General features: G+C 76.1%; 53 protein-coding genes and 2 pseudogenes (1 of these 55 running past the window's edge). 29 read left to right on the forward strand and 26 right to left on the reverse strand.

Annotated features, from left to right (window positions below):
• Positions 1–372: 372 nt before the first annotated feature.
• Positions 373–807 carry a division/cell wall cluster transcriptional repressor MraZ gene (gene mraZ, locus ACI79A_RS05760; RefSeq protein WP_457080880.1) on the reverse strand — a complete coding sequence of 145 codons (435 nt, stop codon included), beginning with the start codon at positions 805–807 and terminating at the stop codon, positions 373–375.
• Between the two features lie 248 nt (positions 808–1055).
• Between mraZ and ACI79A_RS05765 the strand changes: the two genes are divergently transcribed.
• The 4 genes from ACI79A_RS05765 to ACI79A_RS05780 all read left to right on the forward strand — a co-directional run bounded on the left by ACI79A_RS05765 (position 1056) and on the right by ACI79A_RS05780 (position 6840).
• Positions 1056–2111, forward strand: a complete 1056-nt coding sequence (locus ACI79A_RS05765) for an AAA family ATPase (RefSeq protein WP_457080882.1) — start codon at positions 1056–1058, stop codon at positions 2109–2111.
• A gap of 25 nt (positions 2112–2136) precedes the next feature.
• Positions 2137–3480, forward strand: a complete 1344-nt coding sequence (locus ACI79A_RS05770; RefSeq protein WP_457080884.1) for a DUF58 domain-containing protein — start codon at positions 2137–2139, stop codon at positions 3478–3480.
• Positions 3477–5804, forward strand: a complete 2328-nt coding sequence (locus ACI79A_RS05775; RefSeq protein WP_457080887.1) for a transglutaminase family protein — start codon at positions 3477–3479, stop codon at positions 5802–5804. The genes ACI79A_RS05770 and ACI79A_RS05775 overlap by 4 nt, the downstream gene beginning before the upstream one ends.
• Positions 5805–5883: 79 nt before the next feature.
• Positions 5884–6840 (forward strand): ribose-phosphate diphosphokinase, encoded by a 957-nt coding sequence (locus ACI79A_RS05780; protein WP_457080889.1) that lies wholly within the window; start codon positions 5884–5886, stop codon positions 6838–6840.
• A gap of 91 nt (positions 6841–6931) precedes the next feature.
• On the opposite strand, the gene ACI79A_RS05785 is transcribed toward ACI79A_RS05780, so the two are convergent.
• Together ACI79A_RS05785 and dinB are read right to left on the reverse strand one after the other, a co-directional pair.
• On the reverse strand, positions 6932–7342 hold the full coding sequence (locus ACI79A_RS05785) for a DUF3040 domain-containing protein (protein WP_457080891.1): 411 nt from the start codon (positions 7340–7342) through the stop codon (positions 6932–6934).
• A gap of 154 nt (positions 7343–7496) precedes the next feature.
• Positions 7497–8756, reverse strand: a complete 1260-nt coding sequence (gene dinB, locus ACI79A_RS05790) for a DNA polymerase IV (protein ID WP_457080893.1) — start codon at positions 8754–8756, stop codon at positions 7497–7499.
• Between the two features lie 215 nt (positions 8757–8971).
• Here dinB and ACI79A_RS05795 point away from each other — a divergent pair, with 215 nt between their 5' ends.
• From ACI79A_RS05795 to ACI79A_RS05805, 3 genes are read left to right on the forward strand one after another with little or no spacing between them, the layout of a single operon-like run.
• On the forward strand, positions 8972–9262 hold the full coding sequence (locus tag ACI79A_RS05795; protein WP_457080895.1) for a BatC protein: 291 nt from the start codon (positions 8972–8974) through the stop codon (positions 9260–9262).
• A 2-nt stretch (positions 9263–9264) separates the two neighbouring features.
• Positions 9265–10605: a cupin domain-containing protein gene (locus tag ACI79A_RS05800; RefSeq protein WP_457080897.1), complete on the forward strand. Its 1341-nt coding sequence runs from the start codon at positions 9265–9267 to the stop codon at positions 10603–10605.
• Positions 10606–10630: 25 nt separating this feature from the next.
• Positions 10631–11560 carry a sucrase ferredoxin gene (locus ACI79A_RS05805; RefSeq protein ID WP_457080899.1) on the forward strand — a complete coding sequence of 310 codons (930 nt, stop codon included), beginning with the start codon at positions 10631–10633 and terminating at the stop codon, positions 11558–11560.
• A gap of 9 nt (positions 11561–11569) precedes the next feature.
• On the opposite strand, the gene ACI79A_RS05810 is transcribed toward ACI79A_RS05805, so the two are convergent.
• Both ACI79A_RS05810 and ACI79A_RS05815 read right to left on the reverse strand, forming a co-directional pair.
• Complete coding sequence (locus ACI79A_RS05810; protein WP_457080902.1) at positions 11570–12742, reverse strand: alkaline phosphatase family protein; 1173 nt, start codon at positions 12740–12742, stop codon at positions 11570–11572.
• A 14-nt stretch (positions 12743–12756) separates the two neighbouring features.
• Positions 12757–13512 carry a methyltransferase domain-containing protein gene (locus tag ACI79A_RS05815; protein ID WP_457080904.1) on the reverse strand — a complete coding sequence of 252 codons (756 nt, stop codon included), beginning with the start codon at positions 13510–13512 and terminating at the stop codon, positions 12757–12759.
• A gap of 169 nt (positions 13513–13681) precedes the next feature.
• On the opposite strand from ACI79A_RS05815, the gene ACI79A_RS05820 reads away from it, so the two are divergent.
• On the forward strand, positions 13682–13888 hold the full coding sequence (locus ACI79A_RS05820) for a hypothetical protein (protein WP_457080906.1): 207 nt from the start codon (positions 13682–13684) through the stop codon (positions 13886–13888).
• Positions 13889–13981: 93 nt separating this feature from the next.
• Here ACI79A_RS05820 and ACI79A_RS05825 read toward each other — a convergent pair whose 3' ends face one another.
• The 3 genes from ACI79A_RS05825 to ACI79A_RS05835 are packed head-to-tail and all read right to left on the reverse strand — an operon-like array spanning position 13982 to position 18578.
• Entirely contained in the window at positions 13982–17743 is a 3762-nt protein-coding gene (locus ACI79A_RS05825; RefSeq protein WP_457080908.1) for a DNA polymerase III subunit alpha, read from the reverse strand.
• Positions 17740–18255 (reverse strand): SAV_6107 family HEPN domain-containing protein, encoded by a 516-nt coding sequence (locus ACI79A_RS05830; protein ID WP_457080910.1) that lies wholly within the window; start codon positions 18253–18255, stop codon positions 17740–17742. Before ACI79A_RS05830 ends, ACI79A_RS05825 begins: the two co-directional genes overlap by 4 nt.
• The gene (locus ACI79A_RS05835; RefSeq protein ID WP_457080912.1) at positions 18255–18578 is read right to left on the reverse strand and encodes a DUF6504 family protein; all 324 of its coding nucleotides are present in this window, start codon (positions 18576–18578) and stop codon (positions 18255–18257) included. The genes ACI79A_RS05830 and ACI79A_RS05835 overlap by 1 nt, the downstream gene beginning before the upstream one ends.
• 286 nt (positions 18579–18864) lie before the next feature.
• Here ACI79A_RS05835 and ACI79A_RS05840 point away from each other — a divergent pair, with 286 nt between their 5' ends.
• The 7 genes from ACI79A_RS05840 to ACI79A_RS05870 all read left to right on the forward strand — a co-directional run bounded on the left by ACI79A_RS05840 (position 18865) and on the right by ACI79A_RS05870 (position 24891).
• The gene (locus ACI79A_RS05840) at positions 18865–19386 is read left to right on the forward strand and encodes a YbaK/EbsC family protein (protein WP_457080914.1); all 522 of its coding nucleotides are present in this window, start codon (positions 18865–18867) and stop codon (positions 19384–19386) included.
• Positions 19383–19964, forward strand: coding sequence for a GNAT family N-acetyltransferase (locus ACI79A_RS05845; RefSeq protein ID WP_457080916.1), 582 nt, complete (start codon positions 19383–19385; stop codon positions 19962–19964). Before ACI79A_RS05840 ends, ACI79A_RS05845 begins: the two co-directional genes overlap by 4 nt.
• Before the next feature lie 32 nt (positions 19965–19996).
• Positions 19997–21595 (forward strand): phytoene desaturase family protein, encoded by a 1599-nt coding sequence (locus ACI79A_RS05850; protein ID WP_457081153.1) that lies wholly within the window; start codon positions 19997–19999, stop codon positions 21593–21595.
• Positions 21592–22395 (forward strand): carotenoid biosynthesis protein, encoded by an 804-nt coding sequence (locus ACI79A_RS05855; RefSeq protein WP_457080918.1) that lies wholly within the window; start codon positions 21592–21594, stop codon positions 22393–22395. The genes ACI79A_RS05850 and ACI79A_RS05855 overlap by 4 nt, the downstream gene beginning before the upstream one ends.
• Complete coding sequence (locus ACI79A_RS05860) at positions 22392–23525, forward strand: glycosyltransferase (RefSeq protein ID WP_457080920.1); 1134 nt, start codon at positions 22392–22394, stop codon at positions 23523–23525. The genes ACI79A_RS05855 and ACI79A_RS05860 overlap by 4 nt, the downstream gene beginning before the upstream one ends.
• Positions 23526–23642: 117 nt before the next feature.
• Positions 23643–24203, forward strand: coding sequence for a peroxiredoxin family protein (locus tag ACI79A_RS05865; protein WP_457081155.1), 561 nt, complete (start codon positions 23643–23645; stop codon positions 24201–24203).
• 31 nt (positions 24204–24234) lie between these two features.
• The gene (locus tag ACI79A_RS05870; protein ID WP_457080922.1) at positions 24235–24891 is read left to right on the forward strand and encodes a flavin reductase family protein; all 657 of its coding nucleotides are present in this window, start codon (positions 24235–24237) and stop codon (positions 24889–24891) included.
• 2 nt (positions 24892–24893) lie between these two features.
• On the opposite strand, the gene ACI79A_RS05875 is transcribed toward ACI79A_RS05870, so the two are convergent.
• The 3 genes from ACI79A_RS05875 to ACI79A_RS05885 all read right to left on the reverse strand — a co-directional run bounded on the left by ACI79A_RS05875 (position 24894) and on the right by ACI79A_RS05885 (position 27796).
• Entirely contained in the window at positions 24894–25871 is a 978-nt protein-coding gene (locus ACI79A_RS05875; RefSeq protein ID WP_457080924.1) for a carbohydrate kinase family protein, read from the reverse strand.
• A 109-nt stretch (positions 25872–25980) separates the two neighbouring features.
• Entirely contained in the window at positions 25981–27093 is a 1113-nt protein-coding gene (locus tag ACI79A_RS05880; protein ID WP_457080926.1) for a serpin family protein, read from the reverse strand.
• Positions 27094–27124: 31 nt separating this feature from the next.
• A complete protein-coding gene (locus tag ACI79A_RS05885; protein WP_457080928.1) occupies positions 27125–27796 on the reverse strand; it encodes a CDP-alcohol phosphatidyltransferase family protein in 672 nt (223 codons plus the stop codon).
• A gap of 56 nt (positions 27797–27852) precedes the next feature.
• On the opposite strand from ACI79A_RS05885, the gene ACI79A_RS05890 reads away from it, so the two are divergent.
• Positions 27853–28665 carry a lipase family alpha/beta hydrolase gene (locus ACI79A_RS05890; RefSeq protein WP_457080930.1) on the forward strand — a complete coding sequence of 271 codons (813 nt, stop codon included), beginning with the start codon at positions 27853–27855 and terminating at the stop codon, positions 28663–28665.
• Positions 28666–28672: 7 nt separating this feature from the next.
• On the opposite strand, the gene ACI79A_RS05895 is transcribed toward ACI79A_RS05890, so the two are convergent.
• The 3 genes from ACI79A_RS05895 to ACI79A_RS05905 are packed head-to-tail and all read right to left on the reverse strand — an operon-like array spanning position 28673 to position 31517.
• A complete protein-coding gene (locus ACI79A_RS05895) occupies positions 28673–29482 on the reverse strand; it encodes an ABC transporter permease (protein WP_457080932.1) in 810 nt (269 codons plus the stop codon).
• Positions 29479–30414, reverse strand: a complete 936-nt coding sequence (locus tag ACI79A_RS05900) for an ABC transporter ATP-binding protein (RefSeq protein WP_457080934.1) — start codon at positions 30412–30414, stop codon at positions 29479–29481. The genes ACI79A_RS05895 and ACI79A_RS05900 overlap by 4 nt, the downstream gene beginning before the upstream one ends.
• On the reverse strand, positions 30411–31517 hold the full coding sequence (locus ACI79A_RS05905; protein ID WP_457080936.1) for a transcriptional regulator: 1107 nt from the start codon (positions 31515–31517) through the stop codon (positions 30411–30413). The genes ACI79A_RS05900 and ACI79A_RS05905 overlap by 4 nt, the downstream gene beginning before the upstream one ends.
• An 84-nt stretch (positions 31518–31601) precedes the next feature.
• On the opposite strand from ACI79A_RS05905, the gene ACI79A_RS05910 reads away from it, so the two are divergent.
• On the forward strand, positions 31602–32219 hold the full coding sequence (locus ACI79A_RS05910; RefSeq protein WP_457080938.1) for a hypothetical protein: 618 nt from the start codon (positions 31602–31604) through the stop codon (positions 32217–32219).
• A gap of 3 nt (positions 32220–32222) precedes the next feature.
• Here ACI79A_RS05910 and metF read toward each other — a convergent pair whose 3' ends face one another.
• Positions 32223–33122 (reverse strand): methylenetetrahydrofolate reductase [NAD(P)H], encoded by a 900-nt coding sequence (gene metF / locus ACI79A_RS05915; RefSeq protein ID WP_457080940.1) that lies wholly within the window; start codon positions 33120–33122, stop codon positions 32223–32225.
• A gap of 168 nt (positions 33123–33290) precedes the next feature.
• Here metF and ACI79A_RS05920 point away from each other — a divergent pair, with 168 nt between their 5' ends.
• The 3 genes from ACI79A_RS05920 to ACI79A_RS05930 are packed head-to-tail and all read left to right on the forward strand — an operon-like array spanning position 33291 to position 36879.
• Complete coding sequence (locus tag ACI79A_RS05920; protein WP_457080942.1) at positions 33291–34418, forward strand: polyprenyl synthetase family protein; 1128 nt, start codon at positions 33291–33293, stop codon at positions 34416–34418.
• Entirely contained in the window at positions 34415–35926 is a 1512-nt protein-coding gene (crtI, locus tag ACI79A_RS05925) for a phytoene desaturase family protein (protein ID WP_457080944.1), read from the forward strand. The genes ACI79A_RS05920 and crtI overlap by 4 nt, the downstream gene beginning before the upstream one ends.
• A complete protein-coding gene (locus tag ACI79A_RS05930; RefSeq protein WP_457080946.1) occupies positions 35923–36879 on the forward strand; it encodes a phytoene/squalene synthase family protein in 957 nt (318 codons plus the stop codon). Before crtI ends, ACI79A_RS05930 begins: the two co-directional genes overlap by 4 nt.
• On the opposite strand, the pseudogene ACI79A_RS05935 reads toward ACI79A_RS05930, so the two are convergent.
• The 3 genes and pseudogenes from ACI79A_RS05935 to ACI79A_RS05945 form a co-directional block, all read right to left on the reverse strand.
• Positions 36876–37085: pseudogene (locus ACI79A_RS05935) on the reverse strand (lycopene cyclase domain-containing protein); the annotation flags it as partial. The gene ACI79A_RS05930 and the pseudogene ACI79A_RS05935 overlap by 4 nt on opposite strands.
• The gene (locus ACI79A_RS05940) at positions 37082–37432 is read right to left on the reverse strand and encodes a lycopene cyclase domain-containing protein (protein WP_457080948.1); all 351 of its coding nucleotides are present in this window, start codon (positions 37430–37432) and stop codon (positions 37082–37084) included. The gene ACI79A_RS05940 and the pseudogene ACI79A_RS05935, both read right to left, overlap by 4 nt.
• 24 nt (positions 37433–37456) lie before the next feature.
• Entirely contained in the window at positions 37457–37780 is a 324-nt protein-coding gene (locus tag ACI79A_RS05945) for an Rv2175c family DNA-binding protein (RefSeq protein ID WP_457080950.1), read from the reverse strand.
• A gap of 61 nt (positions 37781–37841) precedes the next feature.
• Here ACI79A_RS05945 and ACI79A_RS05950 point away from each other — a divergent pair, with 61 nt between their 5' ends.
• The 5 genes from ACI79A_RS05950 (at position 37842) to ACI79A_RS05970 (ending at position 43802) form a co-directional block, all read left to right on the forward strand.
• The gene (locus ACI79A_RS05950) at positions 37842–38261 is read left to right on the forward strand and encodes a pyridoxamine 5'-phosphate oxidase family protein (protein ID WP_457080952.1); all 420 of its coding nucleotides are present in this window, start codon (positions 37842–37844) and stop codon (positions 38259–38261) included.
• 29 nt (positions 38262–38290) lie between these two features.
• Positions 38291–39394 carry an alpha-hydroxy acid oxidase gene (locus tag ACI79A_RS05955; protein WP_457080954.1) on the forward strand — a complete coding sequence of 368 codons (1104 nt, stop codon included), beginning with the start codon at positions 38291–38293 and terminating at the stop codon, positions 39392–39394.
• A 154-nt stretch (positions 39395–39548) separates the two neighbouring features.
• The gene (pknB, locus tag ACI79A_RS05960; RefSeq protein ID WP_457080956.1) at positions 39549–41555 is read left to right on the forward strand and encodes a Stk1 family PASTA domain-containing Ser/Thr kinase; all 2007 of its coding nucleotides are present in this window, start codon (positions 39549–39551) and stop codon (positions 41553–41555) included.
• A 10-nt stretch (positions 41556–41565) separates the two neighbouring features.
• Positions 41566–42483, forward strand: a complete 918-nt coding sequence (locus tag ACI79A_RS05965; protein ID WP_457080958.1) for a deoxyribonuclease IV — start codon at positions 41566–41568, stop codon at positions 42481–42483.
• 143 nt (positions 42484–42626) lie between these two features.
• Entirely contained in the window at positions 42627–43802 is a 1176-nt protein-coding gene (locus ACI79A_RS05970) for a S8 family peptidase (RefSeq protein WP_457080960.1), read from the forward strand.
• Between the two features lie 77 nt (positions 43803–43879).
• Here ACI79A_RS05970 and ACI79A_RS05975 read toward each other — a convergent pair whose 3' ends face one another.
• From ACI79A_RS05975 to ACI79A_RS05985, 3 genes are all read right to left on the reverse strand, one after another.
• The gene (locus ACI79A_RS05975) at positions 43880–45337 is read right to left on the reverse strand and encodes a GntP family permease (RefSeq protein ID WP_457080962.1); all 1458 of its coding nucleotides are present in this window, start codon (positions 45335–45337) and stop codon (positions 43880–43882) included.
• 118 nt (positions 45338–45455) lie between these two features.
• Positions 45456–46487, reverse strand: a complete 1032-nt coding sequence (locus ACI79A_RS05980; protein WP_457080964.1) for a threonine aldolase family protein — start codon at positions 46485–46487, stop codon at positions 45456–45458.
• Between the two features lie 77 nt (positions 46488–46564).
• Complete coding sequence (locus ACI79A_RS05985; RefSeq protein ID WP_457080966.1) at positions 46565–47902, reverse strand: class II 3-deoxy-7-phosphoheptulonate synthase; 1338 nt, start codon at positions 47900–47902, stop codon at positions 46565–46567.
• A 232-nt stretch (positions 47903–48134) separates the two neighbouring features.
• On the opposite strand from ACI79A_RS05985, the gene ACI79A_RS05990 reads away from it, so the two are divergent.
• Positions 48135–50228, forward strand: coding sequence for a methyl-accepting chemotaxis protein (locus tag ACI79A_RS05990; protein WP_457080968.1), 2094 nt, complete (start codon positions 48135–48137; stop codon positions 50226–50228).
• A gap of 131 nt (positions 50229–50359) precedes the next feature.
• On the opposite strand, the gene ACI79A_RS05995 is transcribed toward ACI79A_RS05990, so the two are convergent.
• Entirely contained in the window at positions 50360–50851 is a 492-nt protein-coding gene (locus ACI79A_RS05995) for a polyadenylate-specific 3'-exoribonuclease AS (RefSeq protein WP_457080970.1), read from the reverse strand.
• A gap of 4 nt (positions 50852–50855) precedes the next feature.
• Positions 50856–51197 (reverse strand): RidA family protein, encoded by a 342-nt coding sequence (locus ACI79A_RS06000; RefSeq protein WP_457080972.1) that lies wholly within the window; start codon positions 51195–51197, stop codon positions 50856–50858.
• 237 nt (positions 51198–51434) lie between these two features.
• Here ACI79A_RS06000 and ACI79A_RS06005 point away from each other — a divergent pair, with 237 nt between their 5' ends.
• On the forward strand, positions 51435–53324 hold the full coding sequence (locus tag ACI79A_RS06005) for a DUF222 domain-containing protein (RefSeq protein ID WP_457080974.1): 1890 nt from the start codon (positions 51435–51437) through the stop codon (positions 53322–53324).
• Between the two features lie 35 nt (positions 53325–53359).
• Here the strand turns inward: ACI79A_RS06005 and ACI79A_RS06010 are convergent.
• Positions 53360–53473 (reverse strand): annotated as a pseudogene (locus ACI79A_RS06010) (hypothetical protein); the annotation flags it as partial.
• 72 nt (positions 53474–53545) lie between these two features.
• The gene (locus ACI79A_RS06015; RefSeq protein WP_457080976.1) at positions 53546–54328 is read right to left on the reverse strand and encodes a lysophospholipid acyltransferase family protein; all 783 of its coding nucleotides are present in this window, start codon (positions 54326–54328) and stop codon (positions 53546–53548) included.
• Positions 54329–54507: 179 nt separating this feature from the next.
• Between ACI79A_RS06015 and ACI79A_RS06020 the strand changes: the two genes are divergently transcribed.
• Both ACI79A_RS06020 and ACI79A_RS06025 read left to right on the forward strand, forming a co-directional pair.
• A complete protein-coding gene (locus tag ACI79A_RS06020) occupies positions 54508–55272 on the forward strand; it encodes an alpha/beta hydrolase (protein ID WP_457080978.1) in 765 nt (254 codons plus the stop codon).
• A complete protein-coding gene (locus ACI79A_RS06025; protein WP_457080980.1) occupies positions 55269–55943 on the forward strand; it encodes a hypothetical protein in 675 nt (224 codons plus the stop codon). The genes ACI79A_RS06020 and ACI79A_RS06025 overlap by 4 nt, the downstream gene beginning before the upstream one ends.
• 12 nt (positions 55944–55955) lie before the next feature.
• On the opposite strand, the gene ACI79A_RS06030 is transcribed toward ACI79A_RS06025, so the two are convergent.
• Positions 55956–56534, reverse strand: partial view of an ROK family protein gene (locus ACI79A_RS06030; protein ID WP_457080982.1) — the 3' portion only. It continues 423 nt past the right edge of the window; 579 of the gene's 1002 nt are visible here — the last part of the coding sequence; its start codon lies beyond the right edge, outside the window; its stop codon occupies positions 55956–55958.

The following is a 56534-nucleotide window of genomic DNA, read 5'->3' on the forward strand; positions in this document are numbered from 1 at the left end:
CAGGGGGTGGGGCTCAGGGGGTGGGGCTCGGCGGTGTGGCGGGCGGGTGGGGCGCAGTGGGGGCGGTGGAGCGGGGTGGAGCCCCGGTGGGGGCTTGGCGGGGGTCCACCCGGGCCCGCCGCCCCGCAGGGCCCGCCTGGCGCCGGGGAAGCGGTACCAGGTGGAGCCCTGCTGGGGCGGCTCGGGCGGGTGGTGCGGGACGTCGAGCCGGGGGGAAGTCGGCTCGCTGTCCGGGGGCCCGAGCCGGGAGGAAGCCGGCTCGGAACCCGGTGGGTCGAGCCGCGGGGAAGTCGGCTCGGCCCGGTGGGTGGGTCGGTGGTGCACGTCGGGGGGGTGCAGGTCGGTGGTGGGGCTGGTGGGGTGCTGACGGGCTCAGGAGAGGGTCGGCATCCCCTCGCTCTCCATGGCGGCGAAGACGGCTTCCTGCTCGGCCACGTAGGCGTCCCAGGTGGCGCTGTCCCAGATCTCGAACCGGGTGTCGACGCCGACGACCACGACGTCGCGGTCCAGGCCGGCGTACTCGCGGAGGCTGGCCGGGATGGTGATGCGGCCGGTCTTGTCCGCCTCCACCTCGACCATCGAGCCGAAGCTCATCCGGGCGTGCATGCGGGCGGCGTTGGTGTCGGCGGGGGCCATCGCCTTCAGCGCGGCGCTCTGCTCGGCGACCCGGGCCATGGTGAGGCCGTAGATGCAGCGCTCCTGGCCCTTCTTGATCACCATGCCGTCGGCCACCAGCTCGCGGTAGCGGACCGGGAGTGCGAGCCGGCCCTTCTCGTCGAGGCGCAGGGGGTAGCTGCCGACGAACACCGGATCACCCCCCGCATCTGTCCTCCCGTGGCTCTGCCGGCCCCTTCCGTGGTCCCGGCCTCCCCATCCGGCGACACATTAACCCACTGGCCCCCACTGGACACCACTCCACACCGTGTCGCCCCCTCGACTCCACCGCCCTCCACCGGGCTCCCCCGGCGGGCCGCTCCGGCCGCCCCGGCGCCCCCGGGCGCACCCCCGCCCGCCGGGCGCCCCACCGGCGGGTTTTCGCACGTACCGTGGGCCGGGTGACGGAGGGCACCACGGAGCTGGATCCGCGAGCGGCCGGGGCGGGGCTCGGGGTGGCGGCCCTGGGCGCAACCCCGGACGGCGCCGGAATCGACCCCGCCGACATCGACCCCGCCGACATCGACATCGCGGCCGCGGGTGCGCAGCTCGCCGCCTCGATCAGCCGGGTGGTGGAGGGCAAGCCCGACGTCGTCCGGCTCGCCCTGGTCGTCCTGCTGGCCGAGGGGCACCTGCTCATCGAGGACGTCCCCGGCGTCGGCAAGACCACGCTGGCCAAGGCGCTGGCCCGGTCCATCGACGGCACCGTGCGCCGGATCCAGTTCACCCCGGACCTGCTGCCCAGCGACGTCACCGGCGTGGCGGTCTACGACCAGGAGAGCCGGGCCTTCGAGTTCAAGCCCGGCGCCGTCTTCGCCAACGTCGTCGTCGCCGACGAGATCAACCGCGCCTCGCCCAAGACCCAGTCGGCCCTGCTGGAGTGCATGGAGGAGCGACAGGTCACCGTCGACGGCGTCACCTACGAGCTGGCCCGTCCGTTCATGGTGGTGGCCACCCAGAACCCGCTGGAGATGGAGGGCACCTACCCCCTCCCCGAGGCGCAGCGCGACCGGTTCACCGCCCGGGTCTCGATGGGCTACCCCGACCGGGACGCGGAGCTGGCGATGCTCGACGAGCGGTCCGGCACCGACCCGCTGGGCGAGCTGACCCCGGTCATCGACGCAGCGGGCATCCGCGCCCTGGTCGGCGCCGTCAGCCGGCTGCACGTCGCCGAGCCGTTGCGCCGCTACGTCGTGGCGCTGGTGGAGGCCACCCGCCGTTCCCCCGACCTGCGGCTGGGCGCCTCGCCGCGGGCCGGTCTGCAGCTGCTGCGGGCCGCCCGGGCGGCGGCGGCGCTGGCCGGCCGCGACCACGTGCTCCCCGACGACGTCCAGGCGATGGCCGTGCCGGTGCTCGCCCACCGGCTGCTACTCAGCCAGGACGCCGCGATGGCCCGCCGGGACACCCAGCGTGTGGTCGGCGACCTGCTCGCCACCGTCCCGGCCCGCGGCCGCTGAGCCCGGCGCCTCCCGAGGTCATCCGGTGGCACGCACCCGGCTCAGCGACGCCGTCTCCTCCCTGACCCTGCGCGGCCGGTGCCTGGTGGCCGCCGGGGCCACCCTCGCCGTACTCGGCGCGCTGCTCGGCGAGCGCACGCTGCTCCAGCTGGCGCTCTTCGTCCTCGCCCTGCCGGTGCTCTCCGCCGTCGGGGTGGCCCGGCAGCGCTTCCGGCTGGCCTCCCGCCGCTCGGTCACCCCCGGCCGGGTGCCCCGCGGCAGCGACGCCGAGGTGCTGCTGGAGGTGACCAACACCGACCGGCGCCCCGGCGGCCTGTGGCTCCTCGACGAGCAGGTGCCCGGCGAGCTCGGCGTCCGGCCGCAGTTCGTGGTCGAGCGGCTGGCCGCCGGCGCCACTGCCGCGCTGCGGTACCGGGTGCACGGGGCCCGGCGCGGCCGGTTCGCGCTCGGCCCGCTGCGGCTGCGGCTGGTCGACCCCTTCGGCCTGGTGCTGCGCAGCGCCGCCGGCGCCGACACCGCCGCGCTGGTCGTCGTCCCCCGGGTGCGCCCGCTGTCCGGCGCCGGCCCGCTCGCCGGCGGCGGCGGCACCGGCGGGGAGGGCGCCCGCCGGTCGATCGCCGTCCACGGGGAGGACGACGTCAGCACCCGCGAGTACCGCCACGGCGACGACCTGCGGATGGTGCACTGGCGGGCCACCGCCCGCACCGGCGAGCTGATGGTGCGGCTGGAGGAGCGGCCCTGGCGGGCGTCGGCGACGCTGCTGCTGGACTGCCGGGCGACCGGTCACCTGCTCGGCGGCGCGGTGGCCGGCCCACCCGGCGACCCGGCGCCGCCTCGGGACACCCTGGAGTGGGCGGTCGAGGCCGCGGCGAGCATCGGCAGCCACCTGATCGGCCGCGGTGCCGGGCTGCGGCTGGTCACCGAGGCCGGCGAGCTCCGCCCGGCGACCGGGGCCGGCGCGCTGGGGTCGGGCGAGCTGCTCGACCGGCTGGCCGACCTGGGCCCCTCCCGGCACGCCGGCCTGCAACCGGGGCTGCAGGCGCTGCGCGGGTCCGGGGACGCCGGTCCGGTGATCGCCCTGCTGGGGCTCCTGGGCCCCGAGGACGTGCAGGCGCTGGCCCGGGCGCGGTCCGGCCCGGGCACCGGCCTCGCCGTGCTGGTCGACCCGGCGAGCTGGCTGGACGGCGGCGCCGTGCGAAGCCGGCGCCCGCTGGCCCCGGCCGCGCGCGCCCAGGTGGTCGCCCAGCAGCAGCAGGCCGCCGAGCTGCTCGCCGCGGCCGGCTGGCAGGTCGCCCTGGCCCGGGCCGACGCCGGTGTCGACCAGCTGTGGCAGTCCCTCGGCACCCCGGCCGCGCAGGTGCCCGCATGATCCGGCCCGCGCCGTTCCCCACCCCCGCCGAGCGTCCGGGCACCGCGCTGGCCGCCACGGCCGCCGTCGCGCTGGGCAGCCTCGCGCTGGCGCCGGTGTTCGCCGCACCGTCGTGGCTGCCCCCGGTGCTGCTCGTCGTCGTCGCGGTGGGGCTGGGTGGGGTGGCGCTGCGCGCCGGCGCCGCGCGGCTGCCCGATCCGGTCGCCCGCCGGGTGCGACCGCTGGTGCCGCTGGGGCAACTGGCCCTCGTGCTGACCGCCCTCACCGTCGTCTTCGCGCCGGACGGGGCGTGGGCCGGGGTGGTACCGACCCCGGGCAGCGTCGGGGAGCTGGCCGGGCTGCTCGCCGACGGCACCGAGGAGATCCGCGAGCAGGCGACGCCGGCGCTGCCGCTGGCCGGGCTGGTCGCGCTCACCGCCGTCTTCGTGGCGCTGGTCGCCCTCGCCGTCGACCTGCTCGCCGTCCCGGCCCGGCAGCCGGCGCTGGGCGGCCTGGGCCTGCTGGTCCTCTACTGCGTGCCGGTCAGCACGATCACCGGCGACGTCGCGCTCGTCGCCTTCCTCGGCCCGGCGACCGGGTTCGCCCTGCTGCTGTGGGCCGACCAGCGCGCCCGGTTGACCACCGGTGCGCGGGCGGGCAGCGGCTCGCCGCTGGGCACCGGCACGCTGCCGGCGCTGCGCACCGGTGCGATCGCGCTGGTGCTGGGGGTGGTGCTGTCGGCCGTCGTGCCCACGCTGTCCGAGGGCTCGCTGGCTGCCCGGTGGGGCACCGGCGGCCAGGGCACCGGCACCGCGCTGGACCCGGTGGCCGAGATGCGCGGGCAGCTCAACCGGCCGTCCCCGATCGACCTGCTCAGCGTGCGGTCCGACGGCGACCTGGGCTACCTGCGCTCGGTGGTGCTCGACCGCTTCACCGCCGACGGCTGGGAGCGGGGCAACGCCGACGGCCGGCGCTCCGTCGCCGGTGACGACTCGCTCGCGCCGCTGCCCGGCGGCGTGGCCCGCGAGCGGGTGACGGCGCGGATCACCGCCGTCGGCCACGACGACCAGTTCCTCCCGGTGCCCTACTCCCCGCAGGAGGTGGCCGTCGCCGGCGACGGCGACTGGCGGTTCGACCGCGCCGGCCGCACGGTCTTCGGCCGGGGCACCACCACCGCCGACCTGGCCTACCGGGTCACCGCCGACCGGCCCGACCCGAGCCAGGCGGACCTGGCGGCGGCACCGCCGGCCCAGCCCGGCAGCGACGGCATCGACCGCTACCTCGAGCTCCCCCCGCTGGACCCGGGCGTCTCCGGCCTGGCCGACCGGCTGACCTCGCCGGACCAGTCCCCGTACGAGCGGGTGCGGGCGGTCTTCGACCACCTGACCGACCGGGGCAACGGGTTCGTCTACAGCCTCTCCACCCAGCCGGGCACCTCCGGGGACGACCTCGCCGACTTCCTGGAGCGCAAGCGCGGCTACTGCGAGCAGTACGCCGGGGCGATGGCCGTGCTGGTCCGCGCGGCGGGGGTGCCGTCCCGCGTGGTGCTCGGCTACACGCGGGGCGAGAAGCGGCCCGACGGCACCCGGGTGGTCACCACCGACGACGCGCACGCCTGGGTGGAGGTCTACTTCTCCGGTCTTGGCTGGGTGCCCTTCGACCCGACGCCGATCGACGCCGACCGCGCGGCGCAGCTGCCGTGGGCGCCGCGCGCCGACGCCGTGGCCGCGCAGACGACCGCCCCGGCGGCCCCGAACGCCCCGCTGCCGGCACCGGCCGGGCCCACCGCCCAGCTGGACCGGGACGACCAGTACGTCCCCCTGGCCACCCCGGAGGCGGCGGCCCCCTCGCCCGGCCCCTGGCTGGCCGGGGTGTCCGGTCTGCTGCTGGTGCTGGCGCTGGCCGCGCTGCCGGCGGTCGTCCGGCACCGCCAGCGGCTGGGCCGGCTGGCGGACGGCCGGCCGGCGGCGCTGTGGGACGAGCTGCTGGCGACCGCGACCGACCTGGGCGTGCCGGTGACCGGCGCCGGCACCACCCGGCAGCTGGCCCGGCAGGTCACCGAGCAGGTGACCGGCCCCGGCGGGGCACGGTCTGGTGACACGGCCGGCGCGGTCGACGCCCTGCGGGTGCTCACCACCGCCGAGGAACGGGCCGTCTACGGCCCGCCCGCGACGGGGCCGGCCGACCCGGAACTGCGCGCGGCGACGGCCACGGTGCGGCAGGCGTTGCTGTGCAGCGTGGGACGGCGGCAGCGGCTCGTGGCGGCGGTGTGGCCGGCGTCCACCCTGGCCGACGCCGGTCGCTGGGTGGCCGACCGGGGCGCGCGCCGCCCGCGCTCGGCCTGACCCGGCCGGCCGGGCGGACGCTCGTTACGGTCGTGCTGCCGGCGAGCACGCCGGACCGCCCCGACCCCCGGAGTGCCTCGTGCGCGAGATCGCCGTCTTCGCCGGCAGTGCCCACCCCGAGCTGGCCGGGGAGATGTGCGCCCAGCTGGGCGTGCCGCTGCAGCCGGTGCGGCTGACCCGGTTCGCCAACGACTGCCTCGAGGTGCAGCTGCAGGCCAACTGCCGGGAGCGCGACGTCTTCCTGGTGCAGCCGCTGGTGACCCCGGTGCAGGAGAACCTGGTCGAGCTGCTGCTGATGATCGACGCCGCGCGGGGCGCCTCCGCGGCCCGGATCACCGTGGTCATGCCGCACTACGCCTACGCCCGGTCGGACAAGAAGGACGCGCCCCGGATCTCCATCGGCGGCCGCCTGATCGCCGACCTGCTGGTCGCCGCCGGCGCGAGCCGGGTGCTGGCCATGACGCTGCACTCCCCCCAGGTGCACGGGTTCTTCAGCGTCCCGGTCGACCACCTGCACGCGCTACGGGAGCTGGCCGACCACTTCAGCGCCCTCGACCTGTCGCACACCACGGTCGTCTCACCGGACCTGGGCAACGCCAAGGAGGCGGCCGCCTTCGCCCGGCGTCTGGGCGTGCCGGTCGCCGCGGGGGCCAAGCAGCGCTACGCCGACGACCGGGTGAGCATCAGCGCGGTCATCGGTGACGTCGCCGGCCGGGACGTGATCGTGCTGGACGACGAGATCGCCAAGGGCAGCACGGTGCTGGAGCTGATCGACCGGCTGCGCGACGCCGGGGCCCGGTCGATCCGGGTGGCGTGCACCCACGGGCTGTTCGCCGCGGGCGCGCTGGAGCGGATCGGCGCCCAGCCGGACGTGCTGGAGATCGTCTGCACCAACACGGTGCCGGTGCCGGCCCGGGGGTCGGAGAAGCTGACCGTGCTCTCGATCGCCCCCGCGTTGGCCCAGGCGGTGCAGCGGATCCACGACGGCGAGTCGGTCAGCGCGCTGTTCGACGCCGTGCCGTCGGCCGTCGGCTGACCGGACCAGGCCACCACCCGGCCGCCGACCGAGACAGTGCAGCCGCCGTCCCGGTGGACGGCGGCTGCACTGGTGGTCGGGCCTGCGGCGGCTACTGGTCGTAGCGGCGGCGGAAGCGCTCCTCGAGGCGGTTCTTCAGCGGCGGGCGCCCGGCCTTGCTCTTGCCGACCTTGCCGCGGGCGGCCGTGGCGCCCCCGGGTGCGGTCGCGGCCGGGCCTGCCTCGACGGCGCCCGTGGCGGACTTGTAGTTCAGCACGCCGAGGGCGGCACCGCCGAAGGCGATCAGGGAGCCCAGCACGCCGACGACGACGTTGGGCAGGGCCACGCCGCTGACCATCACCGCCAGGCCGACGACGACCAGCAGGGCGCCCAGCTGCACCTTGCGGCGGGCCTTCTGCCGGCGGTCACCGGTGCGGACCGTCGAGGCGAACTTCGGATCGTCGTCGACGAGGGCGCGCTCGATCTGCTCCAGCAGACGCTGCTCGTGCTCGGAGAGCGGCACGTCGACCTCCAGGTGCGCAGTACACAACCCACTGACGACAGTCCGCCTGTGGTGGTTCCGAGGATACGAGCCGTTCGCGGGGTGCGAAAGGCGAGGCGCTCCCGACACACCCGGGAGGGCGGTGATCTGCCTCCCGCAGCGCACTCCCGGCAGGTCAGCGGGGCGCTCCGGGCGGCTGCCGCGCTCCCGTCCCCGGCGCTGCACGGCGCGCCACCGGGTGCTCGCCGGGCACGCGCGTGCGGCCGAGCAGGGTCGCCGGGCGGACGGCGCCGGCGCCGAACCTCCGGGCGGCCCGGTCGGCGGCCAGCTCGGCGTCCCGCCGGCCGTGCTCGCGGGCGCCGAGCTCCAGCTGGCGGGCGGTGGCGTCGGCCTCCACCAGCCCCTCGGCCCGCACGCCCACCAGCCGGATCCGGGCCCGGTCCAGCCCGAGGGCGTCGAAGAGCGTGCGCGCGGTGTCGTACAGCTCCTGGCCCACGTCGGTGGGGACCTTCAGGGTGCGGGAGCGGGTGATCGTGGTGAAGTCGGCGAAGCGCACCTTGAGGGTGACCGTGCGGGCCAGGGAGCCGGTCGAGCGCAGCCGCCCCGCCGTCCGCTCGGCCAGGTGCAGCAGCTCCCGGTGCACCACCTGCGGGTCGTCGACGTCGGTGCCGAAGGTCTCGTCGGCCCCGGTCGAGCGGTCGGGCTCGTCGGGGACCACCCGGCGGGGGTCCCGGCCCCAGGCCAGCTCGTGCAGGTGCGCCCCGGCCGCCTGGCCCACGGCCCGCTGCAGGGTGCGCGCCGGCACGTGCGCCAGGTCGCCCACCGTCTTCAGCCCCAGCCGCAGCAGCACCTCTTCGGTCTTGGCGCCCACCCCCCACAGCGCCCCGACCGGGAGAGGGTGCAGGAACTCCATGACCTCGGCCGGGCGGACCACCAGCAGCCCGTCGGGCTTGGACCGGGTGGAGGCGAGCTTGGCGACGAACTTGCTGCCGGCCACCCCCACCGAGCAGGTGATGCCCTGCTCGTCGTAGACCCGGGCCCGGATGTGCTCCCCGATCGCCACCGGGTCGCCCAGCCGCCGGCCGGCACCGGAGACGTCCAGGAACGCCTCGTCCAGGCTCAGCGGTTCGACCAGCGGGGTGATGGACCGGAACAGCGCCATCACCGAGCGGGACACCTCGGCGTAGAGCGCCAGGTCGCCGGGCAGCACGGTGGCGGTCGGGCACAGCCGCAGCGCCCGGGACGTCGGCATCGCGCTGTGCACCCCGTAGGCCCGCGCCTCGTAGGTGGCCGAGGTGACCACGCCGCGGTTGCCGGCGCCGCCGACGATCACCGGGGTGCCGGCCAGCTCGGGGTGCCGGCGCACCTCGACGCTGGCGAAGAAGGCGTCCATGTCGACGTGCAGCACCGTGCAGCCGGCAGCCCGATCGGACACTCCGCGACACCCCTCACCACCCCGCGCCCCGCGCGCACCCGGTACCTGTGCGACGGCCGCCTTCCCCACGGTCGTCGAACAGGTGTTCGACATCGACGAGCGTAACCGGTCGCCGTCCGGCGGGCCCGCCACTCGGAGGTGTGGCGAGTCGATCATCGCGGTAGAACAGCCCCGGGCCCGCCGATCGGCGGCCCGACTCGACGATCGGAGGAGCCATGGCGCTCGACGACGAGGACATGACCAGCACCGAGGGCCCGGCCGACTCCGGTGCCGGTGAGGGCACGCCCGGCCAGCACGACGGCGGCGCCGACGGCGGTGCGGACGGCGGCGCGGGTGCCGACGGCGGCGCGGACGGCGGTGCGGACGGCGGCGCGGGTGCCGACGGCGGCGCGGACGGCGGTGCGGACGGCGGCGCGGACAGTGGCGCCGAGGGCCCGGCCGACTCGGGTGCCGCGGACGGCGGCGCCGCGGGCGTGCACGACGGCGGCGCGGACGGCTCGGCCTGACCGTGCCCGACCCCGATCTGCAGGACCGGGCGCCGTCCTCCCCCGGGGAGGGCGGCGCCCGTCCCGCGTTGCGCCGGTGCATCGCGGTCGACCCCGAGGAGTTCGCCACCGGGCACTGGTCGCGCCGTCCGCTGCTGTCCACCGCCGCCGAGCTCGGCGGCACCTTCACCGACCTGCTCAGCCTCGAGGCGGTCGACGAGCTGCTGAGCACCCGCGGCCTGCGCACCCCGTTCCTGCGGATCGCCAAGGACGGCGCGGTCGTCGACCCCAAGCGGTTCACCAGCCCGCAGGGCGCCGGTGCCGAGGTTGCCGACCAGGTCTCCTCCGACGCGGTGCTGCGGCTGTTCGCCGACGGGTCCACCGTCGTGCTGCAGGGCCTGCACCGCCTCTGGCCGCCGCTGATCGCCTTCGCCGGCCAGCTGGCCGCCGACCTCGGCCACCCCACCCAGGTCAACGCCTACGTCACCCCGCCGTCCTCGCGCGGGTTCTCCCCGCACTACGACGTGCACGACGTCTTCGTGCTGCAGGTCGCCGGGGAGAAGCACTGGACCATCCACGAGCCGGTGCTCCCCGACCCGCTGCGCACCCACCCCTGGACCGACCGGGCCGCCGAGGTGGCCGCCGCGGCCGAGCGCCCGCCGGTCATCGACGCCGTGCTGCGCCCCGGCGACGCCCTCTACCTGCCGCGGGGTTACATCCACTCCGCGGTCGCGCTCGGCGAGATCAGCGCCCACCTGACCGTCGGGATCCACCCCGTGACCCGCTGGGGCGCGGTCGAGTCGGCGCTGGACCTGGTGCGCACCCTCGCCGCCGACGACCCGGCGCTGCGCGGTTCGCTGCCGCTCGGCGTCGACCTCGCCGACCCCGACGCCACCGCCGACGACGTCGCCGCGGTGCTCAGCGGGCTGCAGCGCTGGATCGGCGAGGTCGACCCGGCCGCGGTCGCGGACTCCCTGCGCTCCCGCGCCTGGTCGCAGGTGCGCCCCGCGCCCGTCTCGCCGCTGGCCCAGTCCACCGCGCTCGCCGCGCTCGACGTCGACACGGTGCTCCGGGTGCGACCCCTGCTGCGGGCCCAGCTGCGCGAGCCGGTGGGCGACCGGGTGGCGCTGGTGGCCGGCCGGCGCACCCACGACCTGCCGGCGTCCACCCACCCCGCGCTGGCCGCGCTGCTGGCCGCCGGGGAGCTGAAGGTCGGCGACCTGCCCGGCCTGGACGCCGCCGACCAGCTCACCCTGGCCCGCCGGCTGGTGACCGAGTCGATCGCGGTCGTCCCCGACGCCCGGGCCGGGGCGGCCGCGCGCACCGGCGGGCACGATGGGGGTCATGGCGCCGTCGGTGGGTGAGGGGCCCCCCACTCCCCGGCATCCCGTGCCCCGACCGGCCGGCCGGCTCGACGACGCCCGCTGCTCGGTGCAGGCGCTGCTGCGCGGCGACGCCCCGACGGCGACCGCGCCGCCGGCCCGGCGCTGGCTGCTGGTGGAGCAGCCCGGGCCCTGGGGCCGCGACGCGCTGCTGGAGTCCCGGTTCGACCGGGCAGTGGCCCCACGGCTGGCGGCGCGGGCGTGGGAGGCCGGCGTCCGGGTGCAGCTGGTGCGCCGGCCCGGCGGCCGGCTGGCCGACACCGGCCGCCGGTGGGCGCTGGCCGACACCACCCCCGGGGTGGAGACGGTGCGCTGGGCGACCCGGGAGTCCGACGCCGAGCTGCTGGAGGTGCCGTGGGACGGCTCGGTCGGCGAGCCGACCGACGTCCCCACCTACCTGGTGTGCACGCACGGCTCCCACGACGCGTGCTGCGCCGTCCGGGGCCGGCCGCTCACCTCGGGCCTGGCTGCCGCGGGGGCGGCGGAGGTCTGGGAGACCAGCCACCTCGGCGGCGACCGGTTCGCCGCGAACGTGCTGGTGCTGCCCACCGGGCACGTCTACGGGCAGGTGCCCGGCGACGGCGCGGAGCTGGTGGCCGCCCACGCCCGCGGCGAGGTGGCGCTGCCGTGGCTGCGCGGCCGGTCGGGCTGGGCGCCGCCGGTGCAGGCCGCCCAGCAGCACGCCCGGGTCGAGCTCGGCCTGCTCGGGGTCGGCGACCTGCCGCTGGTGCGCCTGGCGCAGCTGCCCTCCCCGGGCGAGGGGGTGGAGCGCTGGGCGGTGACGCTGGGCGCGCCGGACGGCCACGTGCTGGTCACGATCGAGAGCCGCCGCTCGGAGGTGGCCGCGCTGACCACCTGCCAGGCGCTGCGCCCGGTGCACTGGCGCACCTGGCACCCGCTGTCGCTGCGGGTGTCCGCGCCGGCCGACCCCGCCTGACCGCGCGGCTCAGCGCAGGGCGCGCCCGCGGGCGGCCAGCAGCGGGATCGCCAGCTCCGCCGAGGTGAGCGAGCCGTGGTAGGCGGCCAGCAGCGCGGCGTGCGGAGGCTCGGTGGCCCCGGCGGGGAACGCCCAGGTGCCCCGGGCGAGGACGACGACGTCGCCGATCCGCTCGGCGACCGCCGGGTCGACCGGCCCGAACACCCCGGCGGCGACGGCCTCCTCCCGGCCGGCCACCCAGGCGCGCTCGCCGAGCACCTCCCGCCAGGTGGCCAGCACGTCGTCGGCGGCGCCGGGCTCGGTGTGTACGTAGCGGGCCCGCGGCTCACCGGTGAGCAGCCGGATGCCGTCGGTGAGCGCCGGCTCCTCGGTGACGTCCAGCCGGGTGTCGCCGGGGACGTCGACCATGCCGTGGTCGGCGGTGACCAGCAGGACGGCGTCGTCGGGCAGGCCGGCGGCCAGCTGCTCCACCACCGCGTCGACGACGCCGAGCTGGGCCCGCCAGCTGGGCGAGTCGACCCCGCGGACGTGCCCGGTGAGGTCGAGTTCGGCGGTGTAGGCGTAGACGAGGCTGGGCTCCCCGGCGGCGAGCGCACCGTGCACCAGCGCCACCAGGTCACCGGGGCTGTACGCGGGTGTGTACTCCGCTCCCCGGTACGCCGCCCGGGTGAGCCCGGAGCCCGCGAAGGAGTGCGGGCCGACGGCCGTGCAGCGGACCCCGGCGGCGCTGGCCTGCTCGAAGACGGTGGGCCGGGACTGCCACTGCCGCGGGTCGGGGTCGTCCTTCCACTGCACGTGGTTGAGCGTGCGGCCGGCACCGGGCACCTCGGTGACGAAGCCGAGCACCCCGTGGCTGCCCGGCGGCAGGCCGGTGCCCAGCGTGGTGAGGCTGACCGGGGTGGTGCTCGGGCAGGGCGCGGAGAGCACCCCGGCGGGGGTGCCCAGCGCGTTGAGCACCGGTGCGGTGTCCGGGTGGGCGGCGACCAGCTCGGCCCCGAGCCCGTCGACCAGCAGGACGACGACCCGGCGGGCGCCGTCGAGGGCCTCGGTGAGGCGCAGCGGGTCGCCGGGCAGGTCACCGCGCTGCACCGGGACACCCAGCGCGGTCGCCACGCTGGGCAGGACGTCGGCGAGGGTGGCGCTGCCGTAGGCCGGGACGGCGAACTCGTCCGGGAGTCGCATCGGCTCGGCGGTGGTCAGGCGCCGGCGGGTCGGGTGGCGAGCACGTGCAGGCCGGTGGCGACGTCGCGGTAGGGGGAGGCGCCGGACAGCGCCAGCTCGAGGGCGCGGACCGCGTCGGGGGAAGCCCCGGAGGAGGCCTCCAGCAGGTCGGCGACGACGGAGACCCCGCGCCACTCCCCCGGCTGCAGGCCGGCGCCGGCGACGAGGGCGAGCAGCTGCTCGGGGTCGAAGCGCCGCCGGGCCGGGCCGCCGCGGGCCGGGGCGGGGTCGCGGTCGGCGAGCAGCTCGCGGGCCTCGACCGGGTGCCCGCCGACGGCGCGGGCGAGCACCGCGCCGGCCCGGTTGGCCGCGGCGAGGGACAGGGTGCCGCCGGGCCTGAGCACCGCGGCGATCTGGCCGAGCGTGCTGGCCGGGTCGTCGACCACCTCGAGCACGAAGTGGCACAGGGCCAGGTCGAAGCCGGGGGCCTGCGGGTCGTCCGCGGTGACCGGGGGCATCCGGTCGGCGTCGCCCTGCAGGCCGCGCACCCGCTCGCCGACGCCGGCCGTGTCGGCCCGCCGGTGCAGGGTGGCCAGGGCGTCGGCGCTGGGGTCGACGACGGTGACGGCGTGCCCCAGCTGGGCGAGCGGCACGGCGAACATACCGCTGCCCCCGCCGACGTCGAGGACCTGCAGCGGGCGGCCGGCGGTGACGACCGGGTCCAGTGCCGCCCAGACGGCCGCCGTCCGGGCGGGGGCCTGGGTCGGCGCGGCGGAGGAGGTGGGCGGCACGTGCGGAGCCTAGTGCGGGTCGGGCGGGCGCACAGCACGGTGGGACGGCCCCGCCTCACCGACCCGCCGGGCACGGACCCGCGGGGCAGGGGTGACTGTTGGGGCAGGCGTCACCTCCGGTTCGCGCGCCTGCCGGGCACGTGCCGGTGTCCTTCTCTACCGTCCCGCCATGCCGAGCTACCGACTGATGGACGGGTACGGGCACCCGACCGACACGTTCACCGCGGACTGCGACGAGGACGCCAGGGTCTTCGCGATGTCCCGGGCGGAGGACTACCCGCGACCCGAGCCCCGCTTCGGTGGCCGCCGCGACTTCCAGGTGCACCGCCAGGAGGGCGAGCGCTGGCGCCTGCTGCTGGCCTGGGCCCCCGCCTGAAGAAGCACCCCGGCGCAGCCCACCGGACCCGTCGGCCCCGCCGCAGGGTCCCGCCGCGAGCGTGCGAGCGGCGGGGGGCGGTGGGGTCCTTCTTCATCGCCCCGAGCTGCCGGGGCTGGAGTGCCACAGCTTCCGCGGTGGCGCTGCCGCTGCCCGGCGGGCCGCGGTCGCGGCGTCGTCGCCGGCCGGCCTGATGTCGGCATAGGGCGACATCCGGAACCCGGTCGGGTGCACCAGCACCGGCCGCACCACCACCGGCCGTGAGCCGTGCGAGGCCGCCGCCCCGGCGATCGCCTGCTCGGTGTACTCCCCCGGGGCCGCCATCAGCTCCGCCACCGCGGCCGGCCCGCCGGTCTCCCACGCCTCGTGCAGCGCGGGGAGCTCCCAGGCCCCGGTCGCGCGCAGGGACACCCCACGTGGGCCGGTGCGCCGCAGCACCCCGCGGACCACCAGCAGCCACGAGTGGAAGACCGTGCCGGCGTAGGGGCCCTGGGCGTCCTCGAAGAAGGTCGAGTCCGCGCAGCCGGTGCCGTCGTCGAGGGTCACGAACACCACCCGCCGGCCGGACCTGATCGGTGGGGTCTGGGTGGCCACCTTCACCCCGGCCACCAGCACCTCCGACCCGCTCCGGCAGCCGAGCAGCTCCCCGGCCGGGACCGCGCCGAGCGCGGTGAGGAACGGCCGGTAGAAGTCGATGACGTGCCGGCTGGCGTCCAGCCCCAGCACCTCCAGTTCGGCGCGCACCCGTTCGGCGTCGGTGAACTCCGGCAGGCCGGAGGGGACGAACTCCGGCGGCCCGCCGTCCCCGCCGGCACCCTCTCCCCCGGGCTCCCCGCCGACGTCCTCCAGCCCGAACAGGTCCAGCCCGAGCTGGCCGGTGCTGCCGGCCTTCCGACCGCTGCGGCTCCACCGGTCCAGCTCGCCGATCTGCAGCAGCAGGTCGCGGCGGGTCAGCTGCTGGCGCCGGCGGGCGGGCCGGCCGGCCTCGCTGTCGCGCACCCCGAAGCCGTAGACCGAGTCGAAGCCCCCGGCGAGGACCAGCCGCTCCACCACCGGCCGGGACACGTTCGCCCGGGTCCAGAAGTCGGCCAGCGAGCGGTACGGCTGCCCGGCGACGATCCGGCCCACCTCGTCGTCGTCGATGCCCTTGACGTCGGCCAGCGACAGCCGGATGCCGTACCGCGCGGGGGCGGGCATCGACGCGGGCATCCACTCCGGCCGCTGCCACCCCGCCGCCCCGGCATCGCTCTCGTCGTCCCGGTCGCCGTCCACGCGCTCCACCTGGTAGGCCCCGGTGGAGGCGTTGACGTCCAGGCCGAGCACGCGCACCCCGAAGTTGCGGGCGTCGTCGAGGATCAGCCGCTTGGGGTACATCCCCGGGTCGTGGGTGAGCACCCCGGCCAGGAACGCCGCGGTGTGGTGGGTCTTCAGCCAGGCCGACTGGTAGGTGGGCAGCGCGAACGCCGCGGCGTGCGCCTTGCAGAACCCGAAGGAGCCGAAGGCGACCAGCACCTCCCACACCTGCTCGACCACCGCGACGGGGAAGCCCTCGGCCAGCGCGCGCGGGGCGAACCAGGCCTTCACCTCCGGGTGGGCGTCCTTCTCCCCCAGGGCCCGGCGCACCTCGTCGGCCTCGGCCAGCGAGCAGCCGGTCATCGCCGCGACGACCATCAGCACCTGCTCGTGGAAGACCACCACCCCGGCGGTCTGCTCCAGCGCAGGCTTCAGCGCGGGGTGCAGGTACTCCGGGTCGCGCCAGCCGTTCCGGGCCAGCAGGAACGGGGTGACCATGTCGCTCTTGACCGGGCCGGGCCGGAACAGCGAGATGTCGACGATGAGGTCCTCGAAGGTGGCGGGTGCGAACTTGCCGACCAGCTCCCGCTGCCCGGGGGACTCGATCTGGAACATCCCCAGCGTCCGGGTGCTGCGGATCAGCTCGAAGGTGGCCGGGTCGTCGCGCGGGACGGCGTCGATGTCGACCTGCTGCCCGTCGACCCGGGCCACCTCGTCCATCGCGTGGGCGATCGCCGACTGCATCCGGATGCCCAGCAGGTCGAGCTTGAGCAGCCCGAGCTCCTCGACGTCGTCCTTGTCGAACTGGCTCATCGGGTAGCCCAGGTAGCTGCTCTCCACCGGGGTGCGGTCCAGCAGCGTGGCGTCGGACAGCAGCACCCCGCACGGGTGCAGGGCGATGTGCCGGGGCAGCCCGTCGAGCCGGGCGACCAGGTCGAAGAGCAGGTCGAGATCGCCGGAGCCGCCCGACCGCTTGGAGCCCAGCCGGCTGGCCCGCAGCTCCGGCAGGTCGCGCAGCGCCGCGTGCACCTGGTCGGCCCGGATGTGCGGGAACGCCTTGGCCACCGCGTCGATCTCGGCCGGGGGCAGCCCGAGGGCTGCCCCGACGTCGCGGATGGCGTGCCGCACCCGGTAGGTGTCCATCATCGAGATGCAGCTGACCCGGTCGGCGCCGAAGCGCTCGATCACCGCGTCGTAGACCTCCATCCGCCGGGCGGACTCCACGTCGATGTCGATGTCGGGCAGCTGGTGGCGCAGCGGGGAGAGGAAGCGCTCCATCAGCAGGCCGTAGCGGATCGGGTCGACGTCGGAGATGCCCAGCAGGTAGGTGACCAGGCTGCCGGCGCCCGATCCCCGGGCCGCCGCCCGCACCCGCAGGCCCTTGATCAGGGCGACCACGTCGGCGACGGTGAGGAAGTAGGAGGGGTAGCCGAGGGAGTCGATCACCGCCAGCTCGTCGGCCAGCCGCTCGCGCACCGCAGCGGTGGGGGTCATCGCCCGCCGGCCGAAGCCCGCCTCGCAGCGGGCCCGCAGCACCTGCGAGGGGCCCATCCCCCGCTCGGCGGCGGTGGTGACCACGTCGAGCTCGGGGTAGCGGACGCTGCCGATCCCCAGGTCGGCGCGGACGTCGACGGCGCACTGCTCGGCGACCCGGGCGGTGGTCTCCAGCAGCCGCAGCGCCGCGTCCCGGTCGGGCCCGGCCAGCTCCGCGGCGAGCTCGGCCATCTCCTTGCCCGACTTCAGGTAGCCCTCGGCGGTCCGCCGGTCGACGTGCCGCTGCCCCAGCGGGACCAGCCGGCGGGCGGCGTCGAGGACGTCGGCGGTGGGGGCGTCGAGCGCGTCGACGTAGCGCACCGCGTTGGTGAGCACCGCCGGCACGCCGGTCTCGGCCGCCAGCCGCAGCATCGCCTGGGCGCGCGCCCGGTCGCCCCGGCCGCGGTGGTGCACGACCTCGAGCACCAGCCCTCCGCCACCCTCCCCGCCGTCGAGGACCGCGCGCCAGGCGGCCAGCCGGGCGCGGGCGAGGTCGGCGTTGCCGGCGGCCAGGGCCCGGCCCACCGACGAGTCGGGGCCGAGCACCGCCAGCAGCCCCGCGGCGTGCTCCCCGGCCAGGGCCAGCGAGCTGACCGGTTCGCCGCGGGTGCCGCCCAGGTGGGTGGCGCTGGTCAGCCGGCACAGCGAGCGCCAGCCGGCGCCGTCGCGGGCCAGGAAGGTGACCCGGGGCAGCCGGGGGTCGACGCTGGCTCCGCCGCGGGCCGGCGACCGGCGGCCCGCGGGGTGCTGCGCCCGGTGCAGCTCCGCCGAGCGGACCCGCCCGGTCTCCCCCGGCTCGCCGCCGGCGACGGGGTCGACGGCGAGGTCGACGCCGAACAGCGGCCGGATGCCGGCCGACCGGCAGGCCAGCGCGAACTTGACCGCGCCGTAGAGGCCGTCGCGGTCGGTCAGCGCGAGCGCCCCCATGCCGTGCTCGGCGGCCCGGGCCACCAGGTCGGCCGGGTGGTTGGCGCCGTGGCGCATCGAGTACCCGGAGGCGACGTGCAGGTGGACGAAGGGGTCGCTCACGAGGCGGGGCCTGAGCCGGGACGACCCGGGCCGCGCCGGCGGGAGCCGGGGTCGACCGCGCGCAGGCGTGCGGGCGCCGCCGGTGCCGGGCGGCTGATCGTGGTCTCGACGACGCCGAGGAACGTGCCGACGTCCCGGACGAGGTCGTCGGCCTCCCGTTCGGTGACCGCGTGCGAAAGCCCCGCCTCGGCGGCGGCGCGCTTGGCCGCCCCGGCGGCGAAGAACGCCGCCCACTCCGTCAGCTCGGGGGCGACCTGACCGATCAGCACCCAGGCGCTGCGCGGACGGCGCCGCCCGGCCTCGGGCCGGGTGCGGGCGGCCAGCACGGCCGCCGCGGCACGCAGGGCGGCCAGGTGGGCGGTCGCGTACCGCCAGGCCGCATCGGGGCTGCTGGCAGCCTCGGCCAGCCCGCGGTGGGCCTGGCCGAGCAACTGGGCGGCGGCGGCCGGCAGCGGCGGGAGCAACGGGAGCTGCCCGTCGGCGGCGGCCGGGAGGGCCCGGGCGGCGCCCATCAGTCGTGCACCCGGACGAGCAGCCACTGGTTGTCCGCAGGCTCCCAGGACAGGTCGAACACCCCGGCGAAGCTCATCCGGGACCGGCCGGCCCGGACCGCCTCCACCCGCCACACCTGACGGGTGGCCACCAGCTCCGCCGACGCGCCCCCCGGCCCGGTGCCGGTCTGCCACCAGGGGGAGGTCTCCACCCAGGAGTCGAGCAGCTCCCCCACCACGTAGCGGGTCGAACCGCGCCAGAACTGCGCCGGCCCCTCGGCTCCCCGCTCGACCTGGACCTCTTCACCGACGCGGCCACCGGCCCCGACGAGCACCCGGCTCATGACAGACTCCCGCCTCTCGCCCCCACCGGCCCCGCACCTGCCCGGCGGGGAAGCGCCCCGGAGGGCGCCGGACAGGGTGTGCGACCGGTGTTCGAACACGTGTTCGAACACCGATGAGTAGACCGGACCCGTCGAGGGGCGTCAAGCCGGAGCGGGCGTGTCCTGTCCGTGTCGTTACAGCGGCTGCACTCGAGTGGCGCACCCGATCGGCCGGCCTACGCGGGCAGCCACCGCCGGCTGATCACCGGTGGCGCACGTCCCGGCCGGCGGTGGGAGGATCGCCGGCATGACCGCAGCGGAGGAGACCCCGCACCACCCCCGGGTCGCCGAGGTCGTGCGAGCGCTGCGCGCCGCCGGCGCCCCGGGCGAGGTCCGCCTGCTGCCCGACAGCGCCCGCACGGCCGCGGCCGCCGCCGCCGCGCTCGACGTCCCGGTCGGCGCGATCGCCAACAGCCTGGTGTTCGACGCCGGCGGGCACCCGGTGCTGGTGCTGACCAGCGGGGCGCACCGGGTCGACGAGGCGCTGGTGGCCGATCTGCTCGGCGTGCCGTCGCTCGCCCGGGCGACCCCGGCGTTCGTCCGCGAGCACACCGGGCAGGCCATCGGCGGGGTCGCCCCGGTCGGGCACCCCGCGCCGATCGGCACCCTGGTCGACGTCGAGCTCGCCCGGTACTCCACGGTGTGGGCCGCGGCCGGCCACCCGCACGCCGTCTTCCCCACCACCTACGACGAGCTGCTGCAGCTCACCGCCGGCACGGCCGCCGAGGTCGGCCCCGGGCCCGCGGTCCCCCAGGAGGGCCTCCGATGACCGGCACCACCCCCGCCACCCGGGTCACCGAGCTCCCGGCCGGCTGGCTGCGCGAGCACCTGCACGAGGCGCTGGCCGTCTACGGCGCCGCGATGGGCTACGGCGAGTCCGTCGTCGCCGGCCGCTACGGCTACGCCGTCCAGCACACCGAGCGCCCCGGCTTCCGCGCCGTCGGCGCGTTCGCCGAGGGTGACGACACCGCCGAGCAGCTGGTCGGCTTCGGCTACGGCTACCTGGTCGAGCCGGGCCAGTGGTGGCACGACCAGGTGCGCAACGCGCTGGACCGGCGCACCGCCAAGCAGTGGCTGCCCGGTGCCTTCGAGGTGTGCGAGCTGCACGTGCTGCCCGAGCACCAGAGCCGGGGCATCGGCCGCCAGCTGCTGCACGCGCTGGTGGCCGGCCTGCCCTACCCGGCCGCGCTGCTGAGCACCCCGGACACCGACACCAAGGCGTTCCGGCTCTACCACGCCGACGGCTTCGTCGACCTGGCCCGCGGCTACCACTTCCCGGGCGACTCCCGGCCCTTCGCCATCCTCGGCGCCCGCCTCCCGCTCACCCCGGCTGCCCGGAGGGCCTGATCAGCACCGACAGCGCCGTCGACGCCGTCGTCATCGGCTCCGGGCACAACGGCCTGGTCGCCGCCTGCCACCTGGCCCGCGCCGGCCTCCGCGTGGAGGTGGTGGAGCGCGACGAGGTGCTCGGCGGCGCGGTCTCCACCGTCGAGCGCTGGCCCGGGGTGCGGGTCGACCGCGGGTCCAGCGCGCACGTGATCATCCGGCACAGCGGCGTGGTCGAGGAGCTCGAGCTCGAGCGCTTCGGGCTGCGCTACGTCGACTGCGACCCGTGGGGTTTCGCCCCCGCCCCGGTGCCCGGTGACCCGGGTCCCGACGGCCGTCCCCTGGTGTTCTCCGTCGACCTGGACGCCACCTGCGCCTCGATCGCGGCGGCCTGCGGGGATGCCGACGCCGCCGCCTACCGCCGGTTCGTCGAGGTCTGGGGGCCACGCAGCGCCGCCGTCGTCAAGGCGTTCGGCGACCGCCCGGCGATGAGCCGGCTGGTCCGGCACCTCTGGCCGGTCGGCGCGCCGCGGCGCGGCCAGCCGCGCACCCCGGGCGGGGAGATCGCCACCGACTTCCTCGGCTCCGGCGACGCCCTGCTGGACCGGTGGTTCACCAGCGAGCGGCTCAAGGCGGCGCTGGCCTGGTTCGGCGCCCAGTCCGGGCCCCCGATGTCCGAGCCGGGCACGGCGGCGATGGTCGCGTGGGTCGCGCTGCTGCACGACGTCCCGCCGGGGCACCCGGTGGGCGGCTCCGGCGGGCTCACCGAGGCGCTGGCCGCACGGCTGGCCGCCGACGGCGGGCGGGTCACCCTCGGCGACGGCGCGACCCGGCTGCTGGTCGACGACGGCCGGGTGACCGGTGTGCTGACCGAGTCGGGCCGGCGGATCCGGGCCGACACGGTCGTCGCCGCCTGCCACGTGCTGGCCACCAAGGCCCTCGCCGGGGACGACGCACCGCCGGCGCTGGCCGCCGCCGAGCCACCGGTGGGCAACGGCTTCGGCCTGGTCCTGCGCGCGCAGACCGACGCCCTCCCCCGCTACCCCGGCGCAGGCGACGAGGCGTTGCAGGGACTGCAACTGCTGTGCACCGACCGGGCCCAGCTCGCCCGCGCGCACGGCGACTGGCTGGCCGGCGAACTGCCCCGGGAACCGGTACCGCTGGCGATGTCCTTCTCCGCGAGCGACCCGACGCTGGCCCCGCCCGGCCAGCACGTGGTGACCATCTGGGGGCAGTGGTACCCCTACGAGCTCGCCGACGGGTCGGACTGGGACAAGATCGCCGACCGGGCCGCCCAGCAGCTCATCGCCGCGGTCGACCGGTACGCCCCGGGCTTCGCCGACTCGGTACAGCGGCTGTACGTGCAGACGCCGTTGAAGCTGGAGCAGGAACTGTCCCTGCTGCGTGGCAACGTCATGCACGTGGAGATGGGCCTGGCGAGCATGTTCGGCTTCCGCCCCACCCCCGCGCTCTCCGGGCACCGGGTGCCGGGCCTGGCCGGGCTCTACCTCGCCGGGGCCTCCACCCACCCCGGCGGCGGGGTCTCCGGGAACTCCGGGCGCACCGCCGCCCGGGTGGTGCTCGCCGACCGGCGGCCGGCCGCCCGGCTGCGCACCCTCGCCACGGCACGCCTGCGGGGTGCGCGGCGGTGACCGGCACGGCCACCCGCACGTCCCCGGCCGCTGACCGGGCGCCGGTGCCCTGGCTGCCCTGGGCGCTGGCGGCCGGCGTGGTCGCCACCGCGATCGCCTACCCGCTCACCGACGGCGACGCCCGCGACGCGATCAGCTGGACGATCGTGCTCCTGGGGACCGGGGTCTCGGTCAGCGCGGCGACGGTGAGCCGCGGCTGGCGCACCGGGCTGGGCGTGCTGGTGCTCGTGGGCGCCGTGGCGGTGCTGTTCGAGGCGCTCGGGCTGGCCACCGGCTTCCCCTACGGCGAGTACGCCTACAGCGACGTGCTGGGGCCGACCCTGCTCGGGGTGCCGTTCCTGGTACCGCTGGCCTGGCTGATGATGGCCTGGCCCAGCTGGGTGCTGGCCGCCTGGCTGACCCGACGGCTCCAGCACCCCCGGGTCGTCCGGGTGCTGCTGGCCGCCTACGTCTTCGCCGCCTGGGACGTCGTCCTCGACCCGCAGCTGGTGCAGGCCGGCTACTGGCGCTGGGCCCACCCCGAGCCGGGCCTGCCCGGGATCGACACGGTGCCGCTGACCAACCTGGGCGGCTGGCTGCTGGCCGGGCTGGTGCTCATGACCCTGCTGGACCTGCTGGTCACGCGCACCGCGCGCCCCCGCCGCACCGGCGACGCCGCGCCGCTGCTGGTGCTGGCCTGGATGACCCTGGGCGGGGCGCTGGCGCACGCCGGGTGGCTCGGCCTGCCGGGCTCCGCGCTGTGGGGCGTGCTGCTGGCGCTGCCGGTGCTCGCCGCCGTCGCCGTGCAGGCCCGCCGGTGAGCCGGCTCGTCCGGGCCTGCGCCGGCCTCTCCGTGCTCGGCGCCGTGCACGCCGCGGTCAACACCCGGCTGCTGCGCCGCCCGCCGGCGGTCCCCCCGCCGGTCGCCCGCCGGGTCACCGTCGTGCTGCCGGTCCGCGACGAGGCCGACCAGGTCGCCGACTGCCTGGCCGCGGTGCTCGACCAGCGCGGGGTGCCGGAGCTGGCGGTGGTGGTCGTCGACGACGGGTCGACCGACGGCACCGCCGAGCGGGTGCCCGCCGACGACCGGGTCACCCTGCTCCGCGCGACCCCGCCCGCGCCGGGCTGGCTGGGCAAGTCGAACGCCTGCGCGCAGGGCGCGGCGGCCGCCGGCGACGCCGACGTGCTGGTCTTCCTCGACGCCGACGTCCGGCTGATGCCCGATGCGGTCGCGGCCGCGGTGGCGCTGCTGGACGAGGCCTGGCTGGACCTGGTCTCCCCCTGGCCCCGGCAGCTGGCCGGCAGCGCGGCCGAGCGGCTGGTGCAGCCGCTCCAGCAGTGGCTGTGGGCCACCCTGCTCCCGCTGCGCGCGGCGGAGCGGTCCGGCCGGCCGTCGCTGGTGGCGGCCAACGGGCAGTTCCTGGTGGTCCGGCGGGCCGCCTACGACCGGGCCGGTGGGCACGCGGCGGTGCGCGGCGAGGTGATCGAGGACGTCGCGCTGCTGCGCGCGGTGAAGGCCGCCGGTGGCCGCGGCGTCGTCGTCGACGGCTCGACGCTGGCCGCCTGCCGGATGTACCGCGGCTGGCCGGAGGTCCGGGCCGGGTACGCCAAGTCGCTGTGGTCGGCCGTCGGCGGGCGGCCGGTGGCCGCCGGAGCCGCCGCCGTCGGGCTGACCGCGGTGTGGCTGGTCCCCCCGCTGGCCGCGCTCACCGGTTCCCGGGCCGGGGCGGTCGGCTACGCCGCCGGGGTGGCCGGGCGGGCCGTCGTCGCCGCCCGCACGGGCAGCCGGGCGTGGCCCGACGCCCTGGCGCACCCGCTGTCGATCGCCCTGCTCGACGTGCTGGTCGCCCGGTCGCTGATCGAGCGCCGTCGGGGGACGCTGCAGTGGCGGGGCCGGCCGGTGACCGGCTGCCCGGCCGAGCGCCCAGCGGCGATCCCTCCCCGCCCCTAGCCTGAGCAGATGGACACCAGCGACCTGCTCACCCTGCGCGCCGACGCTCGCGCCGCGCTCGTCCTGGTCGGTCTGCGCGGCGACTGGTAGCCCTACTGCTGCGCCCAGGCGGTCCGCCTGGCCCGGTCCTCGTCCCGCTTCTCCGCCGCCGGTGCGGAGGTGGTGCTCGCCTCGGTCGATCCGCCGGAGGTCCAGCTGGCCATGAACCGGACGTGGCACCTGCCGTTCCGGTGGGCCGGCGACCCCGACGGAGAGCAGCTGGCCAAGCCCCTGGACGCGTGGGACGCCGACGCGTCGATCTTCCGGCCGCTCGTCGTCGTCCTGGCCCCGGACGGCCGCGAGGTGTTCCGGGAGCTGTCCCGGGACTTCACCGACCGCACCGACGACGAGCCGGTGCTCGCCGCGGTCGAGGCCCTGCAGCTGCCGTCGCTGCCCGAGCCCCCCGCCTGGGCCCCGGCCGGCGTGGCCCCCCGGCCGTCGGAGCGGGCGTTCCGGCCCCGGTCGTTCATCCCGTACTTCCGGGCGATCCGGTTCAACACCATGGCGCTGAGCCAGCGGATGGTCGACGACCGGGACCGGGACCAGCTGGTCACCGAGCAGCGGATGGCCGAGTCGTTCCTCGCTGCCTTCGACGCCTGGCGCGCCGAGCACCCACCGGAGCACCAGGGCCCGAGCTGAGCCACGAGCGGCCGGGCGCGAGGATGACCGGGTGACCGAGCAGAGCAGTTCCCCGCGGGTGCACTTCGACCCCATCGAGATGGCGACCGGGGCCTTCTACCGGGTGCTCAACTCGGTCGTGGTCCCCCGGCCGATCGCCTGGGTCTGCACCCGCTCGGCGTCCGGCGTGCACAACCTCGCGCCGCACTCCTTCTACACGGTCGCCAGCGTGCAGCCGCCGGTCGTGCAGTTCACCTCGGTGGGCCGCAAGGACTCGCTGCGCAACGTCGAGGAGACCGGCGAGTTCACCGTCAGCCTGACGCCCGAACCGCTGTTCGAGCAGGTCAACGCCACCGGCACGGACTTCCCGCCGGACACCGGCGAGGCCGAGCAGACCGGCGTGCGGCTCGAGCCCAGCCGGGTGGTCGGCGTGCCCCGGGTGGCGCAGTCGCCGGTGGCGGTGGAGTGCCTGCTGCACGCCACCCTCCGGCTGGGTGACAGCACCGTCGTGTTCGGCCGGGTGGTCAACATCGCCGTCGCGGAGGCCGCCGTCGAGGACGGTCGGCCCCGGATCGAGCACCTGCGCCCGCTGGCCCGCCTGGGCGGCGACGAGTGGTCGACGATCGGCGAGGTCCGCTCGATCCGCCGGATCCCCTACCGCGACTGGACCGCGGACCCGGCCATCGGCCAGCGCCTGCGCGGCGGCTGAACTCAGCCCGGCAGGTGCGGGGCGACCTCCGCGGCGGCGTCGGCACCGAAGGCGTCGGTGAAGCGGGCCAGGAAGTCCGCCTTGGGCAGCGAGTACTCCTGGGTGCCGATCACCTCGACGGCCGCCGTCGCCACCGCGGAGCCGACCTGCAGGCAGCGCTCCAGGCCCAGCCCCCACTGCCGGGCCGCGACGAAGCCGGCGCGCAGCGCGTCGCCGCCACCGGTGGGCTCGACCGGCTTGGTCTCCGGGACGGCGATCACCTCGATCGGGGCCTGCCCGGCCTGCTCCACCCGCACCCCGCTGGCCGCCCGGGTGGTCACCCAGGCACCGACCCGGGCGAGCACCTCGGCGTCGTCCCAGCCGGTCTTCTGCAGCAGCAGCGCGTGCTCGTACTCGTTGGTGAACAGCAGCTCCGCGCCGTCGACCAGCTCGCGGATCATCTCCCCGTCGGCCCAGGCCAGCTGCTGGGAGGGGTCGGCGAGGAAGGGGAAGCCCCGCTGCCGGCACTCCTGCGTGTGCTGCACCATCGCCGTCGGGTCGTTGGGGCCGACGACGACCAGGTCGACCCCGCCGATCCGGTCGACCACGGGCGCCAGCTCGATCAGCGAGGCCTCGCTCATCGCGCCGGAGTAGAAGGACGCGATCTGGTTGTTCGCCGCGTCGGTGGTGCAGGTGAACCGGGCGGTGTGCTTGAGCTCGGACCAGTGCACGCTGCCGGTGTCGACCCCGTGCCGGGTCAGCCAGGCGTCGTAGTCGGCGAAGTCCCCGCCGACGGCGCCGACCAGCGCCGGCCGCTGGCCGAGCAGCGCCAGGCCGTAGGCCATGTTGGCGCCGGCGCCGCCGCGGTGCTGCACCAGGTCGTCGACGAGGAAGGACAGCGAGACGTTCTGCATCTTCCCCTCGACGAACTGGTCGGCGAACCGGCCGGGGAAGGTCATCAGGTGGTCGGTGGCGATGGATCCGGTCACGACGACGGGCATGGCGCAACTGCTTCCTGCTGGACGGCGGGGCACGACCCGCGGCGTCCGCGGTGCCCGGCCAGCGTAGGAGCCCGGGGCCGGCCCCGCCCGGCGCCCTCCCCCGGCCGGGTCAGCGCGAGGGGTCCCGGACCAGGGCGAGGAACAACGGCGTCCGGGTGGCGGTGTCGGTGAGCAGCAGCAGGAAGGGCCGGTCGAGGACGATCTCCGGCAGCGGCGCCCGGAACGAGACGGCGACGACGGTGACGCCCGTGGCCGCGGCGGCCACGGTGCCGTCCTGGTCCACGTCCAGCACCGTCTTCTGCACGACCCGGTCGATCCGCGCGTCCGCCCCCAGCTCGGGCACCTGCACGGGCAGGCCCTGCTCGACCAGCGGATCGAGCAGGTCGTGGGTCTGCTCGATCCGCAGGCGGGGCAGCCGGACGTCGACGCGCTGGGGAGCTGCCTCGGCCACCGCGGCGAGCACCCGCTCGTCGAGGGTGGCCGGGTCGGTGCCCTCGGGTGGGAGCAGCGCGACCGCGGTCAGCGTGCCGTCGCGGTAGGGCAGCTCGACCGACTGCCAGCCGGCGACGGCGCGGGCGGTACCCGAGGCGCCGGACATCATGGACACCTCCACCGTCCCGGACGGCGCGGCGAACGGCGCCGGGGCGGTGCGGGTGAACCGGCTGGCCCAGCGGGCCCGCAGGTGCACCGCGTTGGTGAGCGCGAGCACGGTGTCCCGGTCCAGCGGCTGGTCGAACAGGCTGCGGATGAGGCCTCCGGTGTCCTCGGCGACCGCGGCGTTGATCCGCTCGGTCGCGCCCGCGGGATCGGCCTGGAAGTCGAGCCTGCCCAGCTCGGCGGCGAAGGCGCTGCGCGCCGCGGTGACGTGGGACGGGTCGACGCGGTACCCAGTGGCGGCCCACAGCCGGTTGCTCACCTGCAGCGCGTCCCGGCTCTCCGCCGCGTCGCCGCGGTCGGCACGCAGCGCGGCGAGCGCGGCGGTGTGCTCGGCGAGGGCGGCGGCCAGTTGCGGCGACCACGGTGGCAGCCGCAGCAGGGCGCCGAGCCGTGCCGCCCGGTCGGCGGTGAGCCCCGGGTAGAGCAGGCCCAGCGCCTGGGCGGCGGACGCCGGGGACAGCAGCGCGTTCTCGTCGGGGCGGCGGGCCGCCACCGTGCGCAGCAGGTCCAGCCCGAAGGAGGTCTGGGCAGCGGCGACGTCGGGGACGCCGGTCGTCGTGGGCATGCGCGCAGTGAGTCGCATCTGCCGGGCCTGGTCAAGGCCCCGCGGGCTCCTCCCCCAGCGCCCGGCGCAGCTGGACACCGAGCTGCCCGGTGCCGACGAGGCCGAGCAGGCACCCCACGCCGGTGCCGATGCCGACGACCACGGCCGGGGAGGCCAGCGCCGCGACCACCCCGGCGCCACCCAGGGTGAACCCGGCCATCGCCACCCGGGTGGGCCGCTCCCACACCGAGATCGCCCCGGTCTCGCTCACCCCGGCCTGCCCGGCACGGGCGCGCAGATAGTCCGGCAACCAGCACAGCGCCCCGAAGGCCACGGCCAACCAGCCCGGCGCCCCGGCGACCCACAGCGCCAGCGCGTAGGCGACCTCGGTGAGCCGGTCGACGACGGAGTCCAGCACGAAGCCCCGCCGCGAGGCGCGCCCACCGGCGATCGCCAGCGCACCGTCGAGGGAGTCCAGCAGCCCGGACAGGCCGACCAGCAGCCCGGCCGCGATCAGCCAGAGCCCGCCGGCGGCCGCCGCCGGCACCGCCGCCCCCGCCACGATCAGCCCCAGCGCGGTCGCCGCCAGCGGCGAGACCCGGGCCAGCGGCACGGCCAGCGTGTAGGCCAGGGAGAGCCAGCCACGCACCAGCCGGCTGGCTGCCGGGTCGGTGCCGCCGTGCCAGCGGGACCACGCGATGAGGTACTCCTCGCGGCTCAGCACCCGTGCAGTCCACCACGATGCGGGCACCGGGCGCTGGCGGCAGGGAGAGTGGTGCCGTGCTCGCCGGTCTCGCTCCCGCCCGCCGTCGTCTGCTGCTGGTCCTCCTGGTGTTCGTGCTGGTGGCGGCGGCGGTCGCGGTCGCCGTCCCGCTGCTGACCGGGGACGACGACACCGGCCCGGTGGGCACGGCCGACCCGGAGCGTCCCGGCCCGGTGCTGCTGGTGCCCGGCTACGGCGGGTCGACGGAGTCGCTGCGGCCGCTGGCCGAGCGGCTCACCGCCGAGGGGCGCGACGCGACCGTCGTCGAGGTGCCCGACGGCGGCACCGGCGATCTGCGGGCCTCGGCCGACGCGCTCGGGGACGCCGTGGACGCGGCACTGGCCCGCACCGGCGCGGAGAGCGTCGACGTCGTCGGCTACTCCGCCGGTGGGGTGATCGCCCGGGTGTGGGCCGCCGACGGGGGCGCCGCGCAGGCCCGGCGGGTGGTCACCCTCGGGTCGCCGCACCACGGCACCACGGTCGCGGACCTGGCGCGCAGCTTCGTGCCGGACGAGTGCGGGGTGGGCTGCCAGCAGCTGACCACCGACAGCGAGCTGCTCGCCGGGCTGAACGCCACGGACGAGACGCCTTCCGGGCCGAGCTGGGTGTCGATCTGGACCACCGTGGACCGGACGGTCACCCCGCCGGCGTCGGCCGAGCTGGCCGGAGCGCTGGAGCTGCCGGTGCAGTCGGTGTGCGCGGACTCGCGCGTCGCCCACGGCCAGCTGCCGACCGATCCGCTGGTGCAGGCGATGGTGGTGGCCCAGCTGCAGCCGGGCGACCCGGTGGAGCTGGGACCCGACGACTGCGCGACGCTCGCCGCCGAGTGAGCCCCCGTCAGCTGGTGATGTCCTTGGTGGTGAAGTTCGCCCACGCCGCGACCAGCAGCACCCCGACGTAGACCCCCTGCAGCGCCAGGCCACGCACGATGTCCCGCCAGAACACCGGGTCGCGGAACAGGTCGACGAACGCCAGCCAGTACCGCGTGGGCAGGTAGGGCGCGAAGGACGACGCGGCGTCCAGGGTGAGCAGCAGCGAGGAGGCGATGAGCACCGCCAGCGCCCCGAGCATCGCCGCGGGCGGGGAGTCGGTGAGCGTGGAGAAGAACAGCGCGAACGCCGCGACCCCGAGCATCGACACGGTCACGTAGCCGATGGCCAGCAGGGTGCGGCCGGCCAGCTCCTGGGCGGTGAGCGTCGTCCCGGACAAGGCCGTCCCGCCGATCGGCTGGACGTCGAACAGCAGCTGCCCCACCAGGTATCCGACCACCGCGACCACCAGCACGGTGACGAAGACGAAGGCGATCAGCGCGACCAGCTTCGCCACCAGCAGCCGGGTGCGCCCGGCCGGGCGGGCCAGCAGGTAGCGCAGCGTGCCGGCCTGCGCCTCCCCGGCCACCGACTCCCCCGCGATCAGCGCCACCGCGATCGGCAGGAACAGCGGCAGCACGATCGCCAGCGCGGCCAGCGGGTACAGGGTGCCGTTGGTCAGCACCGCGGAGAGGAACGCCGGCCCCTCCCCCGGCCGGGGTGCCAGGTCGGTGACCGCCAGCAGCACGGCCACCAGCACCGGCAGCGCGTTGAGCAGGGCGATCGTCACCCAGGTGCGGGGCCGGCGGAACAGCTTGCGCAGCTCGACGCTGATCACCGGCGCCCCCGCTCCCCCGGCGCGTCGACCCGGTCGGCGCTGGTGCTGGCCGCGGCGAGCACCACCTCCTCCAGGGTGGGCCGCTGCAGCGCCAGCCCGGTGACCGGCACCCCGGCGGCCACCAGCGCGGCGTTGACCTCGGCCGGGTCCGCGCCGCGCACGACGGCGCGAGAGCCATCGGCGGAGAGCACCCGGCCGTCCAGCGCCGCGCGCACCCGCTGCGGATCGGTGGTCTCCACGACCGTGGCACCGGTGGGCGCGGTCAGGGCGGCCAGCTCGTCCTGCAGCACCAGCCGCCCGCGGTCGAGCACCCCGACCCGGGTGGCCAGCATCTCGACCTCGGCCAGCAGGTGGCTGGAGAGGAACACCGTGGTGCCCTCGCGGTTCAGCTCCAGCAGCAGCTCGCGGATCTCCGAGATCCCCTGCGGGTCCAGGCCGTTGGTGGGCTCGTCGAGCACGAGCAGCTCCGGACGGCGCAGCAGCGCACCCGCCAGGCCCAGCCGCTGGCGCATGCCCAGCGAGTAGTCGCGCACCGGCCGGCGGCCCACCCCGGCCAGCCCGACCTGCTCCAGCACCGTGTCGATCCGCGACCGCCGGGTGCGCCGCGACCCGCCGGGGCCGGCGGCGTCCAGCAGCGACAGGTTGGCCCGTCCGGAGAGGTGGCCGTAGTGCGCCGGGCCCTCGATCAGCGACCCCACCCGGGGCAGCACCTCCCGCCCCCGCCGCGGCATCGGCCGGTCCAGCAGCCGCACCTCGCCCTCGGTGGGCAGCACCAGGCCCAGCAGCATCCGCACCGTCGTCGTCTTCCCCGAGCCGTTGGCGCCCAGGAAGCCGTAGACGTCCCCGGCGCGCACGTCGAGGTCGATGCCGTCCACGGCGCGCAGCCGGCCGTACCGCTTGACCAGTCCGGCGGTCGCGATCACCGTGCTCACCGGTCGCCGCCGGTCAGCTCGGCCGCGGCCAGCGCGAGCGCCTCGCCGTCGACCGTGCCGGTCAGCAGCAGCGGCCCGTTCCGTCCGTCGACCAGCATCAGCCCCAGCGGCCCGGCCGCCAGCCGCACGCCGAGCTCGTCGACGACGGCGTCCGGCGCGCGCCGCAGCGCACCCCGCAGCCCCCCGGCCGCCTCCGCCGGCAGCGGCGCGACGACCAGCACGGTGACCCCGCGGCCGTAGGCGGCGATCGACTCCGGCACCCCCGGCACGGCGCGCCGGTCCAGGCCGGCGAGTGCGGCGGGCAGGACGACGTCGCGGCGGGCGCCGGCCCGGGCGGCGTCCAGCAGCTGCTGGTCCGGGCCGGCGCGCAGGTCGTGCGCCGGCACCGCGGTGAACCGGGTGACCGAGGCCGGGGGCGTGCTGACGTCGACGTCGAGGAACGCGGTGTCCAGCGCGGGGCCGGTGCCGGTGTCCCCGACGACGAGCACCCGCAGCGGGAGGCCGCTGCCGGCGTCGACCCACACGTCGACCCGGGCCACCGAGGACGCCGCGTCCGACGGGACCAGGCGCAGGCCCAGGGCGTCGCGCCCGGCGATCCGCGCGGCCGGCAACCGGGACAGCTCGTCGTCCTCGGCCTCGGACAGCAGCCGGCGGCCCAGCGCGGTGGGCAGCAGGTCCGGTGCCGTGGGGAGCGCGAGCGGGCTGCCGGCCGCGGACCGGGTGACCCGCGCCTCCTCGTACTCCCACGTCCAGCGACCGGCGGGGCTCAGGTGCACGCCGGTCTCCCCGGTGGGGGTGACCACGTCCACCCGCCAGTCCAGCGGGCCGCGGTACCAGGTGCGCATCGACGTCCGGTCGCTGAGCAGGTCGGCGACCGGGGTGAGCTGCTGGCCGACCGGCAGCGCCAGGCCACCGGCCGCCTGGGCGTAGCCGGAGTACGGGACGTCGGCCGAGGCGAGCGCCTGCGCCCGGAGGTCCGGCGCGGAGACGGCGGAGTCGGTGGCCGGCCACGCGGCGACCAGCGCCGGCAGACTGACCAGCACCGCGACCGCGGCGGCCACGGCTGCCCAGCGGGCGGCTGCCCCGGTCCGCCGTCGCGCCACGCCGAAGACGGTACGTCGGTCACGCGGCACCTGCCGGAGCCGGTGATCATGCGACCGCGCCGTGCCGGCCCTACCGTTCCCGGGGTGGCTCCTCCGATCAGCGACGCCGTGGTCGTCGACGTCCTGCACCGGGTCGACCGGGTGCTGGCCCCCGTGGTCCGGCGGCTGGGCCGGCCGCCCGAGCTGCCCGCCGAGCGGCGTGCCGCGTGGTGGGCCGACCGGGTCAGCCGGGTCGCGGCCGGCGTCTCGGCGGCGCCGCGGTTCGCCGGCCGGCTGGCCTCCCTGCTGCCGCTGCAGAACACCGTCGGCTCGGCGGTGCAGTCCCTGGTCGTGCTCGGCGTCGCCGCCGAGCACGGGGTGACCGACCCCGCCGACCGGATCAGCCTGCTCACCCGGGTGCTGCTGGACCGCGAGCTGCCCGCCGAGCAGGTGCGCCCGCTGCTGGACCGCGACCGCGGGGTGTACGCGCAGGAGGCGTTCGGGGAGCGGCGCTCCGGCGTCGGCGGCGCGGCCCGGGCGCTGTGGCGGGTCGGCCGGCTGCTCGGCCGGATCGACGACGCGCTGGACGCCCGGCCCAAGGGCAAGCTGCGCCACCGGGCACTGTCGCAGCTGCCGGTGGTGGGCGTCGTCGGTGGCTACGCCGCCGAGCACGAGGGGCTGCGCCTGGCGGCGCGGGAGGCCGACCAGCTGCTGTCCCGCTGAGGGTCAGACCGCCGGCACCCCGGCCAGGTTGGCGTGGACCTCCCGGGTCGCCGTCGAGCGGTTCATGGTGATGAAGTGGATGCCCGGGACGCCCTCGTCCAGCAACCGGCCGCACATCTCGGTGGCCACCTCCACGCCCAGCGCCCGCACCGCCCGACGCGCCTCGGGGGTGTCGCCGTCCAGCGCGGCGAACCGCTCGGCGAGCTCGTCCGGGAACGCCTGCCCGGACAGCTGCACGATCCGCGCGATCTGCCGCGCGTTCGTCACCGGCATCACCCCGGCGATGAGCGGGACGTCGCAGCCGCGGGCGGCCACCCGGTCGCGCAGCCGCAGGTAGTCCTCCACCCGGAAGAACATCTGGGTGATCGCGAAGTCCGCGCCCGCGCGGCACTTGGCGATGAACATCTCGGTGTCGGCCTCGGCGTCCGGCGACCGGGGGTGCAGCTCGGGGAAGGCGGCCACGCCGACGCAGAAGTCGCCGGCGTCCTTGATCAGCCCGACCAGGTCGGCGGCGAACTCCACGCCCTCGGGGTGGGCCAGCCACTCCGACTGCGGGTCGGCGCCGGGCGGGTCGCCGCGCAGCGCCAGCAGGTTGCGCACCCCGGCGGCGGCCAGCCGGCTGACCACGTGCCGCAGCTCCGCGACGCTGTGGTCGACCGCGGTGAGGTGCGCGAGCGGCAGCATCGTGGTCTCCGCGGCGATCCGCTCGGTCACCGCCACGGTGCCCTCGCGGGTGGAGCCGCCGGCGCCGTAGGTCACCGACACGAAGGAGGGCTGCAGCCGCTCCAGCTCGCGCAGCGCGGTCCACAGCTGGGTCTCCCCCGCGGCGTCCTTGGGCGGGAAGAACTCGAACGACCACGTGGGCCGCCCCTGGGCGAGGAGCTCGCGCACCGTGCCGGTCACGAGGATGAGCGTAGTGACTGCATCCGGACCGCCGGTCGCGGGCGAAGGAACCCGGACAGCACGAGACGGGGCCCACCGGGGTCCGGGGCGGGAGACCAGATGAACCGGTGTCAGTCGACTGACACCTTGATCGGGCCGGGACCGATCGAGTTGGGCAATACTGGCCCGGTGACCGCCGGGACCCAGCACCGCGACCGTCCATCCGGCCCCGGGGTCGCCGCCCCGCGGGCGGCCGACCTGGACCGGGTCCGCGCCGCGGTCAGCGCCGCGCTCGAGACCTTCCTGTCCGAGCAGCGCGCGACCCTCGGGGCCATGGCGCCCCAGCTGGCGCCGGTGGTCGACGAGGTCTGCGCCCTGGCCGAGGGCGGCAAGCGGCTGCGCCCGCTCTTCGCCTACTGGGGCTGGCGCGGGGCCACCGGGTCCGCCCCGGCCGAGGACGACGAGTCGGTGCTGCGCGCCGTCGCCGCGCTGGAATTCGTGCACGCCAGCGCGTTGGTGCACGACGACGTGATGGACGGCGCCCTGACCCGCCGCAGCCGGCCGGCCACGCACGTCGGCTTCGCCGCCCGGCACGGCGACGACGGGCTGGGCGGCGACCCCGCCCTGTTCGGCGTGGGGGCCGCGATCCTCGTCGGCGACCTGGCGCTGGTCTGGTCCGACGAGCAGCTGCGCCGGTCCGGCATCTCCACCGCGGCGCTGGCCCGGGCCCGCACGGTCTGGGACGTGATGCGCACCGAGGTGACCGCCGGCCAGTACCTGGACCTGCTGCGCGCCGCGGGCGGGCTGCCCGGCCCCGAGGGCGCGCTGACCGTCGCCCGGTACAAGAGCGCCGGCTACACCGTGCAGCGGCCGCTGCAGCTGGGCGCGGCCATCGCCGGCGCCGCCCCGGAGGTGACCGAGGCCTACACGGCGATCGGCCTGCCGCTGGGCGAGGCCTTCCAGCTGCGCGACGACGTGCTGGGCGTCTTCGGCGACCCCGAGGTCACCGGTAAGTCCGCCGACGACGACCTGCGCGAGGGCAAGCAGACCCTGCTCATCGCGCTGGCCGAGGAGCGCGCCAACTCCGCCGGGCGCCGGTTGCTGGCCGAGTCGCTGGGCGACCCGGCCGCCGGCCCCGAGCAGTTCGCCGCGCTGCGCGAGCTGATCGAGACCACCGGCGCCCGGGCCCGGGTCGAGGAGCGGATCGCGGAGCGGACCACCCTGGCCCGGACGGCGATCGCCGAGGCGCCCGTGGCCGAGGACGCCCGCGCCGCGCTCGACGCGCTCGCCGTCGCCGCGACCACCCGCACCGCGTGAGCGGCCTGCGCCGCGGCCGGGTCCGCACCGTCCCGGGCCGCACCGAGCGGGTGGTCGTCGTCGGCGCCGGGCTCGCCGGGCTGTCGGCCGCCCTCCGGCTGCGCGGCGCCGGCCGCGAGGTCACCGTCGTCGACCGCTGCCCCGGCCCGGGCGGACGGGCCGGCGTGGTCACCCGGGCCGGCTACACACTCGACACCGGCCCGTCGGTGTTCACCGCCCCGGAGATCGTCGAGGACGCCTTCGCCGCGGTGGGCGAGCGGCTGGCCGACCGGCTGACCCTCACCCCGCTGACCACCACCTACCGCGCCCAGTTCGCCGACGGCTCGCACCTGGACGTGCACGCCGACCGGGCCGAGTTCGCCGCCGAGGTCGAGCAGCTGTGCGGACCGGCCGAGGCCGCGGCGCTGCACCGCTACCTCGACGACCTGGCCGAGCTCTACCGGCTGCAGCTGCGCACCTTCATCGACCGCAACCTGGACTCCCCGCTGGACCTGGCCGGCCCCGAGCTGGTGCAGCTGGTCCGCCGCGGCGGCTTCCGGCGGCTGTCCTCGCACGTCGAACGGTTCTTCGCCGACGACCGGCTGCGCCGGTTGTTCAGCTTCCAGGCCCTCTACGCCGGGGTGTCGCCGTTCCGGGCCATCGCCGCCTACGCGGTCATCGCCCAGCTCGACATCGGCGCCGGGGTCTGGCACCCCGAGGGCGGGATCGGCGCGGTGCCCCGGGCGATGGCCGCCGCGGCCGCCGACGCCGGGGTGGAGTTCCGCTACGAGGTGGACGCCGAGCTGGAGGTCGACGGCTCCCGGGTCACCGCCGTCCGGCTGGCCGACGGCGACCGGCTGCCCGCCGACGCCGTCGTGGTGACCGCCGATGCCCCGCACCGGCTGGTGCCCGGCCTGCGCGGCCCGCGTCGCCCGGTCCACTCGCCCTCCTGCGTGGCCCTGCACCTGGGTGCCCGGGCGACGTTCCCCGACCAGGCGCACCACACGATCAGCTTCGGGCAGACCTGGCGGCAGGTGTTCGACGAGCTGACCCGCGACGGTCGCCCGATGAGCGACCCCAGCCTGCTGATCAGCATGCCCTCGGTGACCGACCGGGCCCTGGCCCCCGCGGGCGGCTCGGTGCTCAGCGTCGTCGCCCCGACTCCCAACCTCGACCCGCGCAGCGGGGGCAACCCCGACCTCGACTGGCCGGTGCTGGCCCCCCGCTACCGGGAGGAGCTGCTGGCCACCCTGGACGCGCGGGGCTGGACCGGCGTCGGCGAGGCGATCGAGGTGGAGGAGCTGCTGACCCCCGTCGACTGGGCGGCGCAGGGCATGGCCGCGGGTACCCCGTTCGCGCTGGCGCACACCTTCGGGCAGACCGGGCCGTTCCGCCCGTCCACCCTGCCCCGATCGGGCCCGGAGAACGTGGTGCTGGCCGGCTCGTCGGTGCAGCCCGGCGTCGGGGTGCCGATGGTGGTGATCAGCGGCCGGCTGGCCGCCGAGCGGATCACGGGGGTGCAGCGATGACGCCACCGCCCACCCGGGAGCAGCAGCAAGCGCAGTTGGACGCGGCCTACGCGGTGTGCCGGGGGATCGCCGCCGAGCACGGCAAGTCCTACTTCCTGGCCACCCGGCTGCTCACCCCCGACCGCCGGGCGGCCATCCACGCGCTGTACGCCGCCGCCCGCGTGGCCGACGACATCGTCGACGTCGGCGCCGACCAGCCCGGCCGCGATCCCGAGGGCGAGCTGCTCGCCTGGTCGACCGCGGCCCTGGACGAGGTCTCCGCCGGCTGGTCCGACGACCCGGTCCGGCTGGCGCTGGTGCACACCTACCGCCGGTACGGCATCCCGGTCGAGCACCTGGTCGACTTCCTCGCCGCGATGACCAGCGACCTCGACGTCACCGGCTACGCCGACCTCGACGCCCTGGACCGGTACATGTGGGGGTCGGCGTCGGTCATCGGGCTGCAGGTGCTCCCCGTGCTGGGCACCGCCCCCGGGGTGACCCGCGAGGAGGCCGCGCCGCACGCCATCGCCCTGGGCGAGGCCTTCCAGCTGACCAACTTCCTGCGCGACGTCGCCGAGGACGTCGACCGCGGCCGGGTCTATCTGCCCGCGGACCTGATGGCCGCGCACGGGGTCACCCGGGAGCAGCTGGCCGCCAGGCGCCACTCCCCCGGGTTCACCGCGCTGATGCGGGAGATGGTCGCGGTGACCCGCCGCCGGTACGACGACGCCGCACCCGGCACCCCGATGCTGGCGCGGGAGTCCCGGGACTGCGTCCGCGCCGCGACCGCGCTCTACGGCGGCATCCTCACCGAGATCGAGCGCGCCGACTACCGGGTGCTGGACCGCCGGGTGCGGGTGTCCAGGCCGCGGCGCCTGGCGGTGTTCGCCCGCCGGTTGACCGCTGCCCAGCTGGCCAGGGTGAGCAGCACCAGGGCGAAGCCGAACAGCAGGTCCTCGACCGGGGCGTAGGCGATCCGCGGGCCCCAGATGACGTCCGGGTCGTAGGTGACCACGTCCAGGCCGGTCAGCACGCCGTTCATCAGCAGCTGGAAGCCGACCACGATCGCGTAGGCGGTCCAGAACACCGGCCGGGTGACCAGCCGGGTGCGCAGCACGGCGAGGTCGACGACCAGCACGGCGACGACGGCGATCACGGCGAGTGCGCTGTAGCTCATCGCCCGTCCTCCGCCTCGCGCGCCGGGTACCCCGCGTCCCAGCCGGTCACCTTCCGCACCGCCTCCAGGGCCAGCACCGCGCAGATCGGCACGACGACGAAGAAGAGCACCTCCTCGACCGGGATGCCGCCGGGCAGCCGGACGTCGATGGTGCGGGTGGCGCTGTAGTCCCAGTGCCCCTGCTCGATCGCGTAGAGCACCCAGGCCAGGAAGACGACCAGCTCGGGGACGAGCGCCAGCAGCAGCCGCCGCCAGCGGGCGTAGACCCGGACCCGCAGCAGCAGCTCCAGCGGGGCGGTGACCACGAGGCAGCCCACCAGGAGCGCCCCGTAGGTCAGCTGCTCCATCGCCGGCTCAGCACGATCGCCGGCTCAGAAGGCCAGCGCCTGGGCGCGGCGCACGACCTCGCGGTGCCGGTCGTCGCGCAGCGCCTGGACCGGCGTGCCCGGGAGCGTGTCGTCCTCCCGGTACAGCCAGTCGAAGGCCTCCTCCTCGGTGTAGCCGCCGTCCATCAGCACGGTGAGCAGCCCGGGCAGGTGCCGGAGCACCTCGCCGTCGAGCAGCAGGTCGGCCGGGATCTTGCTGTTGCCGCTGCCGGGCACGGCGATCAGCTTGTGCTCGCGCAGCAGCTGGCGGACCCGGTTGGGCGAGACGCCGAGCTGCTGGGCGACCTCCGCGGGGGTGAGCGTGTCCACGCGACCAGCCTAGGGCGGGCCCCGACCGGGACTGTCGGACCCCCGCGGCAGCCTGCCGGCCATGACGCTGAGCACCGTCGAACGCGAGCAGTTCCTCGCCGAACCGCACGTCGCCGCGCTGTCGGTCGCCGCCGGCCCCGACCGCGGGCCGCTGACCGTGCCGATCTGGTACGGCTACACCCCGGGCGGCACGGCCTGGATCGTCACCCCCACCGCCTCCCGCAAAGCCCGGTCGATCGAGGCGGCCGGCCGGTTCACCCTGCTGGTCGACCGGGTCACCCCCAGCGTCCGGTACGTGTCCGTCGAGGGTCCGGTGGCCGACACCCGCCCCGCGACCGAGGACGACGTCCGGGCGATGGCCCGGCGGTACCTGCCCCCGGAGGCGGTGGAGGGCTACGTCGCGATGTCGCTGGCCGACCACGGCGACCAGGTCGTCGTCCACCTCCGCCCCCAGCGGTGGCTCTCCGCCGACCTGGGCTGACCGCCGGGGCTTCCCTAGGCTCCAGCTCCATGTCGAGCAGCGACGCCTCCGGGCCGGTCCCCCCGTACCTCGACCTCGCCGCGCTGGAGGCCGGGGCCCGGCGGCAGCTGCCGGCCGACGTCTACGACTACTACGCCGGCGGCGCCGGGGCGGAGATCACCCTGACCGAGGCGACCGCGGCCTGGCGCGCCTGGCGGCTGCGCCCACGGGTGCTGCGGGGCGACGCCCCACCGCGGCTGGGCACCACGCTGCTGGGCGCGCCGGTGGCCACCCCGGTCGGGGTGGCGCCGTGGGGGTTCCAGGCCATGGCGCACCCGGACGGCGAGCGCGCCACCGCCCGCGGAGCGGCGGAGGCCGGCGCGCTGATGACCGTCTCCACCAGCGCCAACACCGCGCTGGCAGACGTCGCCGCCGTCACCCCGGCCGGGCCGCGCTGGTTCCAGCTCTACCAGCTGCACTCCCCCGCCCACACCGACGACCTCGCCCGCCGCGCCGGCGCCGCGGGCTACCAGGCCCTGGTGCTGACCGTCGACGTGCCGGTGCTCGGCCGGCGGCTGCGCGACCTGCGCAACGGCTTCGACCTCCCCACCGGGCTGCTGATGGCGAACCACCCCGGCGCAGGGGGCGCGCCGGTGTCCATGCGCGCCGCCGAGTCACCGGCGTGGACGCTGGCCGACATCGGCCGCCTCGGTGAGGTCTCCGGGCTGCCCGTGGTGGTCAAGGGCGTGCTCCGCGGCGACGACGCGGCCCGCTGCGTCGAGGCCGGCGCCGCCGCCGTCTGGGTGTCCACGCACGGCGGCCGGCAGGCCGACCCGGTCGTGGCCAGCGCCGAGGCGCTGCCGGAGGTCGTCGACGCGGTGGCCGGGCAGGTCGAGGTCTACGTCGACGGCGGGATCCGGTCGGGGTCCGACGCGCTGGTCGCCCTCGCGCTGGGCGCCCGGGCGGTGTTCGTCGCCCGGCCCACCGCCTGGGGGCTGGCGGGCGGCGGCGCCGACGGCGTGGCGCAGGTGCTGGGTGGACTGAGCGGGGAGCTGGCGCACACCATGCTGGTGTGCGGACTCGACGACGTGCGCTCGGTACCCCGGGACACCGTCGTCCGGGCCGGGTGTCCCGCCGGGGGGGCCTCGCGCTGAGCCGGCGCCGCTGGTCGGCCGGCGCGTCCGCCGACCACCGGCTGGACCGCGGCACCGCCGTCCGTCCAGCCCATCGGGTCACACCCGGCTCACCGTCCCGACGTGTCCGCGTCGTTTCGTCCAGCCGGACCGATCCGCTCCTAGACTCAGCGGCGTGGACACCGTCGTGACCGACCCCGCGGTCGGCCTGGTCCTCGAGGGGCGCTACCGCCTCGAGGAGCGCCTTGCGCGCGGCGGCATGTCCACCGTCTACGCCGCCACCGACCTGCGGCTGCACCGCACCGTCGCGGTGAAGGTGATGGCCGAGCACCTGGCGCACGACCCCGCGTTCGTCGACCGGTTCACCCGCGAGGCGCGGGCGACGGCGATGCTCAGCCACGTCAACGTCGTGTCCGTCAGCGACCAGGGCGCCGACCAGGGCCTGGTCTTCCTGGTGATGGAGCTGGTCCGCGGGCGCACCCTGCGCGACCTGCTGCAGGCCCGCGGCCGGCTCACCGTCGGCGAGGCGTTCGCCGTGCTGGAGCCGGTGCTCGCCGGCCTGACCGCCGCGCACCGGGCCGGCATCGCGCACCGCGACGTGAAGCCGGAGAACGTGCTGATCTCCACCGACGGCCAGGTGAAGGTCGCCGACTTCGGTCTCGCCCGCGCCGTCGCCGGCACCGGGCAGACCAGCCACACCGGCGGCGTGCTCATCGGCACAGTCGCCTACCTCTCCCCCGAGCAGCTCGAGCGGGGGCGCAGCGACGCCCGCAGCGACGTCTACGCCGCCGGCATCATGTTCTACGAGCTGCTCACCGGTCATCCGCCGTACCAGGGCGACACCGCGCTGGCGGTGGCGTACCAGCACGTGCACCACGACGTCCCGGCGCCGTCGGCGGAGGTGCCGGGCGTCCCCTGGCAGGTCGACGAGCTGGTCGCGCGCACGACGCGCCGCGAGCCGGCGGCCCGTCCGCTGGACGCCGGGGCCTTCCTCGCCGAGCTCGTCGACCTGCGGGCCGACCTGGGGATGGCCCGGGTGCCCGTGCCCACCGGCCGCACCACCGACGCCCCCGGGGCGCTGCGCCCCACCAACCGGTCCACCGCACCGCGCCCCCGCGGGGCGAGCGCGCCGGGCCCGGGCTCCGGCGACCCGCGCACCGAGGTGCTCGGCGGGGGCCGCAGCCGCGGCACCACCGTGCTCCCCGGCAGCGGTGCGACGGCGCACGTGGACGGCGCCCGGCCCACGGCGCCGCGGCACCCGTCGGTCCGCCCGGGCGTCCCCCCGCACATCCGCCGCCGGCGGGCCCGGCTGGCGATCGCCGTCGTGCTGCTGCTGGCGGTCACCATCGGCGCGGTGGGCTGGTGGCTGGGCAGCGGTCGCTGGACCGACGTGCCGGACCTGCTGAACCAGGACCGGGACACCGCCGTCGGACTGCTCCAGGAGGCCGGGCTGGACCCGGCCTTCGGCGAGCCGCAGTTCAGCGAGGAGCTGCCCGAGGGCACGGTCATCTCCGCCGACCCGGCCGACGGCGAGGCGATCCGCGGCAGCGACGTGACCCTGGTGCTCTCCAAGGGGCCGGAGCGGTTCGAGGTCGACCCCGGGCTGGTCGGGCAGCCGCTGGAGGCGGTCCAGGCCGCGCTGACCGAGGCCCAGGTCCCGGTGACCGTCACCTCGCGCGAGGAGTTCGACGACGAGCAGCCCGTCGGCACCGTCCTGGGCTTCGAGCCGGCCGCCGGCACCGAGCTCAAGCGCGGTGACACGGTCACCGCGGTGGTCAGCGCCGGGCGCGCCCCGGTAAAGGTCCCCGACGTGGTCGGCCTGAGCCCCGAGGCGGCGACCACCAACCTGGAGGACCGCGGCTTCACCGTGGAGCGGACCACCGGGCGCAGCGCCGACGTCGACCCCGGTGAGGTGATGGCGGTCAGCCCCGGCCCCGGGGACGCCGCGCAGCCCTACGGCAGCACGGTGACGATCCAGGTCTCCGAAGGCGTGCCCCAGGTGACCGTGCCCGACGTGAAGGGCAAGTCCAAGGACGAGGCGACCGCGCTGCTCGCCCAGGCGGGCCTGGAGGCCGAGTCCACCCAGTTCATCGCGGGCGACCGCGTGTTCCAGCAGAGCCCCCGGGCCGGCGAGGTCGTCGACCAGGGCAGCACCGTCCGCATCCTCATCAGCTTCGGGTGACCTCCTCCTCGTGACCTCCCCCAGCACCGCCCTGCCCGCTCCCGCACTGCCCTCCCCCCGGGTCCTGCCGCCGATCGGCGCGCACATCCAGATCAAGGGCGGCCTCGCCAAGGGCGGGCTGGCCTACACCGACGCCGTCGGCGCCCGCGCCGTCCAGGTGTTCGTCGGCAACCCGCGCGGCTGGAAGCCCAGCGCCGGTGACCCGGTGCAGGACGCGGCCTTCACCGCCGGCTGCGCCGAGCGCGGGGTGCCCTCGTTCATCCACACCCCCTTCCTGGTCAACGTCGGCTCCCCCAGCGACGCGACCGTCGAGCAGTCGATCGCGACCATCCGGCACAACCTGGCCCGCGGCCGCGAGCTGGGCTGCGTGGGCGTGGTGGTGCACGCGGGCTCCGCCGTCGGTGAGGACCGCTACGAGGCGGCGCTGGCGCAGCTGCACGACCGGCTGCTCCCGGTGCTGGACGACCTCCCCGACGGCGCGCCCCGGCTGCTCATCGAGCCCACCGCCGGCGGTGGGAAGTCGCTCGCCGCCACGGTGGAGGACCTGGGCCCGTACCTGGCCGCGCTGGAGCACCACCCGGCGGTCGGGGTCTGCCTGGACACCTGCCACGCCTGGGCGGCCGGCCACGACCTGGCGGCCCCCGGCGGCATGACCGCGATGCTGGCTGCGCTGGAGGCGACGGTCGGCCCCGGCCGGCTCGGCCTGGTGCACGCCAACGACTCCCTCGACGCCCGCGGCTCCACGCGCGACCGGCACACCACGATCGGCGCCGGCTCGATCGGTGCCGCACCGTTCGGCGAGCTGCTCACCCACCCGGCGCTCGCCGGCGTGCCGGTGGTCGTGGAGACGCCCAGCGCCGACGACGGGCACGCCCGGGACATCGCGCTGCTGTGCGCCCTGCGGGACGGGACGACGCTCCCGGGCTGACCCGGCCGTCGGCGAGTTCTGCGGACGCGCCGGTCCGGGATCGATCCCACCGGCTCCGCCCTTTACGGGACGACGACGGGCGCTTTGACTCTCCGTGTCTGAGCCGTATCTGAGAGTGCGGCCGCGTCGACCGAGGAGATCCCGTGCCCAACCGCAGCCTCCCCCGCCGGACCCTGGCTACCGCCGCCCTGACCGCCCTGGTGGCCACCGGCCTCGGCTCCACCGCCGGCACCGCCTCCGCCGCGCCCACCGGGCCGAAGGACACCTACATCGTGAGCCTGGTGCCGGGTTCGCCCGCGGCCGCGATCGCCGAGCAGGCCGCCCAGCGGCTCGGCGGCGAGGTCGAGCACGTGTACACCGCGGCCCTCAGCGGCTTCGCCGTCGAGCTGCCCACCGCGGTGGCGGACCGGCTGGCCACGCTGCCGGGCGTGGCCGGCGTCGAACGGGACGCGCCGGTCGAGCTCAGCGCCACCCAGTCCTCGGCCACCTGGGGCCTGGACCGCACCGACCAGCGGTCGCTGCCGCTGAACGGCAGCTACGGCTACGCCGCCACCGGTGCCGGGGTCACCGCCTACGTCATCGACACCGGCATCCGGCTCACGCACGGCGACTTCGGCGGCCGGGCGGTCTCCGGCTTCGACGCGGTCGACGGGGGCAGCGCCGACGACTGCAACGGCCACGGCACGCACGTGGCCGGCACCGTCGGCGGCACCGCGCACGGGGTGGCGAAGGGCGTGCAGCTGGTGGCGGTGCGGGTGCTGGACTGCGCGGGCAGCGGCAGCAACGCCGGCGTCATCGCCGGCATCGACTGGGTCACCGCCCACCACCGGCCGGGGCAGCCGGCCGTGGCCAACATGAGCCTGGGCGGCGGGACCAGCACCGCGCTGGACAACGCCGTGGCGCGCTCGATCGCCGACGGGGTCACCTACGCGGTGGCGGCCGGCAACGGCAACGCCCAGGGCGTGCCGCAGAACGCCTGCTACACGTCGCCGGCCCGGGTCGCCGGTGCGCTGACCGTCGGGGCGACCGACCGCACCGACGCCCCGGCCTCGTTCAGCAACTACGGCACCTGCGTGGACCTGTTCGCCCCCGGCGTCGGGATCACCAGCACCTGGCACACCGGCAACACCGCGACCAGCACGATCAGCGGCACCTCCATGGCCACGCCGCACGTCGCCGGCGTCGCCGCGCTGTACCTGCAGGGCAACCCGGCGGCCTCCCCGGCGGCAGTGGGCTCGGCCATCACCGCCGGCACCACCAAGGACGCGGTCCGGACCACCCGCACGGCGAACAACGACCTGCTGTTCAGCGCCTACTGACCGGCACTCGGCACGACCGCGGCCGGGCCGCCCCTCGGGGCTGCCCGGCCGCGGTCGTCCGCGCTCCGAGCGGGGCGTCAGAAGATGCCGCTGAGCACCCACGCGATGGCGAAGCCCACCACGCCGATCAGGGTCTCCATCACCGTCCAGGTGCGCAGTGTCGTCTTCACGTCCATCTCCAGGAACCGCCCGACCAGCCAGAACCCGGAGTCGTTGACATGGGAGAGAACGGTCGAACCGCACGCGATCGCGATGACGACGAAGGCGACGTCCAGGCGGGACAGGTCACCGGCCTCGACCGCCGGGGCGACCAGCGCGGCCGTGGTCAGCAGGGCGACCGTCGCCGACCCCTGGGCGACCCGGAGGCAGGTGGCGATGACGAAGGCGCCCACGATCACCGGGAGACCGATCGACTCCAGGCTGTCCGCCAAGGCCGTGCCGATCCCGCTGGCGCGCAGGACGCCACCGAACATGCCGCCGGCGCCGGTGATCAGGATGATCGCGGCGACGGGGCCGATCGAGGAGTTCAGCAGCTGCTCGGTCTCGCTCCGGGAGAACCGCTCGCGGGAGAGCACGGCCGCGGCCACCAGCAGGGTGATCAGCAGGGCGACCGGGGTCTGACCGAGCAAGGTCACCCACTGCAGCCAGCCGGCCTCGTCGTCGACGGCGCCGGCCGTGGCCAGGGTGTTGAACCCGGTGTTGAGCAGGATCAGCACCAGCGGCAGCAGGAGCAGGGCGAGCACGGTGCCGAACTTCGGCGGCGTCGTCCGGTGGGCGACCGCGGTCTTCCCCGTGCCCGGCGTGGTGCCGGCGACGGTGCCCTCGGCCGCCTTCTCGCCGCCGTCCGGCTCGTCGTCGGGCAGCCGCTCGCCGCCCAGGGTCGTCGGCACCGGGACGTGCACCCGACGGCCGATCCACTGGCTGAACAGGTAGGCGGCGATGAACCAGGTGGGCACGCCGATCACCAGGCCGACGACCACGAGCAGGCCGATGTCGGCGCCGAGGATGTCGCCGGCGCCGACCGGGCCGGGGTGCGGGGGCACGAAGGCGTGCATGACCGCGAAGGCCCCCGCCGAGGGCAGCGCGTAGATCAGGACGGAGCCGCCGAAGCTCTTGGCGACGCTGAAGATGATCGGCAGGAAGACGACGAACCCGGCGTCGAAGAAGATCGGGAATCCGAACAGCAGGGACGCGACGCCGAGGGCGAGGGGCGCCCGCTTCTCGCCGAACCGGCCGATCATCGAGTCGGCCAGCACGCGGGCGCCGCCGGTGACCTCCAGCAGTTTGCCGATCATCGCGCCGAGGCCGACGAGCAGCGCGACGCTGGCCAGGGTGGACCCGAAGCCGGAGAGCATCGTGTCGATCACCTCGCCGACCGGGATTCGGGTGGCGAGCGCGGTCAGCAGGCTCACCAGCACCAGCGCCACGAAGGCGTGGACCTTGAGCTTCATGATCAGGACGAGCAGGACGGCGACGGCTCCGACTGCGATCAGCAACAGCGGAGTGGTGCCCAGGGCGGGTTCGACGTCTTCCACGGCGGGCCTCTTCGAGTCGACGAGAGTGGGACCTGCCCGGCGGACCGGGTGGGCCCCACTCTGTCAGTCGGTGATCATCACCGCAGTCCGGCCGCGACGGGACCGTGACCTGGCTCGCTCAGCGGCCGGTGAGCTCGCCGATCACCTGGGTGAGCACCTTCGCCGCCCGCTCCACCCCGGCCCGGTCGACGTCCAGGTGGGTGACCAGCCGGATCCGCCGGCCGCTGACCTGCCCGACCAGCACGCCCTGGGCCCGCGCCGCGGCGGCGACCTCGGCGGCGGGGACGTCGTCGACGACGACCATGTTGGTCGGCACGCCGTCGGGGTCGACGCCGAGCCGCTCGGCGAGCGCCTGCGCGTGCGCGTGGTCCTCGGCCAGCCGTTGCAGGTGGTGGTCGAGGGCGAACAGCCCGGCGGCGGCCAGCACGCCGGCCTGGCGCATGCCCCCGCCCAGGCGCTTGCGCCAGAGCCGGCCCGCGGCGATCCGCTCGGCGTCGGCGACCAGCACCGAGCCGACCGGGGCACCCAGGCCCTTGGACAGGCACACCGATGCGGTGTCGGCCAGCCGGCCGTAGGTCTCCAGCGGGACCCCGGAGGCCACGTGCGCGTTCCAGATCCGGGCGCCGTCGAGGTGGACGGCGACGTCGTGCTCGCGGGTCCAGCCGAAGAGCGCCTGCAACTCCTCGAGCGGCTGGACCAGCCCGCCGCCGCGGTTGTGCGTGTTCTCCACCGCGATCGCCGCGGTCGAGGTGACGTGCCAGTCGTCCTTGGGGCGCACCTGGGCGATCAGCTGCTCGGCCGACAGCGGCCCCCCGGTGACCACCGTGCGGCTGGCCAGGCCGAACAGCGCCGCGGCGGCGCCCATCTCGTAGGTGAACACGTGCGCGTCGGCGTCCCCGACGACCTCCTGGCCGGGCTCGCAGACCAGCCGCAGGCCGATCTGGTTGCCCATCGTGCCGGAGGGGACGAACAGGGCGGCCTCGTGCCCGAAGAGGGCGGCGACCCGCTCCTCGAGGGCGTTGACCGTCGGGTCCTCGCGGTAGACGTCGTCGCCCACCTCGTCCTCGGCCATGGCCCGCCGCATCCCGGCCGTCGGCCGGGTCACGGTGTCCGAGCGCAGGTCGACCGCGCCGCTGGTCGAAGTCGTCATTCCTCTGTGCCTCTCGGCCCCGCTGCAGGGGCCCGCCGCGAGTGTGCGAGTGGTGGGGGGGGCAGTGGGGTCCTTGGTCAGCCGCGCAGCATCTCGGTGACCAGGAACGCCAGCTCCAGCGACTGGCCGGTGTTCAGCCGGGGGTCGCACGCCGTCTCGTAGCGGCTGTTGAGGTCCGCGTCGCTGATCTCCATGGCACCGCCGAGGCACTCGGTGACGTCCTCACCGGTCAGCTCGACGTGGATGCCGCCGGGCCAGGTGCCCAGTCCGCGGTGCACGTCGAAGAAGCCGAGCACCTCGTCGACGACCCGGTCGAAGTGCCGGGTCTTGTAGCCGCTGGGGGACTCGTGCGTGTTGCCGTGCATCGGGTCGCACTGCCAGACGACCTGGTGGCCGCTGGCGGTGACCTTCTCCACGATGCCCGGCAGGACGTCGCGGATCTTCCCGTTGCCCATGCGGCTGATCAGGGTCAGCCGCCCGGGGATGCCGTCGGGGTCGAGGCGCTCGACCAGCTCGGTGGCCTGCTCCGGCGTCGTCGTCGGGCCGATCTTGACCCCGATCGGGTTGGCCAGCTTGGAGACGAACTCGATGTGCGCGCCGTCCATCTGCCGGGTGCGCTCGCCCACCCACACGAAGTGGGCGCTCAGCGCGTAGGGGCGGCCCTCGTACATCCGGAGCAGGGCCCGCTCGTAGTCCAGGATCAACGCCTCGTGGCTGCTGTAGAGCTCCACCCCGCGCAGCGCGTCGGAGTCGATGCCGCACGCCTTCATGAACGCCAGGGCGCGGTCGATCTCCCGCGCGATCACCTCGTAGCGCACCCCGGCCGGCGAGGTGGCGACGAAGTCCTTGTTCCAGTCGTGCACCGCGTGCAGGTCGGCCAGCCCGCCCCGGGCGTAGGCGCGGATCATGTTCATCGCGGCCGCGGAGTTCGCGTAGGCGCGCACCAGCCGACCCGGGTCGGGGATGCGCTCCTCGAGCACCGGGTTGAGCGAGTTGACCATGTCGCCCCGGTAGGAGGGCAGGCCGAGGGCGTCGGTGTTCGAGCTGCGCGGCTTGGCGTACTGCCCGGCGACCCGGCCGACCTTGACCACCGGCACGCTGGCGCCGTAGGTGAGCACCACGGCCATCTGCAGCAGGGTGCGGGTGGTCGCCTGCAGGTGCGGCTCGGTGTTCAGGTCGAAGGTCTCGGCGCAGTCGCCGCCCTGGAGCAGGAACGCCTTGCCCTGGGCGACGTCGGCCAGCTGCTGGCGCAGGGTGTCGACCTCGGCCGGCGCGACGATCGGCGGGACGGTCGAGAGCGTGGACAGGACGGCGTCCAGCGCGGCGCGGTCGGGCCACTCCGGCTGCTGGGCGGCGGGCAGACCCCGCCACCGGTCCAGGTCGGGGACCAGTTCCGCGGGTTCAGGCAGGCTCACAGGACGAGGGTACGGCCCGGCGGGCAGCTGCTGGGACGCGCGTCCGCATCGTGGGAAACCCCCGTCGCCAGGCGGCGTGTGGCGGTTGGGGCGCGTGGGGCACCGGACAGCGGACGACCCCGTCTCGGGTGCCGAAGATCATCACGCCTGCCGATGCACCTGGTGAGGCGGGATCCACCCCGCCCGGGGAAGCGGGCCAGGGGGCAACGTGCGCAGGGGCATCAGGACGAAGGTGGTCGCGCTGGCAGTAGCCAGCATCGCGGTCACCGGCGCGGCCATGGTGGGGGTGAGCAGCTGGCAGAGCAGCTCCTTCGCCGACGACGCGAAGGAAGACGTCGGCCGGCTGGTCGACGACAGCCTGAGCCGGATCACCGACGGCGTCTACGACGTCGTCTCCACCCAGGGCGAGTCGACCAGCGCCAAGGTCGACAGCGACCTGCAGGTGGCGGGCTACGTGCTGCAGCAGTCCGGCGGGCTCTCCCTGGGGAGCGGCCCGCGCGAGATGGTGGCGTGGGACGCCAAGAACCAGGTCACCAACGAGGTCACCCCCGTCGCGCTTCCCCGCGTCGAGATCGGTGGCCAGTGGCTCGGCCAGAACGCCGACGTCAACGTCCCCACCCCGGTGGTCGACCAGGTGCAGGCGCTGGTCGGCGGCACCGCGACGATCTTCCAGCGGATCAACCCCGCCGGCGACATGCTGCGGGTGGCCACCAACGTGGTCGGCGCCACCGGCAGCCGGGCGATCGGCACCTACATCCCTGCGGTCGGCGCCGGTGGGGCCCCCAGCCCGGTCATCTCCGCGGTGCTGGCGGGCCAGACCTACCGGGGGACTGCCTACGTCGTCGACTCCTGGTACGTGACCGCCTACCAGCCGATGTTCGACCCCGCCGGCGAGGTGATCGGCATGATGTACGTGGGCGTGAAGCAGGAGAACCTGCCCGCGCTGCGGGAGAGCCTGCAGAAGACCACCGCCGGGGAGAACGGCACCCTGTGGGTGCTCGGCGGCACCGGCGACCGCGCCGGCACCGTGCTGGTCAGCGCGGACGGCAGCGCCGACGGCACCTCCCTGATGGAGGCGACCGACGCCGACGGCCGGACCTACGTGCAGGAGCTGGTGGCCGAGGCGGTGACGCTGCAGCCCGGTGAGCAGGCGACCGTCCGCTACCGGGACGCCGAGACCGGGTCGCACACCGTGCAGGTCGCCTACTACCAGCCCTGGGACTGGGTGCTCGTCGTCGACGCGCAGGACAGCGACTTCGCCGGGCCGATGGAGCGCCTGGAGGACGGCCGGTCGTCGATGGTGACCGGGATGGTGGTCGCCGCGATCGTGGTGGCGCTCGCCGGCGCCGCGCTGGCACTGTGGCTCGGCCGCCGGCTCACCGAGCCGCTGCACGCGCTGCACCGGCGCATGGTCGAGATCGCCGACGGCGAGGGCGACCTGACGCAGCGGGTCGACGACTCCACCCCCGACGAGGTCGGCGAGCTGGCCAAGGCGTTCAACCGGTTCGTGGACAAGGTGGCCGGCACCATCCGCGACATCGGCAACTGCGCCGGGTCGCTGGCGATCTCCGCCTCCGGGGTGGCCCGGGTGGCCGACGGGCTCGGCGAGCGGGCCACCCGCAACCGCGACCAGGCCCGCAACGCCTCCCAGGCGGCGGCCGACATCAGCTCGGGGGTCACCTCCGCCGCGGCGGGCGCGGAGCAGATGGGGTCGGCGATCCGCGAGATCGCCCGCAGCGCCAGCGAGGCCAGCCACGTCGGTCAGGGCGCCGTCGAGCTCGCCGCCAACACCGAGACCGCGATCGCGGCACTGGGCACCAGCTCGGCCGAGATCAGCGACGTGGTGAAGGTGATCTCCGCCGTCGCCGAGCAGACCAACCTGCTCGCGCTCAACGCCACCATCGAGGCGGCTCGCGCCGGGGAGGCCGGCAAGGGCTTCGCCGTCGTCGCCACCGAGGTCAAGGAGCTGGCCCAGGAGGCGTCTCGGGCCAGCGAGGAGATCCACCAGCGGGTGCAGTCGATCCAGGCCGACACCAGCGCCGCGGTGGGCTCGATCAGCCAGATCGTCGGGGTCATCCGGGAGATGAACGACCACCAGACCACGATCGCCAGCGCGGTCGAGGAGCAGACGGCGGTCACCAACGAGCTGTCCCGCAGCGTCTCGTCGGTGGCCGACGGCGCGGGCTCGGTGACCGACGTGATGACCGAGGTGGCCTCGGACGTCGACCGGACCGCGGCCGACGTGGAGACCGCGCGCGCGTCGGCGCGCGAGCTGGACCAGCTCTCCGGCGAGCTGACCCGGCTGATCAACGTGTTCACCGTCTGACGAAGGACCCCGTCCTTCTCACGACGGGGCCACGGGGGCCGTCGGCAGCGATCAGCTGCCGGCGGCCCCGGTCGCGTTCCCGGGCACGTGCAGCGACCAGCGCGGTCGCCGACCCCCACCCGGGCCGACCGTCACCGAGCCGCGGCCTCGATGGCACGCCAGCGGGTCAGGTTGTAGCGGGCGTCGACGAGGGCGTCGTGGGTGCCCGCGGGCTTCGGCGGGAGCGCGGGCCTCCCCGCGTCGTCCCACCGCTGCCGGAGCTCGCGGGTGAACCGCGGGATCGGCCGGGGCAGGGCGGGCATCGCCCCCCACAGCTGGCACAGCGCCACGTGGTCGTAGGCGGCGAACCAGGCCCACAGCTCGATCTCCTCCCCCGGCGCGGTGAGGAAGGACAGCAGGTCGTCGCGGATCCGCTCCCGCGTGCGCCACGCCTTGTCGGCCGGCGGCGGGAGCTGGTCGAGCACGTTGCGGCGAACCCAGGGGACGGCCCGGTCGGGGTCGAACTCGGTGCTGACCGCGTAGAACTCGCGACCGGTCTCGTCGACCACGCCGATCGACACCAGGTCGATCGTGGTCCCGTCCTCGATGAACTCGGTGTCGTAGAAGTACCGGCGCACGCTCACGCCGTCACGGTAGAGGGACGCCGTCCGGCGGGCCCGGCTCCCGCCGGCTGTCCCGCACCGCCAGGGCCTCGACCTCGACCAGCTGGCCCGGGTACCCGAGCACGGTCACCCCGACGAGCGTGCTCGGTACGTCGTGCTCGCCGAAGGGCCGACGGACGACGTCCCACGCCAGGTCGAGGTCGGCGCGGTCGGTGGTGGACACGTTGACGGTCGTCTTGAGGACGTCGGTCAGCGCGGCGCCCGCCGCCTGCAGCGCGGCGCCCAGGTTGGCCATCACCTGGCGGGCCTGACCGGCGACGACGCCCCCGTCGGCGTCGAGCGGGCAGGCGCCCGCGGTCACGACCATGCGGCCGGGTCGGTCACGGCCGCGTACGCGTACGGGACGGCGGCGAGGTCGGGCAGGCGGACGAGCTCGATCCCTGCGGTCACCCGCTCATGATCGGTCCGTGGTGCCGGCCCGCCCCTCGGGCGCCGGGGCCCGTCCAGGACATCCGGTGGACCTCCCGTCCAGCTGTTCCGCCCGTCGTCCACAGGTCCCCGTTCCGACTGGTCAGACCACCGGCGTCCCGATATCCTCGTACATGTGTTCGAACAGACCGCCCAGCCCGCGCCCTTCGGGGACGCGGAGCTGCGCGCGGCGATGGACGAGCTGACCGAGCGCTGGCGCGCCGAGGCCCTGGGCGGCGAGACACCTCGGTGGCAGACCGCCGCCGGGCGGCTCAGCGCGTCCTTCGAGGCAGGTGGCCACCACCTCGCCGGGGTGCGCGCCGCACAGGCAGCCATCGGTGCGCACGAGGCCCGCCGGGCGCGCGCGATCGCCGCGTTCTGCCGGTCCCGCCCCTCGTCGCTGGACCGACCGGAGAACGAGATCGGCGCGGCGGCGGCCGCGACCCGGGCGGCCCGGCCGTCGGCGCTGGCCGCGGTGAGCGAGTGGGCCGTCGACGAGGTGGCGGTGGCGCTGTCCCTGACCGAGGGCGCGGCCACCCGGCTGGTCGTCCAGTCGCTGCAGCTGGTCGAACGGCTGCCCGGCACCCTGCGCGCCCTCGAGCGCGGCGACCTCACCTGGGACCACGCCCGGGTGATGAGCGAGCTGGTGGCGCCGCTCGACGAGGAGGTCCGGGCCACCGCCGAGGAGCGGCTCCTCGGTCGGCTCGGGAGCAAGACGCCGGCGCAGCTGCGGGTGGCAGCCCACCGGGTGGTGGCGCGGCTCGACGCGGCGGCGGTGGCGCGCCGGATCGCCGCGGCCATCCGCGACCGGCACGTCGCCGTCCACCCCGGCGCCGACGGCATGGGCACCCTGTCGGCCACCCTGCCGCTCCCGGTCCTGCGGGCCGTGCAGAACGCCCTGGAGCAGTACGCCGACGCGGCCGCCGTCCCCGGTGACGAGCGCACCCGCGCCCAGCGGATGGCCGACTGCCTGGTCGACCTGGTGCTCCGCCCCGGCGAGCACGGCCTGCCGCCGGTACAGGCACAGCTCACCGTGGTCGCCGGGGCGGGAACGCTGCTCGGCACGGACGACGAGCCGGGTGAGGTCGACGGCGACCTGGTGCCGGCAGAGATGGTCCGCCGGCTCGCGCAGGCCCTCGGGCTGATGCCCGGCACCGGTGCCGCGGCTCTCGACTCCCCCGGCACCCCGCCGGACGTCGCTGACCCGGTCGCCGGTGCCGGGCTGGCCGAGCTGCTCGGCACTCGCACGGTCGCCGGCACCGCGCTGGCCGCCCGGCCGGGGATCGCCCTGGTCGACGAGCTCACCGGGCAGCTTCTCGCGCTCACCGACGCCGCCGAGCTACGGGCGGGTCGCGCCCTCGGGCCACCGCCGGAGAGCCCGGGCTACTGCCCCGGCAGGGCGCTCGACCGGTTCGTCCGGCTGCGCGACCGCCGCTGCCGGTTCCCCGGCTGCCGCAAGCGGCCGATCCGGTGCGACCTCGACCACACGGTGCCCTTCCCGTTCGGTCCCACGGCGCACGACAACCTGTGCTGCCTGTGCCGGCACCACCACCGGCTGAGCCACCAGGCAGCCGGCTGGCAGCTGCGCGGGCTCCCCGACGGCGGGCTGGAGTGGACGACCCCCACCGGCCAGGTGCTGGTCACCCACCCACCGCGCTTCGGCGCCGACGACGACCTGCCACCCCCGGACGTCGACCAGCCGGGTCCACCGCGCAGTCGCCCACCACGCGACGAGCCACCACCCCGCGAGCGAGCACCCGACCCACCCGACGAGCCACCGCCTTCTGACCTGCGGCCCCCTGCCCCCGGGCCGCACACGACGGACCCTCAGCCCGGCTCCCGATCCCCCACCAGGTGCCGGGCTGAGGGTTCCGTCGGCTCCGTCGGCTCCGCGAGCAGATCGCTCACCAGCTCCAGGGTCAGCTCGGGGAACCGCTCGGCCACCCCGTCCGCCATCAGCCGTGCTCCCTCGGGCTCGTCGAAGGCACAGCGCTCGCGGGTGGCTGCATCGGGCCAGCGGGCGTAGGCCACCCACGTGCCGTCGTCCGCCCGGTGCAGTCGCGAGCCGTAGCTGCCGCAGCCGGCGTGGATCGCCCGGGTCACCCGCTCCCACCCGTCGCGGAACTGCTCCTCGCTGCCCGGCCGCAACCGCCACCGGTAGACCACCGCGAACATCCGTCCCCCTCCCCTGGGTGCCGCCCCACCCGCCCCGGTCAGCCGGCCGTCAACGCGAGGACCGGCGAGCGGTCAGCCGGCCAGTGAGCTGGGCAGGCGGTCGGCGGCCTCGCTCGGCGGCGGCTGCAGGCGGCCGACCACCTCTCGGGCACTGGCGCCGGTGGAGTCCATCGACTTCTTGACCTTGGCCCCGTACAGGTCGACGTACTCCTGGCCGGAGAGCTCCATGATCTCGTACATGATCTCGTCGGTGATCGAGCGCTCGACGAAGCGGTCTCCGGAGAGACCGGCGTAGCGGGAGAAGTCCAGCGGCTCACCGAACCGCACTCCCACCCGGACGAACGCGCGGTTGACCTTCCGGCCGAGCGCACCGGGGAGCGGCAGGTCACGCGGGGTGTAGGTCATCGCCACCGGGATCACCGGCGCACCGGTCTCCAGGGTCATCCGCGCGACCCCGGTCTTGCCGCGGAACAGCCGGCCGTCCGGTGACCGGGTGCCCTCCGGGTAGATCCCCAGCAGCTTTCCCTCGTTCAGGATCCGGATGCCGGTCCGGATCGCGTTCTCGGCCGCGGAGGCGTCGGTGCGGTCGATGGGCACCTGGCCGGTGCCGCCGAAGAACACCCGCTGCGCCCAGCCCTTGGCGCCGGTGGCGGTGAAGTACTCCGCCTTCGCCAGGAAGGTGACCCGCCGGCGGACCGACAACGGCATGAAGATCCAGTCAGCCGCCGCCAGGTGGTTGCTGGCCAGGATGGCCGCACCGGTCCGCGGCACGTGCTCGGTGCCGACCGGGTGCCACCGGAACACCAGGCGCACCAGTGGCCCGACGGCCACGAACTTGAGGAACCAGTAGAACAACGCGCCTCCCTCAGCGGCTGTCAGACTAGGGAAGCGCCCAGCTCCGCGACAATCGGCGTCCCGCCACGCACTCCCCGTCCCAACCGCACTCCCCCGCCCCACCTGCACCGGCCACTGCCGCCCGCTGCCCTCCCGGAGGTCCGATGCGCCAGGCTCTCCCCCCGACCTCCGCTCCCCGGATGACCGGGGCCGACCCGTTCTTGCTGCCCGGCGGACCGGTCGGGGTGCTGCTGTGCCACGGCTTCACCTCCACCCCGCAGAGCCTGCGCGCCTGGGGCGAGCACCTGGCCGCCGCGGGCTTCACCGTCAGCTGCCCGCTGCTGCCCGGGCACGGCACGCGCTGGCAGGACGCCAACACGACCACCGAGGACGACTGGTACGGCGCGCTGTCCGACGCGCTCGACGAGCTGGCCGCCCGGTGCTCGGCCGTGGTGGTCGCCGGGCTGTCGATGGGCGGGACGCTGGCGCTGCGCCTGGCCGAGCGCCGTCCCGACGACGTCGCCGCGCTGGTGCTGGTGAACCCCTCGCTGCTGACCGAACGGCGTGAGGCGAAGCTGCTGCCGCTGCTGGCCCGGGTGACTCCCGTCTGGGCGCCGATCGCCGGCGACATCAAGAAGCCCGGCTGCACGGAGCTCGCCTACCCCCGGCTGCCGACCCGGGCGGCCCTCGCGCTGCGGCGGCTCTGGCAGGCGACCCGCGCCGAGCTGGCCGCCGTCCGCGCGCCTCTGCTGGTCTTCCGCAGCGTCACCGACCACGTGGTCGAGCCGGCCTCCACCCGGGTGCTGCTCGCCGGGGTGGGCAGCACCGACGCCACGGAGGTGCTGCTGCACGACAGCTGGCACGTGGCCACCCTGGACAACGACGCACCCGCGCTGTTCGCCCGCTCCGTCGAGTGGATCCGCGAGCGGGTGCCGTCGGCCAGCACCCCGGAGCCGGCGCCGTGACGCTCCCCCGCCGCGGGCGCGGCCGCCGGGACAACGGCCTGGACGCCCCGCTCTGGCGCCCACTGCGCGACGTGGACCCGCGGGTGGGCGAGCACCTGCTCGACGTCCTCGCCGCCGCCGGCATCGCCGCCTACCTGGAGCCGGCCACCGACGTCGCCCCCTACACCCGCAACGTCCACCTGCCCAGCCCGCCCTCGGACCGGCTGTTCGTGGACCGCGCCCGGAGCGCCGAGGCGCAGGCCGTCGTCGAGCAGCACGCGGGTGAGCCGACGACCGAGCCGGCCCGCCACCCCGGTCCCGCCACCGACGACGACGCCGAGTTCGCCCGGATCGTCGCCGCGTTCGAGGCCGAGCACGGCCGCACCGTCGTCGACGAGGAGCCACGCGACGACCCCCCACCCCCGCCCGCCGAGGTCTCCGTGCTCGACCTGCCGGAGGAGCACTACGAGCCGCCGCCGCCACCGCCGTTGCCGGTCCTGGCGCCGGCCTCGCTGACGGCCATGCTGCTCATCGCGGTCGGCGCGGTGCTGGTGATCCTCCCCGGCCGGCTGGGCCTGACCACGGAGACCGGGCTGGTGCTCGGGGTCGCCGCCCTGGTGGGTGGCGTCGGGATCCTCGTCTCCCGGATGCGGGACCGGTCCGACGACGGCGATGACGGCGCGGTGGTCTGAGGAGGGGCTTCCTCAGGCGGCGCCTTCGGCGACGGCCCGACGCACCAGGTCGGCGGCGCCGACCAGCCCCGCCTGCGCGCCCAGCTCGGCGGCGACCACCCGCGGGCCGGGGCGGAACCCGCGTCCGGGCAGTGCCCGCTCCAGCCGCTGCCGGGCCGGCCCGAGCACCGTCTCGCCGAGCACGCTGACCCCGCCGCCGATCACCACGACCTCGGGATCGAGGACGGCGGAGAGGTCGGCGATGCCCTGCCCGAGCCAGGACCCGACCTCCGCGAGCAGCTCCCCGGCCAGCGGATCGCCGTCGGCCGCGGCCTGCGCCACGACCTCGCCGGTGATCCGCTCCAGGTCACCGCCGACCCGGTCGATCAGCGTGGCGGCGGCCGCCGGTGAGTTCTGCGCGACCTCCCGGGCGGTGTGCCCCAGTGCGTTGCCGCTGGCGTACTGCTCCCAGCAGCCCCGGTTGCCGCAGGCGCACAGCCGGCCGTCGGGCACCACACGCATGTGACCCCACTCGCCGGCCACCCCGTGCGCCCCGCGCTGCAGGCGGCCGTCGACGACCAGCCCACCGCCGATGCCGGTGCCCAGCGTGAT

The organism is Modestobacter sp. SYSU DS0657, from assembly GCF_054050925.1.

What these genes read in the sequence shown, in the direction of transcription:
- ACI79A_RS05950 (WP_457080952.1), top strand. Translation starts at nt 37,842, where the DNA reads ATGACGCTGAGCACCGTCGAACGCGAGCAGTTCCTCGCCGAACCGCAC.
- ACI79A_RS05840 (WP_457080914.1), top strand. Translation starts at nt 18,865, where the DNA reads ATGACCGCAGCGGAGGAGACCCCGCACCACCCCCGGGTCGCCGAGGTC.
- ACI79A_RS05810 (WP_457080902.1), bottom strand. Translation starts at nt 12,742, where the DNA reads ATGCGACTCCCGGACGAGTTCGCCGTCCCGGCCTACGGCAGCGCCACC.
- ACI79A_RS05775 (WP_457080887.1), top strand. Translation starts at nt 3,477, where the DNA reads ATGATCCGGCCCGCGCCGTTCCCCACCCCCGCCGAGCGTCCGGGCACC.
- ACI79A_RS05940 (WP_457080948.1), bottom strand. Translation starts at nt 37,432, where the DNA reads ATGGAGCAGCTGACCTACGGGGCGCTCCTGGTGGGCTGCCTCGTGGTC.
- ACI79A_RS05820 (WP_457080906.1), top strand. Translation starts at nt 13,682, where the DNA reads ATGCCGAGCTACCGACTGATGGACGGGTACGGGCACCCGACCGACACG.
- ACI79A_RS06000 (WP_457080972.1), bottom strand. Translation starts at nt 51,197, where the DNA reads ATGGTCGTGACCGCGGGCGCCTGCCCGCTCGACGCCGACGGGGGCGTC.
- ACI79A_RS05955 (WP_457080954.1), top strand. Translation starts at nt 38,291, where the DNA reads ATGTCGAGCAGCGACGCCTCCGGGCCGGTCCCCCCGTACCTCGACCTC.
- ACI79A_RS05795 (WP_457080895.1), top strand. Translation starts at nt 8,972, where the DNA reads ATGGCGCTCGACGACGAGGACATGACCAGCACCGAGGGCCCGGCCGAC.
- ACI79A_RS05930 (WP_457080946.1), top strand. Translation starts at nt 35,923, where the DNA reads ATGACGCCACCGCCCACCCGGGAGCAGCAGCAAGCGCAGTTGGACGCG.
- ACI79A_RS05880 (WP_457080926.1), bottom strand. Translation starts at nt 27,093, where the DNA reads ATGCCCACGACGACCGGCGTCCCCGACGTCGCCGCTGCCCAGACCTCC.
- ACI79A_RS05875 (WP_457080924.1), bottom strand. Translation starts at nt 25,871, where the DNA reads ATGCCCGTCGTCGTGACCGGATCCATCGCCACCGACCACCTGATGACC.
- ACI79A_RS05830 (WP_457080910.1), bottom strand. Translation starts at nt 18,255, where the DNA reads ATGGGCGCCGCCCGGGCCCTCCCGGCCGCCGCCGACGGGCAGCTCCCG.
- ACI79A_RS05835 (WP_457080912.1), bottom strand. Translation starts at nt 18,578, where the DNA reads ATGAGCCGGGTGCTCGTCGGGGCCGGTGGCCGCGTCGGTGAAGAGGTC.
- ACI79A_RS06020 (WP_457080978.1), top strand. Translation starts at nt 54,508, where the DNA reads ATGACCGGGGCCGACCCGTTCTTGCTGCCCGGCGGACCGGTCGGGGTG.
- ACI79A_RS05980 (WP_457080964.1), bottom strand. Translation starts at nt 46,487, where the DNA reads ATGACGACTTCGACCAGCGGCGCGGTCGACCTGCGCTCGGACACCGTG.
- ACI79A_RS05845 (WP_457080916.1), top strand. Translation starts at nt 19,383, where the DNA reads ATGACCGGCACCACCCCCGCCACCCGGGTCACCGAGCTCCCGGCCGGC.